The 55,948-nt window shown below is 65.7% G+C and carries 53 protein-coding genes, 1 pseudogene and 1 riboswitch (1 of these 55 cut by a window edge); of the genes and pseudogenes, 29 read left to right on the top strand and 25 right to left on the bottom strand.

The features are described from left to right. The 4 genes in view from I6F09_RS16080 to I6F09_RS16065 are tightly spaced (each overlapping or abutting the next) and all read left to right on the top strand, a layout consistent with a single transcriptional unit that may run on beyond the window. Positions 1–527 carry the 3' portion of an ABC transporter permease gene (locus I6F09_RS16080; protein ID WP_025033623.1) on the top strand. Its footprint begins 433 nt before the window's first position, so the window shows 527 of its 960 coding nt (coding positions 434–960); its start codon lies off the left edge, out of view; it ends in the stop codon at positions 525–527. Next, positions 493–1,410, top strand: a complete 918-nt coding sequence (locus I6F09_RS16075) for an ABC transporter permease (RefSeq protein WP_035996800.1) — start codon at positions 493–495, stop codon at positions 1,408–1,410. The genes I6F09_RS16080 and I6F09_RS16075 overlap by 35 nt, the downstream gene beginning before the upstream one ends. Continuing rightward, positions 1,410–2,405: an ABC transporter ATP-binding protein gene (locus tag I6F09_RS16070; RefSeq protein ID WP_035996773.1), complete on the top strand. Its 996-nt coding sequence runs from the start codon at positions 1,410–1,412 to the stop codon at positions 2,403–2,405. The genes I6F09_RS16075 and I6F09_RS16070 overlap by 1 nt, the downstream gene beginning before the upstream one ends. Then, the gene (locus I6F09_RS16065) at positions 2,402–3,370 is read left to right on the top strand and encodes a dipeptide ABC transporter ATP-binding protein (RefSeq protein WP_035996776.1); all 969 of its coding nucleotides are present in this window, start codon (positions 2,402–2,404) and stop codon (positions 3,368–3,370) included. The genes I6F09_RS16070 and I6F09_RS16065 overlap by 4 nt, the downstream gene beginning before the upstream one ends. A gap of 29 nt (positions 3,371–3,399) precedes the next feature. Here the strand turns inward: I6F09_RS16065 and I6F09_RS16060 are convergent, their stop codons facing one another. Then, complete coding sequence (locus I6F09_RS16060) at positions 3,400–5,304, bottom strand: diguanylate cyclase (RefSeq protein ID WP_192893056.1); 1,905 nt, start codon at positions 5,302–5,304, stop codon at positions 3,400–3,402. A gap of 173 nt (positions 5,305–5,477) precedes the next feature. Next, positions 5,478–5,699, bottom strand: coding sequence for a dodecin (locus I6F09_RS16055; RefSeq protein ID WP_036020706.1), 222 nt, complete (start codon positions 5,697–5,699; stop codon positions 5,478–5,480). 178 nt (positions 5,700–5,877) lie between these two features. Here I6F09_RS16055 and I6F09_RS16050 point away from each other — a divergent pair, with 178 nt between their 5' ends. Further along, the gene (locus I6F09_RS16050; RefSeq protein ID WP_225188513.1) at positions 5,878–6,759 is read left to right on the top strand and encodes a DMT family transporter; all 882 of its coding nucleotides are present in this window, start codon (positions 5,878–5,880) and stop codon (positions 6,757–6,759) included. Positions 6,760–6,779: 20 nt separating this feature from the next. On the opposite strand, the gene I6F09_RS16045 is transcribed toward I6F09_RS16050, so the two are convergent. The 6 genes from I6F09_RS16045 to I6F09_RS16020 form a co-directional block, all read right to left on the bottom strand. Next, positions 6,780–7,337, bottom strand: a complete 558-nt coding sequence (locus tag I6F09_RS16045; protein ID WP_057028390.1) for an HNH endonuclease — start codon at positions 7,335–7,337, stop codon at positions 6,780–6,782. Between the two features lie 197 nt (positions 7,338–7,534). After that, on the bottom strand, positions 7,535–8,512 hold the full coding sequence (locus I6F09_RS16040) for a peptidyl-alpha-hydroxyglycine alpha-amidating lyase family protein (protein ID WP_225152180.1): 978 nt from the start codon (positions 8,510–8,512) through the stop codon (positions 7,535–7,537). A gap of 144 nt (positions 8,513–8,656) precedes the next feature. After that, positions 8,657–10,420 carry an NAD(P)/FAD-dependent oxidoreductase gene (locus I6F09_RS16035; RefSeq protein WP_225188512.1) on the bottom strand — a complete coding sequence of 588 codons (1,764 nt, stop codon included), beginning with the start codon at positions 10,418–10,420 and terminating at the stop codon, positions 8,657–8,659. 163 nt (positions 10,421–10,583) lie between these two features. Then, positions 10,584–12,110, bottom strand: a complete 1,527-nt coding sequence (locus tag I6F09_RS16030) for an acyl-CoA synthetase (RefSeq protein ID WP_225185369.1) — start codon at positions 12,108–12,110, stop codon at positions 10,584–10,586. A 22-nt stretch (positions 12,111–12,132) separates the two neighbouring features. Beyond that, a complete protein-coding gene (locus I6F09_RS16025; protein ID WP_225147402.1) occupies positions 12,133–13,314 on the bottom strand; it encodes an ABC transporter substrate-binding protein in 1,182 nt (393 codons plus the stop codon). A gap of 34 nt (positions 13,315–13,348) precedes the next feature. Continuing rightward, the gene (locus tag I6F09_RS16020; protein WP_225188511.1) at positions 13,349–14,323 is read right to left on the bottom strand and encodes a nitronate monooxygenase family protein; all 975 of its coding nucleotides are present in this window, start codon (positions 14,321–14,323) and stop codon (positions 13,349–13,351) included. A 181-nt stretch (positions 14,324–14,504) separates the two neighbouring features. Between I6F09_RS16020 and I6F09_RS16015 the strand changes: the two genes are divergently transcribed. Then, positions 14,505–15,392, top strand: coding sequence for a LysR family transcriptional regulator (locus I6F09_RS16015; RefSeq protein ID WP_035996816.1), 888 nt, complete (start codon positions 14,505–14,507; stop codon positions 15,390–15,392). On the opposite strand, the gene I6F09_RS16010 is transcribed toward I6F09_RS16015, so the two are convergent. After that, positions 15,389–16,042 (bottom strand): DNA-3-methyladenine glycosylase 2 family protein, encoded by a 654-nt coding sequence (locus I6F09_RS16010; RefSeq protein WP_225142854.1) that lies wholly within the window; start codon positions 16,040–16,042, stop codon positions 15,389–15,391. The two genes, I6F09_RS16015 and I6F09_RS16010, sit on opposite strands and share 4 nt — an antisense overlap. 184 nt (positions 16,043–16,226) lie before the next feature. On the opposite strand from I6F09_RS16010, the gene gluQRS reads away from it, so the two are divergent. Next, entirely contained in the window at positions 16,227–17,099 is an 873-nt protein-coding gene (gene gluQRS / locus I6F09_RS16005; RefSeq protein ID WP_225188510.1) for a tRNA glutamyl-Q(34) synthetase GluQRS, read from the top strand. Between the two features lie 101 nt (positions 17,100–17,200). After that, complete coding sequence (locus I6F09_RS16000) at positions 17,201–18,451, top strand: ATP-binding protein (RefSeq protein ID WP_225188509.1); 1,251 nt, start codon at positions 17,201–17,203, stop codon at positions 18,449–18,451. Here I6F09_RS16000 and I6F09_RS15995 read toward each other — a convergent pair. Beyond that, the gene (locus I6F09_RS15995) at positions 18,378–19,271 is read right to left on the bottom strand and encodes a YihY/virulence factor BrkB family protein (protein WP_109142243.1); all 894 of its coding nucleotides are present in this window, start codon (positions 19,269–19,271) and stop codon (positions 18,378–18,380) included. The two genes, I6F09_RS16000 and I6F09_RS15995, sit on opposite strands and share 74 nt — an antisense overlap. Positions 19,272–19,520: 249 nt before the next feature. Here I6F09_RS15995 and I6F09_RS15990 point away from each other — a divergent pair, with 249 nt between their 5' ends. From I6F09_RS15990 to I6F09_RS15965, 6 genes are all read left to right on the top strand, one after another. Continuing rightward, a complete protein-coding gene (locus I6F09_RS15990) occupies positions 19,521–19,715 on the top strand; it encodes a twin transmembrane helix small protein (RefSeq protein ID WP_036020744.1) in 195 nt (64 codons plus the stop codon). Positions 19,716–19,717: 2 nt separating this feature from the next. Further along, positions 19,718–20,290: a cob(I)yrinic acid a,c-diamide adenosyltransferase gene (locus I6F09_RS15985; RefSeq protein WP_035996833.1), complete on the top strand. Its 573-nt coding sequence runs from the start codon at positions 19,718–19,720 to the stop codon at positions 20,288–20,290. A 126-nt stretch (positions 20,291–20,416) separates the two neighbouring features. Next, positions 20,417–21,166: an electron transfer flavoprotein subunit beta/FixA family protein gene (locus tag I6F09_RS15980; RefSeq protein ID WP_225171864.1), complete on the top strand. Its 750-nt coding sequence runs from the start codon at positions 20,417–20,419 to the stop codon at positions 21,164–21,166. After that, complete coding sequence (locus tag I6F09_RS15975; protein ID WP_036020748.1) at positions 21,166–22,110, top strand: FAD-binding protein; 945 nt, start codon at positions 21,166–21,168, stop codon at positions 22,108–22,110. The genes I6F09_RS15980 and I6F09_RS15975 overlap by 1 nt, the downstream gene beginning before the upstream one ends. Positions 22,111–22,306: 196 nt before the next feature. Continuing rightward, positions 22,307–23,188, top strand: coding sequence for a 3-hydroxybutyryl-CoA dehydrogenase (locus I6F09_RS15970; RefSeq protein ID WP_035996839.1), 882 nt, complete (start codon positions 22,307–22,309; stop codon positions 23,186–23,188). Positions 23,189–23,392: 204 nt separating this feature from the next. Then, positions 23,393–23,587: a hypothetical protein gene (locus tag I6F09_RS15965; RefSeq protein ID WP_036020754.1), complete on the top strand. Its 195-nt coding sequence runs from the start codon at positions 23,393–23,395 to the stop codon at positions 23,585–23,587. 4 nt (positions 23,588–23,591) lie between these two features. On the opposite strand, the gene I6F09_RS15960 is transcribed toward I6F09_RS15965, so the two are convergent. After that, positions 23,592–24,257: a TlpA disulfide reductase family protein gene (locus I6F09_RS15960; RefSeq protein WP_225188508.1), complete on the bottom strand. Its 666-nt coding sequence runs from the start codon at positions 24,255–24,257 to the stop codon at positions 23,592–23,594. Between the two features lie 100 nt (positions 24,258–24,357). Here I6F09_RS15960 and argH point away from each other — a divergent pair, with 100 nt between their 5' ends. The 3 genes from argH (at position 24,358) to lysA (ending at position 27,432) form a co-directional block, all read left to right on the top strand. Beyond that, on the top strand, positions 24,358–25,755 hold the full coding sequence (gene argH / locus I6F09_RS15955) for an argininosuccinate lyase (protein WP_225188507.1): 1,398 nt from the start codon (positions 24,358–24,360) through the stop codon (positions 25,753–25,755). Positions 25,756–25,849: 94 nt separating this feature from the next. Next, positions 25,850–26,143 (top strand): lipoprotein, encoded by a 294-nt coding sequence (locus I6F09_RS15950; protein WP_035996882.1) that lies wholly within the window; start codon positions 25,850–25,852, stop codon positions 26,141–26,143. Positions 26,144–26,166: 23 nt separating this feature from the next. Next, positions 26,167–27,432 carry a diaminopimelate decarboxylase gene (gene lysA, locus I6F09_RS15945; RefSeq protein WP_035996848.1) on the top strand — a complete coding sequence of 422 codons (1,266 nt, stop codon included), beginning with the start codon at positions 26,167–26,169 and terminating at the stop codon, positions 27,430–27,432. A 131-nt stretch (positions 27,433–27,563) separates the two neighbouring features. Here the strand turns inward: lysA and I6F09_RS15940 are convergent, their stop codons facing one another. Both I6F09_RS15940 and I6F09_RS15935 read right to left on the bottom strand, forming a co-directional pair. Beyond that, positions 27,564–28,454 carry an NAD(P)-dependent oxidoreductase gene (locus I6F09_RS15940; RefSeq protein WP_225188506.1) on the bottom strand — a complete coding sequence of 297 codons (891 nt, stop codon included), beginning with the start codon at positions 28,452–28,454 and terminating at the stop codon, positions 27,564–27,566. A gap of 221 nt (positions 28,455–28,675) precedes the next feature. Continuing rightward, on the bottom strand, positions 28,676–29,059 hold the full coding sequence (locus I6F09_RS15935) for a carboxymuconolactone decarboxylase family protein (protein ID WP_225188505.1): 384 nt from the start codon (positions 29,057–29,059) through the stop codon (positions 28,676–28,678). A 169-nt stretch (positions 29,060–29,228) separates the two neighbouring features. Between I6F09_RS15935 and I6F09_RS15930 the strand changes: the two genes are divergently transcribed. Then, positions 29,229–31,910: a TIGR02302 family protein gene (locus I6F09_RS15930; protein WP_225188504.1), complete on the top strand. Its 2,682-nt coding sequence runs from the start codon at positions 29,229–29,231 to the stop codon at positions 31,908–31,910. Positions 31,911–32,112: 202 nt separating this feature from the next. Here I6F09_RS15930 and I6F09_RS15925 read toward each other — a convergent pair whose 3' ends face one another. Together I6F09_RS15925 and I6F09_RS15920 are read right to left on the bottom strand one after the other, a co-directional pair. Next, entirely contained in the window at positions 32,113–32,487 is a 375-nt protein-coding gene (locus I6F09_RS15925) for a response regulator (protein ID WP_035996894.1), read from the bottom strand. Between the two features lie 37 nt (positions 32,488–32,524). Then, positions 32,525–33,403 (bottom strand): MJ0042-type zinc finger domain-containing protein, encoded by an 879-nt coding sequence (locus tag I6F09_RS15920; RefSeq protein WP_035996896.1) that lies wholly within the window; start codon positions 33,401–33,403, stop codon positions 32,525–32,527. Positions 33,404–33,583: 180 nt separating this feature from the next. Here I6F09_RS15920 and ftsE point away from each other — a divergent pair, with 180 nt between their 5' ends. The 4 genes from ftsE to I6F09_RS15900 all read left to right on the top strand — a co-directional run bounded on the left by ftsE (position 33,584) and on the right by I6F09_RS15900 (position 36,973). After that, on the top strand, positions 33,584–34,243 hold the full coding sequence (gene ftsE, locus I6F09_RS15915; RefSeq protein WP_057028593.1) for a cell division ATP-binding protein FtsE: 660 nt from the start codon (positions 33,584–33,586) through the stop codon (positions 34,241–34,243). After that, complete coding sequence (locus tag I6F09_RS15910; protein ID WP_035996909.1) at positions 34,236–35,204, top strand: ABC transporter permease; 969 nt, start codon at positions 34,236–34,238, stop codon at positions 35,202–35,204. Before ftsE ends, I6F09_RS15910 begins: the two co-directional genes overlap by 8 nt. A 282-nt stretch (positions 35,205–35,486) precedes the next feature. Then, on the top strand, positions 35,487–36,191 hold the full coding sequence (locus I6F09_RS15905) for a YdcF family protein (RefSeq protein WP_035996919.1): 705 nt from the start codon (positions 35,487–35,489) through the stop codon (positions 36,189–36,191). An 11-nt stretch (positions 36,192–36,202) separates the two neighbouring features. Then, positions 36,203–36,973 (top strand): lysophospholipid acyltransferase family protein, encoded by a 771-nt coding sequence (locus I6F09_RS15900; protein ID WP_035996922.1) that lies wholly within the window; start codon positions 36,203–36,205, stop codon positions 36,971–36,973. A 72-nt stretch (positions 36,974–37,045) separates the two neighbouring features. On the opposite strand, the gene I6F09_RS15895 is transcribed toward I6F09_RS15900, so the two are convergent. Continuing rightward, positions 37,046–37,657: a gamma-glutamylcyclotransferase gene (locus tag I6F09_RS15895; RefSeq protein WP_035996925.1), complete on the bottom strand. Its 612-nt coding sequence runs from the start codon at positions 37,655–37,657 to the stop codon at positions 37,046–37,048. A gap of 110 nt (positions 37,658–37,767) precedes the next feature. Here I6F09_RS15895 and I6F09_RS15890 point away from each other — a divergent pair, with 110 nt between their 5' ends. Further along, on the top strand, positions 37,768–38,952 hold the full coding sequence (locus I6F09_RS15890; RefSeq protein ID WP_035996928.1) for a DUF2125 domain-containing protein: 1,185 nt from the start codon (positions 37,768–37,770) through the stop codon (positions 38,950–38,952). Positions 38,953–39,071: 119 nt separating this feature from the next. Here the strand turns inward: I6F09_RS15890 and I6F09_RS15885 are convergent, their stop codons facing one another. Genes I6F09_RS15885 through I6F09_RS15875 form a run of 3 tightly spaced genes read right to left on the bottom strand, consistent with a single transcriptional unit; the run spans position 39,072 to position 41,983 of the window. Beyond that, a complete protein-coding gene (locus I6F09_RS15885) occupies positions 39,072–40,007 on the bottom strand; it encodes a prephenate/arogenate dehydrogenase family protein (protein WP_035996931.1) in 936 nt (311 codons plus the stop codon). Continuing rightward, positions 40,004–41,101: a histidinol-phosphate transaminase gene (hisC, locus tag I6F09_RS15880; RefSeq protein ID WP_035996934.1), complete on the bottom strand. Its 1,098-nt coding sequence runs from the start codon at positions 41,099–41,101 to the stop codon at positions 40,004–40,006. Before hisC ends, I6F09_RS15885 begins: the two co-directional genes overlap by 4 nt. Positions 41,102–41,134: 33 nt before the next feature. Next, complete coding sequence (locus I6F09_RS15875; protein ID WP_225188503.1) at positions 41,135–41,983, bottom strand: chorismate mutase; 849 nt, start codon at positions 41,981–41,983, stop codon at positions 41,135–41,137. A 156-nt stretch (positions 41,984–42,139) separates the two neighbouring features. Beyond that, positions 42,140–42,219: riboswitch (SAM riboswitch) on the top strand. 94 nt (positions 42,220–42,313) lie between these two features. Between I6F09_RS15875 and I6F09_RS15870 the strand changes: the two genes are divergently transcribed. Together I6F09_RS15870 and metW are read left to right on the top strand one after the other, a co-directional pair. Further along, positions 42,314–43,516: a homoserine O-acetyltransferase gene (locus tag I6F09_RS15870; protein ID WP_225152223.1), complete on the top strand. Its 1,203-nt coding sequence runs from the start codon at positions 42,314–42,316 to the stop codon at positions 43,514–43,516. Positions 43,517–43,518: 2 nt separating this feature from the next. Next, entirely contained in the window at positions 43,519–44,181 is a 663-nt protein-coding gene (gene metW / locus I6F09_RS15865) for a methionine biosynthesis protein MetW (RefSeq protein WP_035996939.1), read from the top strand. A gap of 116 nt (positions 44,182–44,297) precedes the next feature. Here the strand turns inward: metW and I6F09_RS15860 are convergent, their stop codons facing one another. Next, positions 44,298–45,161 (bottom strand): alpha/beta hydrolase, encoded by an 864-nt coding sequence (locus I6F09_RS15860; protein ID WP_035996943.1) that lies wholly within the window; start codon positions 45,159–45,161, stop codon positions 44,298–44,300. A 213-nt stretch (positions 45,162–45,374) separates the two neighbouring features. Here I6F09_RS15860 and I6F09_RS15855 point away from each other — a divergent pair, with 213 nt between their 5' ends. Beyond that, on the top strand, positions 45,375–46,028 hold the full coding sequence (locus I6F09_RS15855; protein WP_225188502.1) for a TIGR02594 family protein: 654 nt from the start codon (positions 45,375–45,377) through the stop codon (positions 46,026–46,028). A 119-nt stretch (positions 46,029–46,147) separates the two neighbouring features. Here I6F09_RS15855 and I6F09_RS15850 read toward each other — a convergent pair whose 3' ends face one another. Continuing rightward, positions 46,148–46,936, bottom strand: coding sequence for an MOSC domain-containing protein (locus tag I6F09_RS15850; protein WP_225188501.1), 789 nt, complete (start codon positions 46,934–46,936; stop codon positions 46,148–46,150). A gap of 239 nt (positions 46,937–47,175) precedes the next feature. On the opposite strand from I6F09_RS15850, the gene clpB reads away from it, so the two are divergent. Continuing rightward, entirely contained in the window at positions 47,176–49,815 is a 2,640-nt protein-coding gene (gene clpB, locus I6F09_RS15845) for an ATP-dependent chaperone ClpB (protein ID WP_225188500.1), read from the top strand. Between the two features lie 41 nt (positions 49,816–49,856). On the opposite strand, the gene I6F09_RS15840 is transcribed toward clpB, so the two are convergent. Next, positions 49,857–50,276: a nuclear transport factor 2 family protein gene (locus tag I6F09_RS15840; RefSeq protein WP_225140787.1), complete on the bottom strand. Its 420-nt coding sequence runs from the start codon at positions 50,274–50,276 to the stop codon at positions 49,857–49,859. 54 nt (positions 50,277–50,330) lie between these two features. Between I6F09_RS15840 and I6F09_RS37710 the strand changes: the two genes are divergently transcribed. Together I6F09_RS37710 and I6F09_RS15830 are read left to right on the top strand one after the other, a co-directional pair. Then, positions 50,331–51,143, top strand: a complete 813-nt coding sequence (locus tag I6F09_RS37710) for an AraC family transcriptional regulator (RefSeq protein WP_311735346.1) — start codon at positions 50,331–50,333, stop codon at positions 51,141–51,143. Then, a pseudogene (locus I6F09_RS15830) lies at positions 51,142–51,286 on the top strand (AAA family ATPase); the annotation flags it as partial. The gene I6F09_RS37710 and the pseudogene I6F09_RS15830, both read left to right, overlap by 2 nt. Before the next feature lie 59 nt (positions 51,287–51,345). Here the strand turns inward: I6F09_RS15830 and I6F09_RS15825 are convergent. The 3 genes from I6F09_RS15825 to I6F09_RS15815 form a co-directional block, all read right to left on the bottom strand. After that, complete coding sequence (locus tag I6F09_RS15825) at positions 51,346–51,609, bottom strand: hypothetical protein (protein ID WP_035996955.1); 264 nt, start codon at positions 51,607–51,609, stop codon at positions 51,346–51,348. An 82-nt stretch (positions 51,610–51,691) separates the two neighbouring features. Further along, complete coding sequence (locus tag I6F09_RS15820) at positions 51,692–53,311, bottom strand: hypothetical protein (protein WP_225188499.1); 1,620 nt, start codon at positions 53,309–53,311, stop codon at positions 51,692–51,694. Positions 53,312–53,464: 153 nt separating this feature from the next. Continuing rightward, positions 53,465–55,528, bottom strand: a complete 2,064-nt coding sequence (locus I6F09_RS15815) for a M23 family metallopeptidase (protein WP_225140791.1) — start codon at positions 55,526–55,528, stop codon at positions 53,465–53,467. Positions 55,529–55,948: the final 420 nt, after the last annotated feature.

Here is a 55,948-nt window from a genome sequence, read left to right as displayed (position 1 = left end):
CCTTCTTCACCGGCATCCTGTTCATCCTGATCTTCTCGGTCACGCTGGACTGGCTGCCTTTCGTCTACACCACCGACATCAAGGCCACCGGCATCCGCTGGGTGCTGGAGATGATCCGTCAGGCGATCATGCCGGTGGCGGTACTCGGCCTGTTCCAAGCGGCGTCGATGACGCGCTTCGTGCGCTCGGCGATGCTCGACGTCATCCGGCTCGACTACGTCACCACGGCGCGGGCCAAGGGCCTCGGCCAGACCACGGTGATCATCAAGCACGTGATGCGCAACGCCATGATTCCCGTGGTCACGCTGATCGCGTTGCAGATGCCCGCGGTGTTCGGCGGCGCCATCGTCACCGAGCAGATCTTCCGCATTCCCGGCATCGGCTCGCTGCTGATCTCCTCCATCCTTTCCAACGACACGCCGGTGGTGATGGCCGTCACCTTCGTCTTCGCGTGCCTCGTGGTGCTGTTCAATCTCATCGCGGACGTGCTTTATGGCTGGCTTGACCCTCGCATCTCCCTCCGCTGAGCGGCGCGCCTATTCGCCCTGGCGCGAAGCATGGCGGCGTTACAGCCGCCACCGGCTCGCGGTGGTCAGCGCTGTCCTGCTCCTCATCCTGGTGCTCGCCGTCGTGCTTGGGCCGTTCGTGTGGCGTGTGAAGATCAACGAGATCGACATCGTCGCGGGCCTGCAGGGTCCGTCGCTCGCCCATCCCTTCGGCACCGACGATCTCGGCCAGGACATTCTGGCGCGCATGATCTATGGCGGCCGCATCTCGCTCGCGGTCGGGCTCGCCGCGATGCTGGTCGCTGTCATCATCGGCACAGTGATCGGCGCGCTCGCCGGTATGTCGCGCGGCGCGCTCGGACACGGATTGATGTGGCTCACCGACCTGTTCCTGTCGCTGCCGCAGCTGCCGCTGCTGCTGCTGCTGATCTATCTGTTCCGCGACGGGCTGAAGCAGGTGTTCGGACCCGAAGGCGGCATCTTCATCTTGATCGTGCTCGTGATCGGAGGTCTGCGCTGGATGCCGGTGGCGCGGCTGGTGCGTGCCCAGTTCTTGTCGCTCCGCGAAAAGGAGTTCGTCGAAGCCGCCCGTGCGCTCGGTGCCAGTCCGGTGCGGCAGGTGGTACGGCACATCCTGCCCAATGCGGTCGGCCCGGTTATCATCGCCGGCACCATCGACGTCGCCGCCGCGATCATCGCGGAATCGACGCTGTCCTTCCTCGGCCTCGGCTTCCCGCCGGATACCCCGACCTGGGGCCGGCTGCTGTTTGACGCCAAGGATTTTCTCGACATCGGTCCGCACTGGGCGCTGTTTCCGGGCGGCGCGATCTTCGTCGCGGTGGTGGCCATCAACTTCATCGGCGACGGTCTGCGCGACGCGCTCGATGCGCGACGGGTGATCTGATGGCGCCGCTGCTCGAGATCAAGGGCCTGAAAACTCACTTCTCCACGGACGACGGCATCCTCCAGGCCGTCGACGGTGTCGACATCTCCATCAACAAGGGCGAGACGCTCTGCGTCGTCGGCGAATCCGGCTGCGGCAAGACCGTGACCGCGATGTCGATCCTGAAGCTGATCGCAATGCCGCCGGGCCGGATCGCGGCGGGCCAGATCATCTTCGAGGGGCGCGATCTGGTGCCGCTGACCAGCAACCAGCTCGACGAGATCAGGGCGAAGGAGATCGGCTTCATCTTCCAGGAGCCGATGACCTCGCTCAATCCGGTGCTCACCATCGGCGAGCAGATCGCCGAGAGCCTGCGACGGCACGAAGCGGTGACCAGGAAGCAGGCGCTCGAGCGCACCATCGAGATGCTGAAACTGGTGCAGATCCCGAACGCCGAAGGCCGCGTGCACAATTATCCGCATCAGTTTTCCGGCGGCATGCGCCAGCGCGTGATGATCGCGATGGCGCTCGCCTGCAAGCCGAAGCTGATCATCGCCGACGAGCCCACCACCGCGCTCGACGTCACCATCCAGGCGCAGATCCTCGACCTGTTGCAGGACATGAAGGACCGCTTCGGCATGGCGGTGATGCTGATCACCCATGCCATGGGCGTCGTCGCCGAGACCGCGCAGCGCGTCGTCGTGATGTATGCCGGCAAGGTGGTGGAGGAGGCGCCCGTCGACGATCTCTTCGGCGATCCCCGTCACCCCTATACGCAAGGCCTGATCCGCTCGATCCCGCGCATCGATCTCGACAGCGAGCACAAGACGCGGCTCGAGGCGATCGGCGGCTCTGTGCCGATCCTGATCAACCCGCCGGCCGGCTGCCGCTTCGCGCCGCGCTGCAAGTTCGCCATGAATGTCTGCACCGAGAAGGAGCCGCTGCTGCGCGAGATCGCGCCCGGTCACCGCATGGCCTGTCATCTCGGAGATACCAGCGTGGGAGCCGCGTCATGAGCGAGCCCTTGCTCCGCGTTAGCGGCCTGAAGAAACATTTCCCGGTGCTCGGCGGCCTCTTGTCGCGCCAGGTCGGCACCGTCTATGCGGTCGACGGCGTGTCGTTCTCGGTCAACCGCGGCGAGACGCTCGGCCTCGTCGGCGAATCCGGTTGCGGCAAGTCGACGACCGGGCGCTGCGTGCTGCGCCTGATCGAGCCGACCGACGGCGAGGTCACCTTCGACGGCCAGGACGTACGCAAGCTCGGCGGCAACGATCTGCGCGCGATGCGGCGGAACATGCAGCTGGTGTTCCAGGATCCGTTCGCCTCGCTCAATCCGCGCATGACGGTCGGGGCCATTCTCGGCGAGGCCTTTACCATCCACAATCTCGCCTCCTCCTCGAAAGAGCGCGAGGAGCGCGTTGCGGGACTTCTGGTCAAGGTCGGGCTCAAGGCCGAGCACATGCGGCGCTATCCGCATGAATTCTCCGGCGGCCAGCGCCAGCGCATCGTGATCGCGCGCGCGCTCGCGGTCGAGCCGAAGCTGATCGTCTGCGACGAGCCGGTCTCCGCGCTCGACGTGTCGATCCAGGCCCAGGTCATCAACCTGCTGGAGGACCTTCAGGCCGAGCTGAACCTGACCTATCTGTTCGTCGCGCACGATCTCTCGGTGGTCGAGCACATCTCCGACCGTGTCGCGGTGATGTATCTCGGCCGCATCGTCGAGCTCGCGAAAGCCAGCGACCTCTACCGCAACCCGCAGCATCCCTACACCAGGGCGCTACTGTCGGCGGTGCCGGTGCCAGATCCAAAACTCAAGCGCGAGCGCATCCGCCTCAAGGGCGACGTGCCGAGCCCGATGAAGCCGCCCTCCGGCTGTCACTTCCACACCCGCTGCCCGATCGCCCAGCCACGCTGCGCGGAAAGCGCGCCGCCGCTGAAGGAGGGCGCGGGCGGCCATTTCGTGGCGTGCCATCTGGCGTAGTGCTATGTATCCGTAGACGGCCGATCAGCTCACGCGCTTTTCGCGGGCCATGCTATCACTTGGCCCGACATCACCAGCCGGTCTCGGCCGCTCTCCTTGGCGACGTAGAGCGCACGGTCGGCGGCGGCGACCAGCGTACTAGAGTCCATCGCGGTCTGGGACGGAAGAGCCGCGGCGCCGCCGATGCTCGCAGTCACCAGCCGCGAAGGCGGATTTTGCGCGTGCAGCATGGCGAGATCGAGCAGCGCCTGGCGAATCGCTTCGCCGACCTCGGCGCAGCCTTCAGGACCGGTGTTCGGCAGCAGCACGGCGAATTCCTCGCCGCCATAGCGCGCCGCGAGGTCGGCCGGACGCCTGGCCTGGGCGGATAAAATCCGGGCCAGCGCGCGCAGGCAGGCGTCGCCCGCCAGATGCCCATAGAGATCGTTGAATTTCTTGAAATGATCGACATCGATCAGTAGCAGCGAGAGCTGGGTTCCGTCGCGCCGAGCCCGCGCCCATTCGTCGGCAAGGTGGTCGTCGAAGGCGCGACGGTTGGCGAGGCCGGTGAGACCGTCAGTGATTGCCAGCGAGGCGAGCCTGTCCTGAAGATCCTTCTGCTCGGTCATGTCGCGCACGACCGCGACGACGCCGTCGATCACGCCGCTGTCGGACGCCACGGTGACGTGTAGCGCCGCCTCGGCCCAGATCTCGCCTTTGTCGCGATGACGCTGCCGATAGACGAACCGCGCTTCCTCCGCCTCGCCATTCTTCAGCGCGGCGATGGCCTGCTCAACTCGTTCCATGTCGTCGGCGTGAATGCCGGCCAGGGCCGAGGTGCCCATCAGTTCTTCGGCCGACCAGCCGGTGATGCGCGCGCAGGAGGGAGAGACGTAGAGCAACCGGTTATCCAGCCCGATGCGGGTCACCATGTCGCTGGATTGCTCGGCCAGCAGGCGGAAATTGGCTTCCTTGGCGACCAGGGCCTGTGCCGTGCGCTGCCGCTGCAGCAACTGACGGACCAGATAGTAGCCGATCACCGCGATCAAGAGGACGAGTCCGAGGACGAAGCTCATGCGTGCTGCTGCCGCGCGTCGCCAGGGGGCGAGCACGTCGGCCTGCGACTTGCTCGCCAGCACCATCAGGGGATAGCGGCTGCTGCGCTGGTAGTAGCTCAGCCGCTCCGCGCCATCGAGCGGCGATTTGAAGTAATAGACCGCTGCGGCGGGGCGGCTTTTCCAGCTTCTGAACAAGGGCGCATCGGACAGGTCGCGTCCGACGAAGGCGCCGCTCTCGTCACGGCTGCGCGCCAGCATGATGCCGCTGTCGTTGAGCAGAGATGCCGAGCCGTTCGGCCCGATGTCGAACCGCTCGTAGAATTTGACGAAATAGCTGACGTCGATCGTGAGCAGGGCGACGCCGGCGAAGCCGCCGTCGGAATCGTTGATCCGGCGGGATGCGGTGACGATCCACTGACCGCCGGAGCGGCTCTTGACGGGTCGCCCGATCAGCGTGCCCGTGTCCGTAGAATCGCGATGGCGTTGGAAATATTCACGGTCGCTGTTGTTGAGCTTGGAGAAATCGAGGTGCTCCGTCGTGGCGAGCCAGCGGCCGGTCGCATCATAGATGAAGATGCCGCGGATGCGTTCCGATGATTTGCGGGTGGGCAGATAGGCCTGGAGCTTCATGATCGTGTCCGGGCCCATCCCGTCGATCTCGAGCCGGTGGACCAGCCCGACGAGAATCGTATCGGCAAGCTCGAACGTGTCGTCCGCGTGCTGGATCAGCGACTGAGCGAGGTTGGTGACGTCGATTTCGGCGTTCCTCAGATCGGCGTTGCGCGCCTCCCATTCGCGCCACGCACTCAGGCCGAGGATAGCCACGCAAGTCAGCACGACGAATCCGGCCGCCCAGAGCGGAAGGCGCGTCTTGCCGAGTTCGCGGCTTGTGACCATCAGGCTTGCTCCAAATCGGAGCAAACCTCTCACTTTCGCCTTAACGGCTTGTTGCAATATCCGCGATGATTGTGCGGGGTCTGTACTCGACCGGGAACATGGCCGACATCGAGTTCCACTCTCGTCGGCCCGCTTTCATGGTGGTGTCGCCGCGCGATGGGCGGCCTGACGTCTCATCCTTCCAACGTGAAGCCGACGCGCAGCGTCACCTGAAAATGACGCACGGCGCCGTTCTCGACATGGCCGCGCGTTTGCACGACCTCGAACCATCTTATTTCGCGAACGGTCTTGGAGGCGCGGCTGATGGCGTTCTTGATCGCATCCTCGATCGAGGTCTCGGATGATCCGACGAGGTCCAGGATCTTGTAGACGTGATCGTGCTCGGCTGTGGGCATGGCCTTCCCTCATTTGGTATATTGCCATCCGAAACATGCGTATGGCGGAACGTGCGCAGGCGAGCGTGCCTGGCCCACGGTCTGAACGGTCGTGGGAGCTTCGGGTTCCTTGCTCCGCGATGGCCCGCATGCACCAGGCGAGGTGGAGCGGCCGGCGCCGGCCTGCTAAGCGCTGGGTATGGACACGGCGCGACGCGACAGGACGATCGGCTCTCTCTGCCTGTGCGTAACGGCGTTCGGCTGGGCTTTGAACTGGCCGCTGATGAAGCTGCTGCTGCAGCAATGGCCGCCTTTGTTCGCGCGCGGCCTTGCGGGTGTTTGCGCCTCGCTCATTCTCGGCACCCTGGTGCTGATCCGGAAGGAATCCTTCGCCGTCCCGCGCGAGGCGGTGCCGCGCCTCTTGTTTGCGACCTTCACCAACGTCTTGGCCTGGATGGGTCTCGGCACGGTCGCGATGAAATATGTGAGCGTGAGTGAGGGCGCGCTGCTCGCCTATACGATGCCGATCTGGGCGATGCTGCTCGCCTGGCCGGTGCTGCACACGCGGCCGGCGCGACGAGATGTTCTTGGGCTTGTCCTCGGCATTGCCGGCGTCACGCTGCTCCTGAGCGGCGACGGTCTTGCGTTCAGCACCGACAAGCTGGTCGGCATTGCGCTCGCACTGCTCTGCGCCATCCTGTTCGCGCTCGGCAATGTGCTCAACCGCAAGCCGCTGCCGATGCCGCCGCTGGTCGTCGTCGCCTGGCAGGTCGGGCTGGGCTGCGCCACGATGCTGGTCCTCGGCGTGCTGTTCGAGCGCCCTGACGTCACCGCCATCACTCCGCTGGGGCTCGGCTGCTTCGTCTACATGACGCTGGTGCCGATGGGCCTCTGCTACGTCACCTGGTTCGAGACGCTGCGCCGTCTGCCCCCAACCACGGCGTCGACCGGCATGCTGATCGTGCCCGTGATCGGCGTCGTCTCAGCGGCGATCATTCTCGGCGAGCCGCTCGGCTATCGCGAATGGACGGCGATGGCGCTCACGCTCGGCGGCGTGACGCTGGCGTTGCAGCGGGGGTAGCAGAGCGCGCTGACTCGCACCTACGGATCCAGCTCCGTATCCCAGTACAGATAGTCCAGCCAGCTGTCGTGCAGATAGTTCGGCGGAAACAGCCGGCCGTTGCGGTGGAGCTGGTGCACGGTCGGTGCGAACGCCGTCTGGCGCGGAAACATTTTGGACTGCGCCGGTGTGAGATTGCCCTTGCGCAAATTACACGGCGAGCACGCCGCGACCACGTTCTCCCAGGTGGTCTGGCCGCCTTTGCTGCGCGGGATGATGTGATCGAAGGTGAGGTCTTCGGGCGAGCCGCAATATTGGCAGGCGAAACGATCGCGCAGGAAGACGTTGAAGCGGGTGAAGGCGGGGTGGGTGGTCGGCTTGACGAAGGATTTGAGCGAGACGACGCTGGGCAGCTGCATTTCCAGCGTGGGACTTCGAACCGCCTGATCGTAATGTGCGACGATGTTGACGCGGTCGAGGAACACCGCCTTGATCGCGTCTTGCCACGACCACAACGACAGTGGGTAGTAACTCAGCGGCCGGAAGTCCGCATTCAGCACCAACACCGGCCAACTGCCTTGCGAGACATGTGCGTTCAAGTAACGCTCCCGGCCTCCAATATACGCTGCGAAGCAGCATGTAGTGACATACTACATGCAGCGTGACGGGATTGTGAAGCCCGTTGAGCGACTTATTCAAGCGCAAGCAATGCGGCGGCGGGGTGGCAAACGTGCTCAAAAAGCCGCGATCCGGGGGCGCGGAACCGCCCCAGCGTGGGCTGCCGTTGCCATGGCAGCTACTCCCGTACCCGCTCCAGCTTCTGCAGGCAGCGCGTCGCGCGCACCGCGGCCGGCATCTCCTCGTCCGGAAAGCTGGTCGTCCAATTGGTGACGCCGACCTCGCCGACATAGATGTCACCCCTTGAGTCGAGTGCGAGCCCATGCGGCGCGAGGAATTTGCCGCTGGCAACGCCCGGGCCCTCCTCGCCGCCAAGCCGTGCGATGCGTTTGCCCTGTGCATCGACGATCGACAGCCGCGGACCGAGATTGGGCACATTGCGGTTGATGGCAAGGCCGGGGCCGAGCTCGCCGATGATGAAGGTCGGGCTGTTGGCCCCGCCGCAGCAGCACAGCGCGCAGGGCCGGTGCAGATTGTTCCACTGCGTCTCGTATTTGCCCTCGCCGTCGAACACCTGGACGCGGTGGTTCTCGCGATCGGCGACATAGACCCAGCCGTCGGCATCGGTGGCGATATTGTGCACGATGTTGAACTGACCGGGATCAGTGCCCGGCTCGCCCCAGCTCTTGATCAGCTTGCCGTCAGGCGTGAATTTGTGCACGCGCGCATTGCCATAGCCGTCGGAGACGTAGATCTCGCCCTTCGGCGACAGCGCGGTGTGGGTGCAGCGGTGGAACGGCTCGCCGCTCATGAACGGCGCCGGCTTTGCAGGAATGCCGATCGTCAGCAGCACCTTGCCGTCAGTGGTGCATTTGCGCACGGTATGGTCGCCGTCGTCGGTGCAATAGAGATTGTCGTCGGCGTCGATATGTAGGCCGTGCGCGCGGGAAAACAGTCCTTCGCCCCAACTGCGCAGGAAATTGCCGTCGCGGTCCAGCACCACCATCGGGTGGGCGCCGCGGTTGAAGACGTAGACGCGGTCCTTGCTGTCGACCGCCACCGAGGCGACGTCGGTGAGCTGCCAGCCGTCCGGCAATTTCGCGAAGTTGTCGACGACGCGGTAGCGGTGCTCGCCGGTGCCGAGAATGGCTGGCATTGATCTCTCCTCTTGTCATTTCGGGGCGCGCGAAGCGTGACCTATGATGCGCAATTGCGCATCTGAGAATCCATTGGGCAGCATACTCTGTGGTTAGATGGATTCCGGGTTCGCGCTTCGCGGGCCCCGGAATGACGGCTGTAGCTATATTCGTGCCAAAATCCCTTCCTCGATCGCCTTGATCTGCAGCGCCAGATATTTCGAGTTGATCCGGCATTGCGCCAGGCTCCCGGCGATGAACCAGAGGCCGGGCTGCCTGGTGCGCGCATACATGTTGCGCAGCTCGAAGCCTTCGCCAAAACCCCAGATCGGCCCGACGCGGTCGGCGATGCCGTCGCCGAACAGCTTGCGCACCAGATATTCCTGCGGCTTGTAGCCGGTCGAGAGCACGACCAGGTCGGCGGTAATGATCGAGCCGTCCTTCATCCGCGCGCCCTCAGCGTTGAAGCTTTCGATGTCGGAGAACTGCCTGAGGCTGATCTTGCCCTCGACGATCAGGTTGGAGCAGCCGACGTTGAAGTAATAGCCGCCGCCGCGGGTGAGGTATTTGAACTGCCAGCCGGTGCCGGCTTCGCCGAAATCGAGCTTGAAGCCGACGCGCGCGAGGCCGTCGAGTAGCTCCTTGTCGAGCTGCTTGGATTGCTCGGTCAGCATCACATGCGTCTTCTTCGCGAGCGGCGTCGGCATCGACGCTGCGATCAGGTCGTTGTCCTCGAGCGTGCCCTCGTTGTAGGTCGCGTAGGCCAGCTGCGCCGACGGCTCGATGTTGGTGACCAGCGTCGGCGAACGCTGCACCAGCGTCACCTCGGCGCCGCTGGAATGAAGATCCTGCGCGATGTCATGACCGCTGTTGCCGGTGCCGATGACGATGGCGCGCTTGCCGGTCCAGTTCTCGCCGTCCTCGTAGTCGCTGGAATGCACCAGCGTCCCCTTGAAATTGTCGAGGGTCGCAATGTCGGGAATGTTGGCGATGCCGCTGACGCCGGTCGCCATGATCACATGGCGCGGATGCATGGTGCGCTTGCTGCCGTCGGCGCGCCGCAGCGTGACGGTCCAGTGGCCCTTGGCCTCGTCATAGGCGCCGCCCTCGAACTCGGTGCCGGTCCAGAAGTTCAGCTCCATCGCATCGACATAGGCCTCGAACCAGTTGGCGAGCTTGTCCTTGGGGATATAGACCGGCCAGTTCGGCGGAAACGGCATATAGGGCAGGTGATTCACCTGCACCTGGTTGTGCAGGGTCAGCGCGTGATAGCGCTTGCGCCAATTGTCGCCGATCCGCATCTCGCGATCGACGATCAGGGTGTCGACCTTCAGCTGCTTCAGCCGCGCGGCAATCGCGAGCCCGGCCTGGCCACCGCCGACCACCAGCACGGCCGGATCGTGATCGGCATAGGCGCGCGCAGCGTTGCGCTGGTCGAGCCAGTTCGGCCCGCGGAAGTCGCGCGAATAGGCCTGGCCGCGCGGGCGCGAGGTGCCGAGCTGTTCCTCGAAGCCCTTGAGTTCGTCGAGCGCGGTCAGCAGCGTCCAGGCCTTCAGGCGGTCGCCGTCGGCAGTATCAGGCACGAGCCGTACGATGCCGTTGCCGCGACCGAGCGCGGTCTCGAAGTTGAAAATCGCCTCGATGCAGTTGGTGCCGGCCCGCGTCACCCAGCGCGGCGGGGCCCGGTTCGGAGCGATCTTGAAACTGATCGGCTCTGCCTTGGACGCGAGCGCGGCCAGCGCTTGCGCAATCGTCTCGCGCCCGGCGAGCGTTTGCAGGTTCCAGCTCAGCGCCAGCACGTCGCGCCAGAAGCCGTCGGCGAGGAAGAGCGGGCCCAGCGTCGCGGGATCAGGTCTGCTTAAGGTGCGCTCGAAGTCGTCGAGCCAGGCCTGTGCGGCGATGGAAATATCCTGCGTCCGGTCCAGCATGCGCGACCTCATGGCCGTCTTCGCGGCGTTTCCTCAGAGATCGAACGCTATACGGTTTCGCCGCCCGCCAAAAGCCGCGGACCTGAGCGAGGCCGGCATGCGGCCCTGCCCGGACGGAATATGGCCCGGAATTCCGCACGTGCGGACGCGGCCGGAGAACGACTTAAGCGCCGCCCGGCCTCCGGTCTGCCCAATAGGGGTCGCGCAGCTTGCGCTTGAAGATCTTTCCGGTTGCCTCGCGGGGCAGCGCATCCAGGAACTTGACCTCCTTCGGCACCTTGAAGTTGGCCAGACGCTCGCGCAGATAAGCCTGCACCGCGGCGGCGGAGAGCTGCTCGGCCCTGTCGGGCTCGATGCAGGCGCACAGCCGCTCGCCATATTCCGCGTCCGGAATGCCGAACACGGCGCAATCGCGCACGCCGGGCATCGCGATCAACACGTTCTCGATCTCGGCGGGATAGATGTTGACGCCGCCCGAGATCACCATGTCGCGCTTGCGGTCGCACAGGAACAGATAGCCATCCTCATCGAGATAGCCGACGTCGCCGACGCTGACGAGACCGTCGCGCCCGGCCTCGGCGCGCGCCTGCGCCTTGCCGTGATAGTCGAAATCCGGCACCGCGGTCTGGCGCATGTAGATCTCGCCGACCTCACCAGCATCGCAGAGGCTGCCGTCGTCGCGAAAGATCTTGACGATGCCACCTTCGATGGCGCGGCCGACCGTGCCGGGCTTCTTCAGCGCCTCTTCGGCCGAGTGCCAGACCGGGATGCCGGTCTCGGTCGAGCCGAAATATTCGTTGATGACCGGTCCCCACCACTCGATCATGGCCCGCTTCACCTCGGGCGGGCAGGGCGCCGCGCCGTGCACAACGAAGCGCAGCGACGACAGGTCGTAGCGCTGCCTGACCGCTTCGGGCAGGCGCAACAGGCGCACGAACATGGTCGGCACCATGTGGATATGCGTCACACGGTGGCGCTCGATCAGCGCCAGCAGCTCCTCGGCGTCGAACCGCGGCTGAAGCACGATGGTGCAGCCGTTGCGGAAGGCCATCATGCCGTAGGAATGCGGCGCCGAGTGATACATCGGACCGTTGATCAGCACGACCTGGTCCTCGCGCGGCTTGATGCCGTAGGCGATCGCGCCGACGCGCTCCGAGGCGGCGGCCTGCTCCGGCGGCATCGGCATGCGGCGTACGCCCTTCGGCATGCCTGTGGTCCCCGACGTGTAGATCATCGCCGCGGCCCGGCGCGGCGGCTCCTCTGTTTCCGTGTGCCCGTCGCGCCAGCGGTCCCAATCGGTCAGGCCGGAAGAGACCTCGGTCAGCTCACGGGGAATGGCGAAGGTCGCCGCCAGCTCGGGCGGCGTTGCGACCACGAGCAGGCGGACATCCTCCGGAATGCCGCCGCGGATTTGCGGCAGCAGATCGGCGTGGCAGATCAGGATCTTCGCGCCGCTGTCGGTCAGGATGTAGCGGACCTCCTCGGCCTTCAGGTGCCAATTGATTGGCACCACGGGGCTGCCCAGTGCGGCCGAGGCCGCGACCACCTCGAACAAGGCGAAGTCGTTGCGCAGCATCATGGCAACCGGTGCGCCCTCGGCAAGGTCGAGGGCGCGCAGCCCGCTCGCCGCGCGTCTGATGCGCGCCTGGATCTCGTCATGGCCGATCCGGCGTTCGCCGCTGATGATCATGGTCATTCCCATTCCGTTGGAGTCAGCGATCGTCCAGCACGTCGCCGAAGCCGACCCAGCTCTTGCCGTTGAAGCGCCGCAGCTGCAGCTGCTGGAACGGCAGATAGTCGTCGGCGGCGGTGCTGACGGATATGCCGGGCAGCAGCAGCGGCAGCTTCACCTCTTTCAGCGAGGCGGACTGGCGCATGATGTTGTCGCGGCTGAAATCGTCCTTGCACGCCTTCAGTACCGTCATCAGGAGCGTCGCGTAATGGTAGCCGGCCGCATAGTTGGAGTTGGAGAGGTCCGCGTTCGGCATGTACTGCTTCATGAAGGCGAAATACTCCTTCACGCCGGGATCGCTGGCCCATTGCGGGTCCATCGTGTCCTTCTGGTTGCTCGACGAGATCAGGCCGACGGCGTTGTCGAGCCCGGCCGGCTCCAGGAACGAGATCGACGAGGCCGAGGTCGGCACGAAGAACAGCTCGGGCTTCCAGCCGAGCTCGGCGACGCCCTTGATCATCTGCGAGGTGAACTTGCCGAGCACGACGCCGAACAGCACGTCGGCGCCCGATGCCTTCAGGGTCGAGAGCTGCGAGCTGATCGTCGGCGCGCTGGTCTCGTAGGTCGCTTCCGCAACGATCATGCCGGCAGCCTTGTCGCCGAGCGTGCGCTTGAAGCCGGCGACGTAGTCGCGGCCGAAATCGTCGTTCTGGGAGAGGATGGCGATCTTGGCGCCCGGCTTGGTGCGCAGCACGTGCTTGGCATAGACCACGCCTTCGGATTCATAGGCGGCCATGCCGGGCATGGTCCATGGATATTTCTGCGGATCGGCCCATTTGGTCGCGCCGGAAAGCACGAACAGCTGCGGCACCTTCTTGCCGTTGAGGTAGCGATGCACGGCGCTGTTGGTGGCGGTGCCGAGCGAGCCGAACAGCATCAGCACTTCGTCCTGCTCCACCAGCTTGCGGGTCTGCTCGACCGTCTTCGGCGGCGAGTAGGCATCGTCCAGCGTGATGAACTTGACCTTGCGGCCGTTGATGCCGCCTTCGGCATTGATCTTCTCGAAGAACGCCTCCTGCGTGCGGCCGATCGCGCCGAAGCCGGAGGCCGGGCCGCTATAGGGCAGGGTCTGTCCGATCCGGATCTCCGTGCCTTCGGCGTGGGTGCTGTCCGTGGCGAGCGCCAACAGGGACAGACCGATCAGTGCGGCTGCCAGCTTCATGATATCCTCCCGTTTGTCTTGTCAGTTGGAGACGTCAGGCGCTGACGCGCATCAGGAAATCCTGCCTCGCCTGATCGAATTCACGCTTCATGCGGTCGACGAGCTCCGCAACGGGCGGGGCATCAGTAATCTGGCCGATGCCCTGGCCCGATCCCCAAATGTCGCGCCACGCCTTGGATTTCATGTTGCCGCCGGAGCCGAAATTCATCTTCGATTTGTCGGCGGCGGGGAGGTTGTCCGGATCGAGGCCGGCGGCAGCGATCGACGGACCGAGATAATTGCCGTGCACGCCGGTGAACAGGTTGGTGTAGACGATGTCGTGCGCGGCGTGCTGCGTCAGCGCCGATTTGTAGGCTTGGTCGGCATTGGCTTCCTGCGTCGCGATGAAGCGCGTGCCCATATAGGCGAGGTCGGCGCCCAGCGTCAGCGCCGAGGCGATGCCATAGCCGTCGCTGATCGCGCCCGACAGCAGGACGGCGCCGTCAAACCATTGCTTGACCTCGCGCACCAGCGCAAAGGGCGACAGCGTGCCGGCGTGTCCGCCCGCACCGGCGCAGACCAGGATCAGGCCGTCGACGCCCTGCTCGGCCGCTTTGCGCGCGTGCTTGACGTTGATGACGTCGTGGAACACCAGTCCGCCATAGGAATGCGCGGCCTCGACGATCTCCGCCGGCGGCCGCAGCGAGGTGATGATGATCGGCGCCTTGTGCTTGACGCAGGCCTCCATGTCCTTCATCAGCCGGTCGTTGGAGGCATGGCAGATCTGGTTGACGGCGTAGGGCGCGACCTTCTTGCCGGGATTGCGCGATTTGTACTCGCCGAGCTCGTCCTCGATCCGGCTCAGCCATTCGCCGAGCTTCTCGACCGGGCGGGCATTGAGCGCGGGAAAGGAGCCGACGACGCCCGCCTTGCACTGGGCGATCACCAGTTCCGGGCCGGAGACGATGAACAGCGGGGAGCCGACCACGGGCAGCTCGAGCGAATCCTTCAAGAGATTGGGCAGTGCCATCATGTCCTCCCGAAACGCGGCCCCGCCGGCGGGCGGATCACGAGGCGTTTCCGTTTTGATTGTCGCGCGGGCGGATGGGCCGCCCGTGGCCGCGGATTTGATCCCATTATAAGGTTGGACGGCGCCGCCCGGACCGTTCAATAATGAACGGACGATCATTCAGGTATGAACAGGGCCGCCGATGGATTGGGACCTTTGCAAGACCTTCGTCGCGGTCGCCGATACCGGCAGCTTCACCGCCGCCGCCCGCCGCCTGCACACCAGCCATCCCACCGTCAGCCGCAAGATCGCGGCGCTGGAAGCCCAGCTCGGCACCAGATTGGTGGCGCGGGCTGCCGATGGCCTGGCGCTGACCGCGGATGGACGGACCTTGCGCGAGCACGCCGAGGCCATGGCGGCCGCAGCGCTGCGGGCCGAAACCGCAGTGGCGGCGGGTGGACACAAGGCGCGCGGCATCGTCAAGCTGTCGATCGGCGCGACGCTGGCCTCGCACTGGCTGATGCCGCGCTTGCCAGCCTTCCTGCGCGCGCACGATCATATCCAGCTCGAGATCATCACCCATCCATTTCCGGCGAGCGTGCGCCGGCGTGAGGCGGACGTGGTGCTGCGGCCCTTCGATACCGGGGAGGAGAACCTGGTCGGCCGCAAGATCGGCCGTCTCGGCACCGGCTTCTATGCCTCGCGCGATTATGCCGCCGGTCGGTCCCTGCCGGAACGGCGCGGCGACTGGAAGGAGCACAGCGTCATCGGCTTCGCCGACCAGACCTCCAATGCGCAGCTTGCGCGCTGGAGCGACGTCGTCACGCGGCAGGCAAGGGTGGCGATGCGCTGCTCGTCCCAGGGGGACATGCTGGCGGCGGTCCGCGCCGGCATCGGAATCTCCGCGCTGTCGTGCTTCGTCGCCGAAGCCTATTCCGATCTCGTGCGCGTCGCCCCGCAGAAGCTCGCCAGCGTTGCGGATCTCTGGCTGCTGGCCCATCCCGACCTCGTCGAGCTGCCGGCGGTGCGCGCCGTAATCGAATTCGTCGCCGAATGCGCCCGGACCGACCGCGCGCGGCTGCGGGGTTAGCCCGATTCCGCGAGCACGCCCTCGCGCTTCTTCACCGCGCGGTAATAGCTCCACCACAGATGCGCCGCCGCACCGCGCAGCGGACGCCAGGGCTCGGCAATCGGCGCCATCTGCTTCTCCGTCGGCCGCGCCTTGAGGCCGAGGCCGATACGGATGCCTTCCTGCACGGCGAGGTCGCCGGCCGGCCAGGCATCGCCGTGGCCGAGGCAGAACAGCAAGTAGAGGTCGGCCGTCCAGGGGCCGATGCCGGGCAGCGCGATCAGGGTGTGATGCGCGGCGTCGGCATCCTCCTCGGCGAGCACGTCGAGATTCAGCCGCTGCGCGGCGATCTCGCGGGCGAGATGCTTGAGCGTCTTGATCTTGGCGGCGGAGAGGCCGAGCCGCCCCAGCCGGTCGGCGCGGGCGCGGCGCACGGCGTCATGGTCGAGCGGATCGAATGCGGCCGACAGCCGCCCCCAGATCGCCGCGGCGCTCGCGGTGGAGAGCTGCTGCCCGCAGACGATGTGCGCGAGCCCCGTAAACCCGGGCTCGCGCCGCCGCAACGCCGGCATGCCCGCGATCTCGAGCACGGGCTTGAGCCGCGGATCGCGCTTGATCAGCGTGTGGACGGCCTCTTCGAGATCGGACTGGGTTTCGAGGTGGATGGTCATGGCGGGCGGGTTCTCTCCAGCGTCATGGCGGGCTTGTCCCGGCCATCCACGTCTTTCTCACCGCGAGGCACTGTGTAGCATGAGCGGTGATCGTGGTGTTTGTTCGTGACGTTGACACCATCGGTCTGTGGTACCGAAGAACGTGGATGGCCGGGACAAGCCCGGCCATGACGAGATTCATGTGATGGCACCACCCGTTTTCCGATTCGCCCCGAGCCCGAACGGCTTCCTGCATCTCGGCCACGCCTATTCCGCGCTGCTCAATTTCGACCGAGCGCGCGAGTCCGGCGGCCGATTGCTGCTGCGAATCGAGGACATCGACGCGACGCGGTGCCGGCTGGAGTTCGAGACGGCGATCTACGAGGATCTCGCCTGGCTCGGGATTGCCTGGGAGACGCCGGTTCGGCGTCAATCCGAACATCTCGCCGATTATCGCGCTGCGCTGGAAAAGCTCTCTGTGCTCGGTCTCGTCTATCCCGCCTTCGAAAGCCGCGCCGACATCGCAAGGCTGGTGGCGGCGCGCGAGGCCGCTGGCCCGTGGCCGCGTGATCCCGACGGCGCACCGCTTTATCCGGGCGAGGCCACATCACTCTCGGCTGACGAGCGCTCGCGGCTGATCGCCTCGGGCGCGCCCTATGCGCTGCGGCTCGACATGGCGGCCGCCTGCCGTCACGCCCCCGGCGTGAGCTGGAACGAGCTCGGCGAGGGGCCGGACGGCGAGCGCGGCGTGGTGCCGGCGCGGCCGGAGGCCTGGGGCGATGTCATCCTGGCCCGCAAGGAGACGCCGACCAGCTACCATCTCTCGGTGGTCGTCGACGACGCGCTCCAGGGCGCCAGCGAGATCGTGCGGGGGCAGGACCTGTTTTACGCCACCGCGGTGCACCGCCTGCTCCAGGTTCTGCTCGGCCTGCCCGAGCCGGCCTATCGCCATCACCGGCTGATTCGCGATGAGGCGGGTCGGAAGCTGTCGAAATCGGGCCGCTCGACCGGTCTGCGCGAATTGCGCGCGGCCGGCCTCACGCCTGCCGCGATCCGCCGGCTAGTGGGATTAGGTTAAGTTTCTCTGGGGGTTAGCGAAACGTCGCCGTGACTCCGGGCGTTCCTCCGTGCCATGCTTGGCCAGCGCGGGGTTCGAAGAGGGTACTTCGAAGGGGATTCATGGCGGCGAAGACGCGTCCAGTGCGCACCACCCGGACGTCCAGGCGGCGGCCGCTTCGGAAGCGGCCCAAGGGCGGTCAGCTGCGCAAGCGCAGCACCAAGGCGGTTGCGCCTGATGTCGTCCAGGCGGCGCTGGCCGCGTTTGCCCATGAGGTCCGCACCCCCCTGACCGGCATTCTCGCGATCAGCGACCTGCTCGCGACCTCCGACCTCGGCGAGCGGGAGCGGCGCTGGGCCGACACCATCAAGGCCGGCGCCGAGCATCTGGCGAGCCTCGCCACGCTGTTCGTGGATGCTGCCAGAACGGAGAAGGGCGGCAGCACGCCGCGCCAGGATCTGTTCGATCTCAAGGCGCTCGCCCGCACCGCCGGCGATTCCCTGGCCGGCCGCGCCGCGGCCAAAGGTCTCCAGGCCAAGGTCGAGATAGCCGACAAGATCCCAGGGCTCGTGGTCGGTGATTCCGTCCGCCTGCGCGCCGCGCTCGAGAACCTGATCGACAACGCCGTGAAATTTACCGACCAGGGCGGAGTGGCCCTCGCCGTCGAGCCGTGGCGTCCCGCCAAAGGCAAAGCAAAGGGCAGGGTCGGCGTCGCCTTCGCCGTGTCCGACAGCGGCATCGGCCTGACCATGGCCGAGATCAAGCGGCTGTTCCGCCCGTTCACCCAGGCCAATGTCACGATTGCCGCACGCTTCGGCGGCGCCGGCTTGGGGCTCTCCTCGGTCAAGCAATTGGCGCGGGCGATGGGCGGCGACATCACCGTCGCTCCGCGCCGCGGTGGCGGCGCCACCTTCACATTGACGGTGTCGCTGGACTTGGCGGGACGGGGCAAGACCCGCAAGGCAAAGGACGGCAGCGAGCCCGAGGCGGCCGCTGCGCTTCGCGTTCTCAGCGTCGAGGACAATCCGTTCGGCCGCGTCGTGCTCAACACCATCCTGACCGAGCTCGGCCATCACGCCGAGTTCATCGGGCGCGGTGAGGACACCGTGAACCGGCTGGAGCAGGGCGCATTCGACGCGGTGCTGATGGACATGGTGCTGCCGGGCATCGACGGCATCGAGGCCATCCGGCGGATCCGCAGGCTGCCAACGCCGCTGGCTCGGATCCCGATCATCGGCGTGTCCGGCCGCGGCGAGGACGAGGCCGCCTCGCGCGAAGCCGGGGCCGACGCCTTCCTGGTCAAGCCTGTGTCTCCGAGGGCTTTAGCGACTGCGCTGCTTGAAGCGACACGCCGTGAGGAAGCCGCGACTTGATGATCGCGGCATTGAGCTCGCCGCCGTAAACGAAGATCGCGGCGATGAAGTACAGAAACACCAGCGCGATGATCACCGAGGCGAGCCCCGCATACATGGTCACGTAGTTGTTGGCAAAGCGGGCCAGGTATTGGCCGAACACGATGCTGGAGATCAGTGACGCCACGATGGTGAAGACGATGCCGGGCAGTATCTGCAGGAAGCTGCGCCGTCCCGCCGGCAGCCAGGCGTGCAGGATGATCAGCGCCACCACCAGCGCGCCGATGGAGATGCCGTAGCGCACCCAGGTGAGGATGCTCTCGTTGGATTCGACGAACAGCGGAATGTGGCGCCGCGCCGCCTCGATAATGAGCGGACCGAGCACGATCAGGAACGCCATAGCGAGCGCCGTGAAGGCCGCAATGATCGTATAGGCAATCGACTCCAGCCGAAGCCAGTACCAGCTTCGCATCTCCACCACCGCATAGGCGCGGTTGAGCGCGACCCGCAGCGCCTCGACGCCGTTCGAGGCGAAATAGACCGACAGCGCCGCGCCGATGGTCAGAAGGCCGGTCCGAGTGGTGGTCAGCACGTCATGCACCTCGCCCGAGATCGAATCGGCGACCTGCTTGGGCCAGACCTGGAGCATCAGGCTAGCGGCCTGGTCGGCGAGTTCCTTGGAGCCGAAGAAGCCGGCGAGCGCGGTCAGCACGATCAGGAATGGGAACAGCGCCATCAGCGTCGAGAGCGCGATGTGGCTCGCGATCGCCCAGCCGTCATCGGCGAGGAACGTGTAGAACGCGTCCTCAGCGACGCAGTAGATGTAGCGGATGGCTTTCACTTGGCACCTACGCCGCTGCTGTCTCCTTCTGAACGTAGGGAGAGGCCAGGAGAACAAGCAATGGGCGCAAATCGAAAAATCATCGCGCTACCATCTGATATTCTTGGCCCAAAAGCCAGTTCGCGAAGCCCCCTTTGTCATTCCGGGCTCGACGCGCCGGGTCTCGCTTCGCTCGATCCCGCCGCGTCGCCCCGGAATGACGAGCTGGGGAGATGGCGGACCGGCACACACGGTGTTATCTACCCTCAAATGGCATCTTTTCTGAGTACTTTCATCCTGCCGGCCGCAGCCGGCGCCGTGGCGCTGGTGCTGCTGCTCGGGCTCATCAACATGATGCGCGGCGGCTCGCCCAACACCTCGCAGAAGCTGATGCGTTGGCGCGTGCTGCTTCAGTTCGTGGCGATCATCGTCGCGATGCTCGCGGTCTGGGCGATGGGACGCTGATCATGGTGGTGCTGAACCGCATCTACACGAAGACCGGTGACGATGGCACGACGGCGCTCGGAACCGGAGAGCGGCGTCCGAAATACGATCTGCGCATCGAGGCCTATGGCACCGTCGACGAGACCAACGCGGCGATCGGCGTGGTCAGGCTCTACACCGCGGAGATGCCCGAGCTCGATGCGATGCTCGGCCGCATCCAGAACGATCTGTTCGATCTTGGTGCCGATCTCGCCGTGCCGGAGCGGGAAGGCAAGGCCGAGCGGCTGCGGGTGGTGGCGAGCCAGGTCGAGCGGCTCGAGCGCGACATCGACATGCTCAACGACAAGCTCGCGCCGCTGACCTCCTTCGTGCTTCCCGGCGGCACGCCGGCCGCGGCCCATCTGCATGTGGCGCGCACGATATGCCGCAGGGCGGAACGCGTGATCGTGGAACTGGCGGCCCAGCCGGGCGAGCCGGTCAGCGCGGCTGGCATCCAATATATGAATCGCCTGTCCGACTTTCTCTTCGTGGCCAGCCGGGTCGTGAACGGCAATGGCGCCGGCGACGTGCTCTGGGTTCCCGGCCAGAACCGCTGACCCATCGCGCTCCCGCATTTCAGAAGGCCAAAATTAGACCCGTTCGCGCGTTGACCGGGGCAGATCGGGCCTTTAGGTTCCGCGCCAGTTGATAACCCCCCTCCCAAATTGAGTGAAAGAGGATCGATGAAGGTCTTAGTGCCGGTAAAGCGGGTGGTCGATTACAACGTCAAGGTCCGCGTCAAGGGCGATGGATCGGGCGTTGAACTCGCCAACGTCAAGATGTCCATGAACCCCTTCGACGAAATCGCTGTCGAGGAAGCGCTGCGCCTGAAGGAAGCCGGCAAGGCCACCGAGGTCGTGGTGGTCTCGATTGGACCTGCGCAGGCGTCCGAGACGATCCGCACCGGTCTTGCCATGGGCGCCGATCGCGGCATCCTGGTGAAGGCGGACGGCACCGTCGAGCCGCTCGCCGTCGCCAAGATACTGAAGAAGGTTGCGGACGAAGAGCAGCCGGGCCTGATCATTCTCGGCAAGCAGGCGATCGACGATGACTCGAACCAGACCGGCCAGATGCTGGCCGCGCTGCTCGGCTGGTCGCAGGCGACCTTCGCCTCCAAGCTCGAGATCGAAGGTACCGACTTCAAGGTGACGCGTGAAGTCGATGGCGGTCTGCAGACCGTGAAGCTGAAGGGACCGGCGATCGTCACCACCGATCTCCGCCTCAACGAGCCGCGCTACGCCTCGCTGCCCAACATCATGAAGGCGAAGAAGAAGCCGATCGCGGAGAAGACGGTCGCCGATTACGGCGTCGACATCGCCGCGCGTCTCGAAGTTCTGAAGACGGCTGAGCCCGCGGGCCGCAAGGCCGGAGTCAAGGTCAAGGACGTCGCCGAGCTGGTGTCGAAACTCAAGAACGAAGCCGGGGTGCTCTGATGACGACGCTTCTGATTGCCGAACACGACAATGCGTCGCTCAAGGACGCCACCAACAAGGCCCTGACCGCAGCTGCCGCGCTTGGCGCGGATGTCGAGGTGCTGGTCGCCGGCCAGAACGCCAAGGCCGCGGCGGATGCCGCTGCCAAGCTCGCTGGCGTGAAGAAGGTGCTGCTCGCCGATGGCGACCTCTACGCGCACGATCTCGCCGAGCCGCTGGCTGCGCTGGTGGTGTCGCTGGCGTCCGGCTATGACGCCATCGTCGCGCCGGCGACCTCGCGCTTCAAGAACGTGATGCCCCGCATCGCCGCTCTGCTCGACGTCATGCAGGTCTCGGAGATCACCAAGGTGGTCGCGCCCGATACCTATGAGCGCCCGATCTACGCCGGCAACGCCATCCAGACGGTGAAGTCGAAGGATGCCAAGAAGGTCATCACGGTCCGCACCTCGACCTTCGCCGCAGCAGGCGAGGGCGGCAGCGCCCCGGTCGAGACCGTGGCGGCGGCGGCCGATCCGGGCCTGTCGACTTTCGTCGGTGAGGAAGTCGCCAAGAGCGATCGCCCCGAGCTGACCTCGGCCAAGATCATCGTCTCCGGTGGCCGCGCCATGCAGAGCCGCGAGAACTTTGCCAAGTACATCGAGCCGCTCGCGGACAAGCTTGGGGCCGGTGTCGGTGCCTCGCGCGCCGCGGTCGATGCCGGCTATGCGCCGAACGACTGGCAGGTCGGCCAGACCGGCAAGGTGGTGGCCCCCGAGCTCTATGTCGCGGTCGGCATTTCCGGCGCGATCCAGCATCTGGCCGGCATGAAGGACTCCAAGGTGATCGTTGCGATCAACAAGGACGAGGACGCGCCGATCTTCCAGGTCGCCGACTACGGCCTGGTCGCCGATCTCTACCAGGCGGTTCCGGAGCTGACCGCCGAACTCGGCAAGCTCGGCAAGTAAAAGGCATCGAAAACACCGGCCGGAGGTATAAACTCCGGCCGGTGTTGCGTTTCTGAGGCGTTTTCTTTGGCGTGGGGCGCGCCTTGGAGGCGATCCAATCTAGGTTTCGAGCCAAGGTTCTGATTAAATCGGACCTCCCGGCTCGAGGGGAAAAGGCAGGGCGCGCCCCCCGCGCGCCGTTCCGGTGGATGACAATATGGCGGCAGTGATCAAGAAGGTCGGCGTGATCGGCGCGGGTCAGATGGGCAATGGCATCGCGCATGTCGCGGCGCTCGCTGGCTTCGACGTGGTGCTCAACGACGTTTCGGCCGACCGCCTCAAGTCGGGCATGGCCACCATCAACGGCAATCTGGCGCGCCAGGTCTCCAAGAAGGCCGTCACCGAGGACGACAGGGCCAAGGCGATTGCGCGTATCAAGCTAGCCGAGAAGCTGGACGATCTCGCCGATTGCGACCTCGTCATCGAGACCGCGGTCGAGAAGGAAGAGGTCAAGCGCAAGATCTTCCACGAGCTCTGCGCCGTATTGAAGCCGGAGGCGATCGTCGCCTCCGATACGTCCTCGATCTCGATCACGCGCCTCGCCGCCGCCACCGACCGCCCGGAGCGCTTCATCGGCATTCACTTCATGAATCCAGTGCCGTTGATGGAACTGGTCGAGCTGATCCGCGGCATCGCCACCGACGACGCCACCTTCGAGACCGCCAAGGACTTCGTCGGCAAGCTCGGCAAGCAGGTCGCGGTCTCCGAGGATTTCCCGGCCTTCATCGTCAACCGCATCCTGCTGCCGATGATCAACGAGGCGATCTACACGCTGTATGAAGGCGTCGGCAACGTCGAGGCGATCGACGCGGCGATGAAACTGGGCGCCCACCATCCCATGGGTCCGCTCGAGCTTGCCGATTTCATCGGGCTCGACACCTGCCTCTCCATCATGCAGGTGCTGCACGAGGGGCTAGCCGACTCCAAGTACCGCCCGTGCCCGCTGCTGGTCAAATACGTCGAGGCCGGCTGGCTCGGCCGCAAGACCCAGCGCGGCTTCTACGACTACCGCGGCGCCAAGCCGGTGCCGACGCGGTAAGGTGGCCTTGTGCCCCGGACGCAGCGCGGAGCGCTGCAGAGCCGAGGCCCAGGAGCCGCGCGCTGAAGGCTAGGTCCCGGCTCTGCGGTGCGTCACTTGCGTGCCGCCCCTTGTCCGGGACACGATTGCCCGTACTGCTCCATGACAATTCATGTCGCGTTAATCTCTCGCGCCTAGGTTACGGCCGGCACGAGGGTTCGCGTAATGGACATGATGGCAATGGTCAGCAGCATGCTGGCCGCACAGCAAGGCGCGCTGCAGTCGAATATCGCGGCGACGCTGACCAAGCAGAACGCGGATATGGAGAAATCCACCGTCCTGACGCTGCTCGGCACCGGCCAGCCCTCGCTCGCCAATGTCGCCCCCGGCGTCGGCGGCAATCTCAATGTGACGGCCTAAACCCTTAAAGCGCCGCGGCGGCCTTGCCGGTTGCCGCGCGGATCAGCTTGAGCGCGTCCTCACTCGCCCATTCCGCCGGCCCCGCGATCGTCGCGATTTCACACCCCTGCGGGTCGACCAGCACGGAGGTGGGCATGCCCAGTGCCCGTCCCACGGCCTTAAGATCCTGGAACACCTTGGCTTTCTGGTCGCTGAAATAGGCGAGCCGGGTCAGGTTGGCCTCTTTCAGGAAGGTTTTCGGCTTCTCCAGGTCGCGGGTGTCGATGTTGATCGCCACCACCTCGAAATTCGGGCCCGATAGCTTGCCCTGGAGCTCGTCCAGCGCCGGCATCTCCTTGCGGCAGGGCACGCACCAGGTGGCCCAGAGGTTCACCAGCAGGGTCTTGCCGCGGAAGTCGGACAGCTTCTTCGGCTTGCCCTCGGCATCCTCGAAGGTGAGGTCGGGCAGCTTCAGCGGGGCGCTTGCCATGGTCAGCGCCGCCACCTCGCCCTGGGCGAGCGGGGCGATCTTCTGCGCCGTCGCCACCGCCGCCTTGCAGGTCGGATCGCCCAAGGGCGCCCGGCTCGGGCCGAGCCCGTACAGCGCGGCGAAGCCGGCCAGCCCGACGATCGCCACGGCGGCGATGACGAAGGGGATGCGGCGCGTGGCGGAGGGCTTCTGGTCGAGCATATCGTTTGTCATCCGGTCGCAGATATGGCTATCAGGGGCCTCTTAATACGGCTGGCCGCGGCCAGCAAACGTGCGGCAAATCAGGCGTGAGCAGGGGATCATGAGCAACAAGATGTGGGGCGGCCGGTTCTCGGAACGCCCCGACGAGATCATGGAAGAGATCAACGTCTCCATCGACGTCGATCGTCACCTCTTCGCCCAGGACATTGCCGCGTCCAAGGCCCACGCCGCGATGTTGGCCAATCAGGGCATCATCACGGCTTCTGATGCGAAAAATATCGGCAAGGGTCTAGACACAATCCTGTCAGAGATCGGCAAGGGCGGCTTCGAATTCAAGCGCGCGCTCGAGGACATCCATATGAATGTCGAGAGCCGCCTGTCGGAGCTGATCGGCCCGGCCGCCGGAAGGCTGCACACCGCGCGTTCGCGCAACGACCAGGTCGCCACCGACTTCCGTCTGTTCGTCCGCGACGTCATCGACGAGACCGATGCCGCGCTCGCCGCGTTCCAGCAGGCCCTGGTGGACCGCGCGCTGGAGCACGCCGCAACCGTGATGCCCGGCTTCACGCATCTGCAAACGGCGCAGCCCGTCACGTTCGGCCATCACCTGCTGGCTTATGTCGAGATGGCGGCGCGCGACCGCGGCCGCTTCCAGGACGCCCGCAAGCGCCTGAACGAATCGCCGCTGGGCGCGGCTGCGCTCGCCGGCACCTCGTTCCCGATCGACCGCCATGCCACCGCGAAGGCGCTCCTGTTCGACCGCCCGATGGCGAACTCGCTCGATGCCGTCTCCGACCGCGACTTCGTGCTGGAGACGCTGTCGGCCGCCGCGATCTGCGCCGTGCACATGTCGCGCTTTGCCGAGGAGATCGTGATCTGGACCTCGCCGCTGGTCGGCATGATCCGGCTCAGCGACAAGTTCACCACGGGATCCTCGATCATGCCGCAGAAGCGCAACCCGGATGCCGCCGAGCTGGTGCGCGCCAAGACCGGCCGCGTCATCGGCGCGCTCAACGGCCTCCTGATCGTCATGAAGGGCCTGCCGCTCGCCTATCAAAAGGACATGCAGGAGGACAAGCAGGGCGCCATGGAGGGTTTTGCCGCGCTGTTGCTGGCAATCCGCGCCATGACCGGTATGGTCCGTGATCTCGTTCCGGACGAACCCAAGATGAAGGCGGCCGCGGGCGAGGGCTATGCCACGGCGACCGACCTCGCCGACTGGCTGGTGCGGACGCTGAGGATGCCGTTCCGCGAGGCGCACCACGTCACGGGCCGCATCGTCGCCAAGGCCGCCGAGGGGGGCGTCGCGCTGCACGAGCTGCCGCTCAAGGAAATGCAGGCGATCGAGCCCAAAATCACCAAGGACGTGCTCGGTGTGCTGTCGGTCGAATCGTCGGTGAAGAGCCGCACCAGCTTTGGCGGCACCGCGCCGAAGAACGTGGCGTCCCAGGCCAAGGCCTGGGCGAAGCGGCTGGAAAAAGAGCGAAAATTGGGCTGAGGGCAAAATTTCGCTTATGTTTCATGGTCATCCGGCTCTCGCCAGAACGCGCCAATCTCTGTATGGTGCGCCGCGCGTAGTGGGGATTTTCGTCGTGACGTCAAAGTTTCGCCCGGCCGGCTCGGGGTGGGCCATCATTGTCTTGAGCCTGACGGCGCTCGCGCTTGCAGGTTGCGGCCGCAAGGGCCCGCTGGATCTGCCGCCGACCGCCTCCAACGCCCCCGCAGCCACCGGCGCCGCACCCGTCGAGCCCGAGACCGCGGCCCAGAAGGCGCCGAGCCTGTTCGAACCCACGGCCAGCGCGGATGCTGCGCCCGCGGCGGCCAAGGGCCGGAAGAAATCGTTTATTCTCGACCCGCTCCTGGACGAACCTCCCGGCAAGAAATAAGCCGGGACAACCGAGCCTGCGCCATGAACCATTTCGACTATCGCAACGGCGTGCTGCACGCCGAGGCGGTGAACCTGTCCGAGCTGGCCGCCACCGTCGGCACGCCGTTCTACTGCTATTCGACCGCAACGCTGGAGCGGCATTACCGCGTCTTCACCGAGGCCTTTGCCGGCGAGAAGGTGCTGGTCTGCTACGCCATGAAGGCGAACTCCAACCAGTCGGTGCTGCGGACGCTGGCCAAGCTCGGCGCCGGCGCCGACGTGGTTTCGGGCGGCGAGCTGAAGCGCGCTTTGGCCGCCGGCATTCCCGCCAGCAAGATCGTCTTCTCCGGCGTCGGCAAGACCGAGGCAGAGCTGCGCGCGGCGCTCGCCGCCGACATCCTCTGCCTCAACGTCGAATCCGAGCCGGAACTCGAACTACTGTCGCGCCTCGCGACCGAGATGGGCAAGACCGCGCGCATCTCGCTCCGCGTCAATCCCGACGTCGATGCCGGCACGCACGCAAAGATCTCCACCGGCAAGTCCGAGAACAAGTTCGGCATCCCGATCGTGCATGCCCGCGAGGTCTATGCGCGCGCGGCGAAGCTGCCCGGAATCAAGGTGACCGGCACCGACGTGCATATCGGCAGCCAGATCACCGACCTGTCCGGCATGGAGACCGCGTTCCGCATCCTCTCCGAATTCGTGCAGACGCTTCGGGCGGACGGCCACGACATCAGCCACGTCGATTTCGGCGGCGGTCTCGGCATCCCCTATTACATGGACCGCGAGGCGCCGCCTGCGCCCGCCGCCTATGCCGCCATGGTCAGGCGCGTCAGCCACAATCTCGGCTGCACGCTGATGTTCGAGCCGGGCCGCATGATCGTCGGCAATGCCGGCATTCTGGTCGCCAAGGTGATCTATGTGAAGCACGGCGACGGCAAGAATTTCGTCATCATCGACGCGGCCATGAACGACCTGATCCGCCCGACACTGTACGAGGCGCATCACGACATCCTGGCGGTGAAGCAGCCGGCCAAGGGCGCCGCCACCATCAAGGCCGATGTCGTCGGCCCGGTCTGCGAGACCGGCGATTATCTCGCCCTCGACCGCACGCTGCCGACGCCCGCGCCCGGCGATCTCCTCGCCATCATGACCGCCGGTGCCTATGGCGCCGTGCAGGCCGGCACCTATAACACCCGGCCGCTGGTGCCCGAGGTGCTGGTGAAGGGCGACCAATACGCCGTGGTGCGCCCGCGCATCGAGGTGGAGCAGCTCATTGCTATGGACACGCCGGCGCCGTGGCTGTGAGGCCGCTACCAAAACCTGCAAAACAACCCCATGCACAGTAGACCGGGGCTTTCGCGATGATGCGTGGTCGTCAGGCAAAACCGCTTGAACTGTCGGGTAAACTCAGCACGACCGCGCTATTTCGCTGAACGTCAGTTTTTTCCGCCTACGATCACACCCGCTTTCTTCTCGATCGGCTTGATCGCCGCGGTGAAATCGGACTCGGCGCCTTCGGCGCTGATCACCGTTTCCCACAACCGTCCGACCGCGTCGGCGACCTCCATCGACAGGCCGAGCTGCTTCATCTCCTCCAGCGCCAGCCGCACGTCCTTCACCATCAATCCCGTGGCGAAGCCGAAGTCGAAGGTGCGCGGCAGCACCGCGCGCGGAAACTTGTCGCGGCTCGCGGTGTTCATGCCCGAGCCGGCATTGATGACGTCGATCATCACGGCGGGATCGAGCCCGGCCTTCACGCCCATCACCACGGCTTCCGACGTCGCCACGATCGCGGTGGCCGACAGGAAATTGTTGGCGAGCTTCATGGTCTGCGCCGCGCCCGGCTTCTCGCCGATGAAGAACACCTTTCCGATCACCTCGAGCGCAGGCTTGAGCAGCGCGAACTCGGCTTTCGGGCCTGACACCATCACGGCAAGCGTGCCCTTCTCGGCGCCGCCAACGCCGCCGGAGACGGGACAGTCGATCTGCACGATGCCGCGCTCTTTGAGCAGCCCGTGAATCTTCGCGGCCATCGCCGAGCCGACGGTTGAGAGATCGACGAAACGTTTGGCACGCGTGCCCTCGATCACGCCGCCAGCGCCGGTGGCAACGTCCAGGGAAGCCTGCAGCGAGGGCAGGCTCGCCATCACGGTCTCGACCTGGTCAGCGACGTCCTTCGGCGACGACGCGGCAGTGGCACCGCGCGCGACTAGCTTGTCCATGACCTCCTTGCGCGTGTCGAATACGACGAGCCTGTGCCCCGCCTCGATCAACCGCCGCGCCATCGGGAAACCCATGTTTCCGAGCCCGATGAATCCGATGTCCATGGTGTTTCCCTTTGGTTGTTGTTGAAAACGCGCACACCGATGTCGTCCCGGACAAGCGCGCCCTAAAGCGCGCGCCGGTCCGGGACCCATAACCACAACAAGGAGGAATCGTCCCGCAAAGGCGCCGCTCCGAGTCGTCGTAGCAACATCGTCCTGTGGCTATGGGTCCCGGGCTCGCGCTTCGCGCGCCCCGGGACGACAGTTGAGATTGGCGCTGGGTCTCACGCCTTCCCGTCGATCTCTGCGAACACCTCGCGCGCGATGCGGAAGCTGTCGACCGCGGCGGGCATGCCGCCATAGATCGCGACCTGCATCAGGATCTCGCGGATCTCCTCGCGGGTGACGCCGTTGGTCAGCGCGCCCTTCAGGTGCGCGCGAAACTCGTGCTGACGGTTGAGGATCGCGATCATGGCGATGTTGAGCATGCTGCGGGTCTTGCGCGGCAGCTCCTCGCGGCCCCACACCGTGCCCCAGCAATATTCGTTGAGCATCTCCTGGAGCGGGCGGTTGAAATCGTCGACGTTCTTCAGGGCGTTGTTGACATAGGCCTCGCCCAGCACAGCTTTGCGGACTTCCAGGCCCTTGTCGTGCATCTTCTTGTCCATGGCGTTTCCTTCGTTTCCCTCGAGATTGGCGCGCGGAAATTACGGGGTTGCACCCGGCCAGTCACGTCCTCGTGTTATGCGGGAAAAGGAGGCGCTCCCGTACGGGAACGGATGCCTCAGTGCTGCCGTTGTGATAGGCTCTGCTCTACCGGGCAACCTGGAGAGTTGATTGAACGGCGTCCCCCTCGAGCCGTCAGACGCGATCCGCAACGGCGATGCGCTGTCGCGGCTGAAGCTGGCGCAGGCCCTTGATCGGGCAACTTATGCCATCGCGTGGGAGCGTGCCTGGCCCAAGGCGGCGCGCCTTCTGACCGTCGTCGGCCTGTTCCTGGTGGTGTCCTGGGCCGGCCTCTGGCTGGCGCTGCCGTTCACGGCCAGGGCCGTCGGTCTCGCCCTCTTCGCCGCGATCGCGGCGGCCGCCCTGTTCCCGCTGATTCGCTTCCGCTGGCCGAGCCGCGAGGAAGCGCTGGCTCGGCTCGACCGTGGCTCCGGCATCCGGCACCGCCCGGCCACCGCGCTCACGGACACGCTGACCTCACAGGACCCGGTCGCGCAGGCGCTGTGGCAGGCGCAGCGCGAGCGCACGCTCGCCTCCATCAAGCGCATCCGCGCCGGTGTGCCGCAGCCCCGGCTCGCGCTTCACGACCCCTGGGCGCTGCGTGCCCTCGTGATGGTGATGCTGGTCGCGACCTTCTTTGCCGCGGGTGACGAGCGTGCGATGCGCCTTGGCGCCGCCTTCGACTGGAACGGGGTGCTGGCGCCGGCCAATGTTCGCGTCGATGCCTGGGTCACGCCGCCGCTCTACACCGGCAGGCCGCCGGTCATCCTGTCGGCCGCCAACAAGGAAGCCGCGGCGCTGCCCGCCAGCGGCCCGCTTGCCGTTCCCGCCGGCTCGACCCTGATCGTGCGCTCCTCCGGCGGCAATTTGGATGTCGCCGTCTCCGGCGGCCTCAAGGAGGTCGCCCCGGCCGAAGCCAGCCCCAAGGGGACCAACGAAAGGCATTTCGCGATTTCCGGCGACGGCACCGCGCATGTCCGGGCGCCCTCCGGCCAGCCGCAATGGGCCTTCGCCGCCACGCCGGATCGTCCGCCGACGATCGCGCTCGCGAAGGACCCGGAGCGCCAGGCGCGCGGCGCGCTCCAGCTCTCCTACAAGATCGAGGACGATTACGGCGTCACCGGCGCCGAGGCGAAATTCGCCCCGCGGCCGACCGACGCCAAAGATGGTGCCAAGGATGGCCCTAAGGATGGCCCCAAGGATGGTCCGAAGGCCGCCGCCGGTGATGGCGACAGCAGGACGGCGCCGCGGCCGCTGTTCCAGCCGCCGAAATTCCCGCTCGCCCTGCCGAATGCGCGCACCCGCAACGGCGTCGGGCAATCCGTGAAGGATCTCAGCGAGGATCCCTATGCCGGCGCCGAGGTCACGCTGACGCTCACGGCCAAGGACGAGGCCGGCAACGAGGCCGCCAGCGAGCCGTTCAACATGCGCCTGCCCGAGCGGCTCTTCACCAAGCCGCTGGCCCGTGCATTGATCGAGCAGCGCCGCATCCTCGCGCTCGACGCCAACAAGAATTCGGACGTCTATGCCGCGCTCGACGGGCTGATGATCGCGCCCGAGATGTTCACGCCGGAGCCGGGACAATATCTCGGCCTGCACAGCGTGGCCCGGCAGCTCGAAGCGGCGCGTACCGACGATGCCTTGCGCGAGGTCGTGGCGAGCCTGTGGGCGCTTGCGGTGACGATCGAGGACGGCAAGATCTCCGACGTCGAGAAGGCGTTGCGCGCGGCCCAGGAGGCGCTGAAGCAGGCGCTGGAGCGCGGCGCAAGCGACGAGGAGATCAAGAAGCTCACGCAGGATCTGCGTCAGGCGCTGAACGATTTCATGCGCCAGCTCGCCGAGCAGTTCCGCAACAACAATGACCCGCAGCAGCTGGCGCGGCCGCTCGATCCGAACACCAAGGTCCTGCGCCAGCAGGATCTGCAGAACATGATCGACCGGATGGAGCGCCTGTCGCGCTCCGGCGACAAGGATGCCGCCAAGCAATTGCTCGACCAGCTCCAGCAGATGCTGGAAGGCCTGCAGATGGCGCAGCCGGGACAGTCCGGCGAGAGCGAGATGGAGCAGGCGCTCAATGAGCTCGGCGACATGATCCGCAAGCAGCAGCAATTGCGCGACAAGACGTTCAAGCAGGGCCAGGATTCCCGGCGCGACCGCTCGCGCGGCAAGCAGCAGCAGGGCGATCAGTCCATGTCGGAGCTGCAGCAGGACCAGCAGGGACTGCGCGACCGCCTGAAGAAGCTGCAGGACGAGCTTGCCAAGCGCGGCCTCACTCAGAAGGGGCAGAAGGGTCAGCAGGGCCAGCAGGCACAGAAGGGCCAGAAGGGTCAGCAAGGCGAGCAGGGCCAGCCCGGCCAGAACGGCGATCAGGATGGCGACCAGGGCGATGACGGCAGCCTGGATGCAGCCGACGGTGCCATGGGCGATGCCGGATCAAAGCTCGGCGAGGGTAATGCCGACGGCGCCGTGGACTCGCAGGGCAAGGCACTCGACGCCATGCGCAAGGGTGCGCAGAAGATGGCCGAGGCGATGCAGCAGGGCGATGGCGACGGCCAGGGCCACGGCCCCGGCCAGCGTGCCGGCCGGCAGCAGAGCGGCGGCAACCAGACCGATCCGCTCGGCCGGCCGCTGCATGGGCGCGAATATGGCGACGATTACACGGTCAAGATTCCCGGCGAGATCGACACGCAGCGTGTCCGCCGCATTCTCGAAGAGCTCCGCCGCCGTCTCGGCGATCCCTCGCGGCCGCAGATCGAGCTCGATTATCTCGAGCGGCTGCTGAAGGAGTTTTGAGGGACGGCTCAGGTCTCGTAGCCCGGATGAGCGCAGCGACATCCGGGGCATTGTTCCCGCATATCGCTGAGCTGATGCGGGCTACGATCGCGCCACAGTTTGCGTCATAGCGAGCGCAGCGAAGCAATCCAGAGCCTTTCCGCAACGGCAGTCTGGATTGCTTCGCTGCGCTCGCAATGACGATGTGGGGATACCGCCGACGCTAGCCCTTCTTCGCCGCCAGCGCATCGGCGACCGCCGTGCGGATATCGGCGACCGAGAACGGCTTGGTCACGACGTCATGCACCAGCGCGTTCAGGTTCGAGGCGCGCTCGCGCTGGTCGGCAAAGCCGGTCATCAGCAGGATGGTCAGGTCGGGAAAATCGCGCGCCGCGGAGAGCGCCAGCGCGATGCCGTCCATCACCGGCATCTGGATGTCGGTGAGCAACAGGTCGAAGGCGCCATCCTCGCGGGTCAGGATCTCCAGCGCCTCTGCGCCGTCCTGGGCGGTGACGGTCTCGTGGCCGTCCATGGCAATGGCGCGCGCCACCAGCGCGCGCATCGAATCCTCGTCGTCGGCAATCAAGATCTTCGGCATGAGACGAACCTTGGTATCAACCTCCCCTGGGGGGCGATTATACGCTGCCGCCGGCAATGTCGCGCCGGTTGAAGAAACGAACGTCGATGTTGCGGCCTTCCGGCGGCGGTGAGGCCAGGCGCGAGCGGAAGAAGGCGCGCTCACCTGGCCGCAGCACGGTCTGCTCCAGCACCGCATTCCAGGCATAGATCTCCGCGCCCTGGGCGTCGCGCACGGCAAAACGCAGCCGCGGAATGTCGAGCGGCTTCTTGCCCTCGCCGACGATGACGCCCTCGATCACCAACACCTGTTTACCGTCCACGGTCTCGCTGGAGAGCTTGACGTCCTTGAAGGCGAGACCCCGCAAGTTCACCTCGAGCCCGACCATCTTGTAGAACGCTGCCGTCTGCGGCAGCAGCCGCACCACGTCGCCGCGCCAGAGCACCAGTGCCAGCACCAGCGCGCCCATCGCGGCGCAGGCGGTCGGCAGGCCAAGATAGGATTTGCGCGGAGCTGTGGTGGCGACCGGGCGGCTCACCCGCGCGCCGCGGCGGGGGAACAGGCTGCGGAACCAGGACTGGTGTTGCGCGCCGGCGGCCTCCTCTTCGGCCTGCCGGGCCGCTGCCGACCATTCGTCCTCGGTCTCGCGGGTCTCCTCATCCGGCCAGTCGCTGGCGATCGAGGGACTATCGACGACCGGCGTATCAGTGGCGCCGTCGTCCTTGGCATAGGAGTTCCATTGTTCGGCGAGGTCGGACTGGTCGTCGGCTCGGCTGGCCGCGGCCATGGCCGGAACGGACGCCTCCTCGATGGCATCCTCGGCGTGGGCGATCCAGGTCTCCTTGCAGCGGGAGCAGCGGACCGCCCGCCCGTTCGCCCCAAGGCTCGCGAGCTTGATGGCGTAGGATGTCATACAATGGGGGCAGACGATATGCATGGACGAGCCTTGATGCATGAACGAAGGTCTTGACGATGCCACGGTCGCGGAGACCGGGCGCCCCTTATGCTACTGGGCGACCGTTAACGAACCGGAAACCATAACGGCGGCAAAACCCGTTGATCGCGTATGGCGGACCGCCGCAATGCGGCCCGCGCCCCCTCTCGAACGGAGCTGAGCTTGGTTCGGTTCGAAAATGTCGGATTGCGTTACGGTCTGGGGCCGGAGATTTTGCGCGACCTCACCTTCCAGATCCCCGCGCATTCCTTCCAGTTTCTCACCGGGCCGTCAGGTGCCGGCAAGACGTCCCTGCTGCGCCTGTTGTTCCTGTCGCATCGACCGACGCGGGGCCTCGTCAACCTGTTCGGCCACGACATCTCGCAGCTCGGCAAGGACGAGATCGCAGACCTGCGCAAGCGCATCGGCATCGTGCTCCAGGATTTCCGCCTGCTCGATCACATGACGACCTATGAGAACGTCGCGCTGCCGTTCCGCGTCATGGGCCGCAGCGAGTCGAGCTACCGCAAGGAGGTGATCGATCTGTTGCGCTGGGTCGGCCTCGGCGACCGCATGGACGCGCTGCCGCCGATCCTGTCAGGCGGCGAGAAGCAGCGCGCCGCGATCGCGCGCGCCGTGATCTCGCGGCCGCAGCTGCTGCTCGCGGACGAGCCGACCGGCAGCGTCGATCCGACGCTCGGCCGCCGCCTGCTGCGACTCTTCATCGAGCTCAACAAATCAGGCACCGCCGTCATCATCGCCACCCACGACATCGGCCTGATGGACCAGTACGAGGCGCGGCGCCTGGTGCTGCACCAGGGACGGCTGCACGTCTATGAGTAGGCTGGACGAGCGCGGCGTGCTGGTCGATCTCGGGCAGGAGCGTCCGCAGCTTCCGGCCAAGGCGCGCAACATGTCGCCGATCGTGCCGCGCGCCTCGATCCACGGCAGAGCGCTGCTCGCGGTGGTCGCCATCATGACGTTCCTCGCCTCGATGGCCACGGGCACGGTGCTGCTGGTGAGTGCCTCCGCCGCCGAATGGCAATCGGATGTCGCGAGCGAAATCACCATCCAGATTCGTCCGCAGGCCGGCCGCGATCTCGATCGCGACACCGCCGCCGTGGCGGAAGCGATGCGCACGCAAGCCGGTATCGTCGAGGTCAAGCCGTTCACCAGGGACGAGAGCGGCAAGCTGCTCGAGCCCTGGCTCGGCACCGGCCTGTCGATGGACGATCTGCCGGTGCCGCGCATGATCATCGCGCGCGTGCAGCCGGGCACGCCGCTCGATCTCGGCGCCTTGCGCGCGCGCGTGGCGCAGGTCGCCCCTAGCGCCAGCGTCGACGATCACCGCGCCTGGATCGAGCGCATGCGCCTGATGACGAACGCCACCGTGCTGGCCGGCCTCGGCATCCTCGCGCTCGTCATCGTCGCAACCATCATCTCGGTGTCGTTCGCGACGCGCGGCGCAATGGCGGCGAACCGTCCGATCGTCGAGGTCCTGCATTTCGTTGGCGCCGGCGACCGCTACATCGCCAACCACTTCCTGCGTCATTTCCTCAGGCTGGGCCTGGAGGGCGGCGTGATCGGCGGCGGTGCCGCCATGCTGATGTTCGGCTTCTCCGAGTCCATCGCAGGCTGGTTTTCCGGGACTCCCGTCGGCGACCAGTTCGCCGCGCTGCTCGGCACCTTCTCGCTGCGCCCCTCCGGCTACATCGTACTCGCGGTTCAGGCCGTCCTGATCGGCGCCATTACCGCAGTCGCCTCGCGCCAAACGCTGTTCGCGACATTGAACGATGTTGATTGAGTTTCTTTTCTTCCCTTCTCCCCTTGTGGGAGAAGGTGGCGCGAAGCGCCGGATGAGGGGTTCTGTCCACGCGTACAAATGTCGAGGTGAATGCGCGGAGAGAACCCCTCACCCGTCTCGCCGCTTTCGCCATAGCCGATGCAAAGCATCGGCGTTCTTAAGAACGGCGGCCGGCGGCCGCCTATGCCACCCTCTCCCACAAGGGGAGAGGGTGAAGAAACCGGACTCCACTTCGCCTCAAAACGTCATAAAATCAGATCGGGAAGGGATCACCGACATCGCATGAGCTCGCCGACCGACGATCGATCGCCGAAACTGCCGCGCGGCTGGCTGCGCGCGGCAATCGTGTCGACGATCGCGCTCGCCTTCGTCGGCGCGGCGGCGGGCTTCATTGCGTTCCTGGCGCAATTGCGCGGGGCCGAGAAAGTACCCGATCGCAAGGCGGACGGCATCGTGGTCCTGACCGGCGGCTCCTCGCGGGTATCGGACGCGATGGAGCTGCTGGCTGCCGGCTACGGCAGGCGGCTCCTGATTTCCGGCGTGCATCCGACCTCGACGGCGAACGACATCTCCCGCACCTTGCCGGAGAATCAGTCCTTCATGACCTGTTGCGTCGACCTCGACCGCACCGCGCTCACGACCCGCGGCAACGCGGCGGAGGCGCGGCGCTGGGCCGAGGGACGCCGATTTACGTCTCTGATCGTGGTCACCTCGAACTATCACATGCCGCGCGCGCTGGTGGAATTCTCGCATGCGATGCCGCGGACGACGCTGATCCCGTTCGCGGTGGTCGGCGAAAAATGGCGCGAGGAGCCGTGGTGGATCTCAGGCTCGACGCTGCGGCTGCTCCTGTCCGAATACGTCAAGTACGTTGCGGCCGAGCTCAGGGTGCGGCTGGAGGATTTCGGGATTGACCTTTGGCCTGAGATGTCGGAGCAGCCTGCAGGTCAGCAACCGAAGAGGCCCGCCACCGCGCAGGCCAATTGATCGGACCATCGATGTTCCTGATTTTCCTGCGATCGCTCGTATTCAACGTGCTGTTCTATGCCGTGTTGGTCTGTCTGGCGATCGTTGCGCTGCCGACCTTTGCATTGCCGCCGCGCGCCATGCTGACGGTGGCGCAATGGTGGGCCAAGGCCACGCTGGTCCTGATGCGCCTGGTATGCAACATCAAGGTGGAATTCCGCGGGGTGGAGAAGATCCCGACAGGACCGCTGCTGATCGTGGCCAAGCATCAGTCGTTCTGGGAGACCTTCGTGCTGCCGGGTTTCTTCAACCGGCCGATCTTCATCCTCAAGCGCCAGCTGATGCAGATCCCGGTGTTCGGTCAGTTCCTGGTCAAGACCGGGATGATCGCGATCGACCGCAATGCCGGCGTGAAGGCGCTGCTCGAGATGACGCGGCGCGCGCGCGAGGCGGTGCGCAGTGGAAAGCAGCTCGTGATCTTTCCGGAAGGCACGCGCCGTGCGCCGGGCGCGCCGCCCGATTACAAGACCGGCTTTGCGCAGATCTATTCCTCCTGCGGCGTGCCGTGCCTGCCGATCGCGCTCAATTCCGGCCTGTTCTGGCCGCGCCGCACCTTCATGCGCTATCCGGGCACGCTGGTGGTCGAGTTTCTCGAACCGTTGCCGCCGGGCCTGCCGAAGGACGAGTTTCTCGCACGCGTGCAAGCGGCGATCGAGGACGCGACCGCCCGGCTCGTCGAAGCAGGACGGAAGGAGCAGGAGCAGTTGATCGGCTCGGCGCCGAGCTACGCGCCGACCGGCTAAAGCGCGATGAGATTGGGATGAATTACGCATGATCTTTTCGGAAAACCGCTTCGCACGTTTCCGGATCATGCTTTAGCGGCTTTCCCGATCCTGGTCCGGAGCCGTCGTGTGCAGGGAATGCGCATCACCATGCAGCATCAATGCAAGCTGATGCAGCTGCGTGTCGCGAAAGCCTTCGGCCTCGATCGCCTTCACCGTCGCGGTGACGTAGTCGCGGTTGGCGCCGGACTGGCCGTGGCCCTGGACGACATGGCGGTGCTGCTCGGCCAGCGAGAGGCGGCCGGCATATTGCACATGACCGCGGTCGACGACGTAGGCGAGCGCGGCGACGCGCTGGCGTGCATCGTTCTCCAGCCACACCGAGCGCATCACCTCGCGATAGACCGAGGTGACCTGCTCGCGTGCGCGCAAATAGGCGACCACTTCGGCACGGTTCTTCTCGGCGACGCGGAAGGCGATGCCGCGGCAGGCGCCGCCGCGGTCGAGTCCGAGCACCAGGCCCGGCTTCTCCGGCGTGCCGCGATGCACGAAGGAATAGACGCAGAGCGCGCGATGCTCGCCGACCAGCCGCGCCGGGACGCGCTCCTCGAAATCGAAGCCCGGCCGCCACATCAGCGAGCCGTAGCCGAACACCCAGAGGTCGCCGTTGGCTGTGGTGACGGAGGGTAGGGTGATTTCGGACATTTCGGGGACGGCTACCAGAACCCTGCGCCCAAGCGAAGCGATTTCTGCGCCTTTCGTCGCAGGCCCGCCCCGCTTACATTTGCCTGAATCTGGCGTCAAAGGGTCGCCGCATGTCCAATATGACCGTTGCCACTGGCCGCCGCTCCCGCTGGGGCCTTTTCATTGCCCCCGTTCTCGTCCTGGTCCTCGCCGTCGGCTGGACCTGCTTCTGGTTCTATGCGGCGTGGCAGGCCGAAATCGTCGCCGACGCCTGGCGGGCGCAGGAGGCCAAGGCCGGCCGCATCTATGATTGTGCCAAGCGCTCGATCGCCGGCTTCCCGTTCCGCTTCGAGGTCCAGTGCTCCGGCGCCAGCGTCGCCCTGGTCTCGCAGAACGCGAGCAAGACGCCGTTCACGGCCAAGCTCGACAACATCCTGGTCGTGGCCCAGGTCTACGACCCCAAGCGCATCATCGCCGAATTCGCAGCGCCCGCCACGCTGATCGACGGCATTACGCAAAACACCTTCACCGTGAATTGGAGCAAGGGCCGCGCCAGTGTGGCGGGTCTGCCGGCTGTGCCGGATCGCGCTTCCATCGTGTTCGACGACCCCAGCCTCAACCGTCTCGATGGCAGCGTGCAGGTGCCGCTTGCGCGCGCCAAGCAGGTTGAGCTGCACGGGCGCCTTGCCGATGGCTCGCCGGCCGATCATCCGGTGATCGAGACCGTGCTCCATGTCGCGCAGGGCAGCATCCAGGGCGTGCATCCGCTGCTCTCCGAGCCGTTCGAGGCGGACACCCGCGCCAAGATCACCGGCCTCTCCGACCTCACGCCCAAACCGTGGCCGCAGCGCTTCCGCGAGATCCAGGCCGCCGGCGGTCACATCGAGATCGTGCAGTCGCGCATTCAGCAGGGCGAGATGATCGCGGTCGCGGCCGGCACGCTCGGCCTGTCGCCCAACGGCCGACTCGACGGCGAATTGCAGATGACGGTGACCGGCCTCGAGCGCGTGATCCCGGCGCTCGGCATCGAGAAGATGCTGGAGGAGGGCGTGCCGCAGGCCACGCTGGACCGCGTTGCGCCGGGCGTGAAGTCGCAGGACCTCAACAATCTGTTCGGCGCGCTCGACCGCGCCGTGCCGGGCCTCGGCAAGGTCATCAAGCAGAACGCCAATGCCGGCGTTGCCGCCGGCATCAATTCGATCGGTACCGAGAGCACGCTGGAAGGCAAGAAAGCGCGGAGCTTCCCGCTGAAATTCGTCGACGGTGCCGTGCTGCTCGGCCCGGTCAAGGTCGGCCAGATCCCGCCGCTGTATTAGTTGGCTCCCGTAGCCCGGATGGAGCGCAGCGCAATCCGGGGTTCTTGATCACAGCTGGCACTGTCCCGGATTACGCTTGTGCTCCATCCGGGCTACGCAGCTTTGTCCGGGCTACAGGCTCACGGCTTCTTCAGCGCCGCATGCGGCCGTCCGAAATCGGGCGCGGCGGAATCCTGGCCGATCTCGACGATGCCGCGGCGGATGGCGCGGGTGCGGGTGAAGTGGTCGAACAGCGCCTCCCCGTCGCCGCGGCGGATCGCGCGGGTGAGTTTGGCGAGATCCTCGGTGAAGGTGCCGAGCATCTCCAGCACGGCCTCCTTGTTGGCGAGGAAGACGTCGCGCCACATCGTCGGATCGGACGCCGCGATGCGGGTGAAATCGCGAAAACCGCCGGCGGAGAATTTGATCACCTCAGATTCCGTCACCTGCGCCAATTCGTCGGCGGTGCCGACGATGGTGTAGGCGATCAGATGCGGCAGGTGGCTGGTGATCGCGAGCACGAGGTCGTGATGATCCGGCGTCATCACCTCGACCTTGGCGCCCATCGCCGCCCAGAACGCGCGCAGGTGATCGGTCGCCGCTGCGTCGCTGCCATCAGGCGGGGTCAGGATGCACCAGCGGTTGATGAAGAGCTCGGCGAAGCCCGAATCCGGGCCGGAATGCTCGGTGCCTGCCACCGGATGCGCCGGCACGAAATGAATGCCGCCCGGCAGATGCGGGGCCATGTCGCGGACCACAGCGCCCTTGACCGAGCCGACGTCGGAGACGATCGCACCCGGCTTGAGATGCGGCGCGATCTCCTGCGCTACGGGTCCGCAGGCGCCGACGGGAATGCAGAGGATGACGAGATCGGCATCCCTCACGGCCTCCGCATTGGTCGCCACCACCTGATCGACGATGCCGAGCTCGGCGACACGCGCGCGTGTCTTCTCCGAGCGTGCGGTGGTGACGATTTCACCGGCAAGCCCCTGGAGCTTCGCAGCGCGGGCGATCGAGCCGCCGATCAGGCCGAAGCCGATCAGCGCGACGCGCTGGAAGTGCGCCTGCGCGCTCATTTGCCGCCCATGAAGTCGCGCAAGCCTTCGACCACGAGGCGGTTGGCCTCCTCGGTGCCGATGGTCATGCGCAGCGCATGCGGCAGGCCGTAATTCTTCAAGCCGCGCAGCACGAGCCCCCGCTTGGTCAGGAAGGCATCGGCGTCATCGGCGGTCGTGCCCTTGTCGGTCGGGAAATGGATCAGCACGAAATTGGCGACGCTCGGCGTCACCTTCAGCCCGAGCTTGCCGATCTCCTCGGTGAGCCAGTTGCGCCAGGTCTCGGTGAACTGCTTCGACATCGCCTGATGCGCGGTATCCTCGATCGCGGCGACCGCGGCATACATCGCCGGCGTCGACACGTTGAAGGGACCGCGGATGCGATTGACCGCGTCGATGACGTGCTCGGGCCCGAACATCCAGCCGATGCGCAGCGCGGCAAGACCGTGGATCTTGGAGAAGGTGTGCGTCACCACCGTGTTCTCGGTGGTGGCGACGAGCTCGATTCCCATCTCATAGTCGTTGCGCGAGACGTAGTCGCAATAGGCGGCGTCCAGCACCAGCAGCACGTGCGAGGGCAGGCCGGCGCGCAGCCGCTTGACCTCGTCGAACGGAAGATAGGTGCCCGTCGGGTTGTTGGGGTTGGCGAGCCAGACCAGCTTCGTCTTCGGCGTCACGGCTTTGAGAATGGCGTCGACGTCGGCAGTAAAGTTGGTTTCGGGCGCGACCACGTTCTTGGCCCCGTTCCCCATGGTCGCGATCGGGTAGACCAGGAAGCCGTGCGCGGTCGAGATCGCCTCGTCGCCCTGGCTGAGATAGGTGTGCGCGAGCAGGTTGAGGATCTCGTCCGAGCCGGCGCCGCAGATGATGCGGTTGGGATCGAGCCCGAACGAGCGGCCGATCGCCTCGCGCAGCACGCGCGAGGTGCCTTCCGGGTAGTCCTCCAGATGATCTGCCACGCGCTTGAAGGCTTCGATCGCCTTGGGCGAGGGCCCGAACGGCGTCTCGTTGGCGGAGAGCTTGAACACCTTGCGGCCCGGCTCCGGCACCGGGCTCTTGCCGGGCGTGTAGGGCGCAATATCGAGAATGCCGGGATTCGGCACGGGGCGGGACATCTTGGACTCCGGATAGGCTGGGCTGTTCGCGACCTACGATTTCGGCCCGGTCGGGGGCACCGTATAGCGCGTTGCGTGGCTGCCGACGAGGGCCACAGAGCGCACCGAGGCCCCCGCCTCGATCAGGGCAGCCCTGATCTTGTCGATGCTGGTCGCGCCGGTGACCGAGACCAAGAGCGCCGCGCCGTCGAAGGCGGTATCAGGCACGGCCACGATCTCGGCGAGCGGCGACAGCGCGCGGGCGACCTCGGCGTTCCATCCCGAGACGCGCACGCTGAAGGTCTCGACCTCGGTCACCAGGGCGCTGTCGGCGACGCGCGAGATCGCGAACACCGGCAAGGCGGCCGGATGATCGGCACGCTCGATGAAGGGCATCCGCCCGATGATCTTCGGCGCGCCGTCCGCCTCCAGCTCCAGCCACCATGGCGTGCGGCTCGAGGTCGCCGAGACCATTGCCAGATCACCCTTGGATTTCGCTACCGCCTCGACCGCGGCCTGTGCGCTGAAATGCGCGACGTAAGGCACGGTGAAGCCGAAATTGAAGCGCACGGAATCGCGCATCGCCGCCTCGCTGGCCGAGATGTCGGCATGCACGGAGAACGGCGCCTGTACGTAAGTGAAGGTCGAGATGATGACGCGCCAGATGCTCTCGACCGTGTCGAGCGGCAGGATGCCGCGATGACGCTGCACGATCTCGCGCATCATCGAAGCTTCGCGCGCAGGCCGGAACGCCGAGCCGACCTCCTGGGTCTGCTTCACCTGGATCAGGCGATCGATGATCTCGCCGCGCTGCATGAGGAGGCGATGCATGCCCTCGTCGATCGCGTCGATCTCCTTGCGCAGTTCCTGCAGCGATGGTGGCGCGGGCGGACGTTGGGACATGTCTGGTCGTCGATCGTTCCGGTGGGGGATATCTTGATTAGGCAGTCGGGGCGGCGAAAGCAAAGAGAAATGACGTGCTTTGCGGGCGTCGCGGCAGAGGCGAATTGGGCCGATCCGGGCCGCGACTTGACGAAAACCGCCCAAGACGGTAGCTTTTGCCCGTTCCGTGGTCATTTGAGCCGGCCGGCTTGCAGCCACGTTAAAAAACTCGCTAAACAGGCCGGGGACGCTTCCGATCCCGGCCGAACCTATCGTTCAGGCCGGATTTTTCATGGCCTGATGTCAGCGGCGCGGTCGAGCAGCCAGTCGCAAACGAGGTCGATGTCCGAGATGGGTAGCGTCAAGTCGATACCGAGTCCTGCGATCAGCGCCGACGAGCGATCGCACGAGGTCGATCATCCAAGCTCGCTGGTTGCGCATTTCGGCACCGAGCAGCCGCTGCGGCTCGATTGCGGCGTCGATCTCACCCCGTTCCAGATCGCCTACCAGACCTATGGCGAGCTCAATGCCGATCGCTCCAACGCCGTGCTGATCTGTCATGCGTTGACCGGCGACCAGCATGTCGCCAACGTACATCCCGTCACCGGCAAGCCGGGCTGGTGGGAGACGCTGGTCGGTCCCGGCCGACCCATCGATCCCAAGCACTACTTCATCATCTGCTCCAACGTGATCGGCGGCTGTATGGGCTCGACCGGGCCGGCGTCGATCAATCCCGCCACCGGCAAGGTCTGGGGCCTGGACTTCCCCGTCATCACCATTCCGGACATGGTGCGCGCGCAGGCGATGCTGATCGACCGGCTCGGCATCGACACGCTGTTTGCCGTCGTCGGCGGCTCGATGGGCGGCATGCAGGTGCTGCAATGGACCGCCGCCTATCCGGAGCGCGTGTACTCCGCGCTGGCGATCGCCTGCGCGACGCGGCACTCGGCGCAGAACATCGCCTTCCACGAGCTCGGCCGCCAGGCCGTGATGGCCGACCCCGACTGGCATGGCGGCGGCTATGCCGATCGCGGGATCCATCCGCATCGCGGGCTCGCGGTGGCGCGGATGGCGGCGCACATCACCTATCTCTCGGACGCGGCGCTGCACCGCAAGTTCGGCCGGCGCATGCAGGACCGCGAGCTGCCGACCTTCTCGTTCGACGCCGACTTCCAGGTCGAATCCTATCTGCGTTATCAAGGCTCGTCCTTCGTCGAGCGCTTCGACGCCAATTCCTATCTCTACCTGACGCGGGCGATGGACTATTTCGACATCGCCGCCGACCACGGCGGCGTGCTGGCCAAGGCCTTCGCCGGCATCGAGACCCGCTTCTGTGTGGTCTCCTTCACCAGCGACTGGCTGTTTCCGACCTCGGAATCGCGCGCGCTGGTGCACGCGCTGAACGCTTCGAGCGCGCGCGTGTCATTCGCCGAGATCGAGACCGATCGCGGCCACGACGCCTTCCTGCTCGACGTGCCCGAATTCTTCGACATCTCCCGGGCCTTCCTGCAATCGGCAGGCAAGGCCCGCGGGCTCAACCTCGAGGACCGTTAGCGATGTCCGTGCAGGAAGTGTTGCCGCTGGACGGCGTTGCCGCCAGGCCATCCGGTGATTATCGCGCCGATCATCGGCTGGTCGCCGAAATGGTCAAGCCGGGCTCGAAAGTGCTCGACGTCGGCTGCGGCGACGGCGATCTGCTTCAGCTGCTGGAGACCCGCGGCATCGACGGCCGCGGCATCGAATTGTCGCGCGAGGGCGTCAACCGCTGCGTCGCCAAGGGGCTCGCGGTGGTGCAGGGCGATGCCGACACCGATCTCGTCAATTATCCCGACGATGCCTTCGACTACGTGATCCTGTCGCAGACGCTGCAGGCGACGCGGCAGCCGAAGGTCGTGCTGGAGAACCTGCTGCGCATCGGCCGCCGCGCCATCGTCTCGTTCCCGAATTTCGGCTTCTGGAAGATGCGGCTCCAGCTCCTGATCGGCGGCCACATGCCGCGCACGGAGAATCTGCCGGCGACCTGGTACGACACCGCCAACATCCATTTCTGCACCATCAAGGATTTCGTGCAGCTCTGCGACGAGATCAACGTCAAGATGGAGCGCTCGGTCGCGCTCGATCTCTACGGCCGCCCGGTGCCGCTGAACCTGCCCTGGTGGGTGTGGAACATGTTCGGCGAGCAGGCGGTGTTCTTGCTGAGCCGCGGCGGGGGGAAGTAGTTTCTCTCCGTCATTCCGGGGCGATGCGAAGCATCGAGCCCGGAATCCATCGTCCAACAGCGCCTGCAGCCCGATGGATTCCGGGCCTGCGCCTTCGGCGCATCCCGGAATGACAGCTAGTGGGAAACCAGCGACCGCGGGTCCCGCACCGGCCAACGTCCTGCTTCCACCAGCGTCACGAACCGCTCGACACTCTCGTTGAACAGCGCGGGCTCCTCCAGGTTCAGCACGTGGCCGGACTTCGGAAACATCGCGAGCCCCGCCGCTGGCAGGTGCTTCTTCAGGAACAGGCTGGCGCCCACGCAGGGCTCGTCCTCGTCGCCGCAGATGATCAGCGCGGGTGTTGCCGCGCCTCTGATCGCGTCCGTCATCGTGTAGATCGAGGGACGGCCGCCCTGGAATCCGCGCATGGTGCGCGCCGATCCCTTGGCATCGTGCCGCGCCAGTGCGGCGTAGAAATCGGCATGCCCGCGTGGATCCTTCACCAGGAACGGAATCCGGCTCGGCGCCTCGCGCGTGACTTTCGCGACCTCCACCGATCCCAGCGTCTCGAACTGCTCGGCATTGGCGCGGCACTGCGTGCGCCAGGTCTCCAGGTTCTCGAGCTCCGAGCCGGAGCCGACGCCGGCCAGCGTCATCGACAGTGCGCGCTGCGGCGCGTTCAACCCGATCTGCAACGAGGAATAGGCGCCCATCGAAAGACCGACGAGATGCGCGCGCTCGATGCCGAGATGATCGAGCACCGCAAGCGCATCGGTGTAGAAATGCGTGTAGGTGTAGACCTCGCCGTCAGGCACGTCCGACGGCGTGTAGCCGCGCGCCGAATAGGTGATGCAGCGATGGCCACGCGAGAAGTAGCGCATCTGCGGCTCCCAATTGGTGTAGTCCGCCGCGAACTCGTGCAGAAAAAGTATCGGCGTTCCCTGGCCCGCCTCCTCGAAATAGATGCGGACGCCGTCCCTGGTCGTGGCATGGGGCATTAACCGTTTCCCTCTGTTTCAAGCCGTGTTCGAGGATCGCAGTTAATTCTGTTGTCGGCAATGCGGCAGCAGCGCCGAGCACGAACACAAAATCATTGCAGCCATTCGCGGGCGTTGCGTCTTTTTCTCGCCACATCGGGCGGCTTAACGGCCAAACGGATGTCGGCCATTGCACGGGCCGGCGGGAAGTGGGGGTGTCAAGAAGGATGAAGAATGTTCGAGTTGTTTGCGTCTCGCCTGTCGCGTTGTGTTGTCGCGCTGGCGCTGTTCTTCGCGGCGTTCGCCGTGTTCGTTTCTCCGGCCTCGGCACGGCCGTATCATCGTCATAGCGCAGAGCGGCACGGTTACGTGCATCACGCCAGACATCATCACCACCGTCACTATCGCCATCATGCCCACAGTTCGCGCTTCGAGCGCAGCGCGGCGCAATTGCAGGCAAGCGGCTTCGCCGACACCCAGGCGAGCTATGATCCGAATGCCAATGCCAGCGGTGCCGGCATGAACGGAGGCTTCAGCGGAGGATCGGGCCTCGTGTCCGAGGCGCGCCGCTATATCGGCGGCAATCCGACCGGGCGCGGCCGCCTGTGGTGCGCGCGCTTCATGAACATGGTGCTGGAGCATACCGGCCATCGTGGCACCGGCTCCGACATGGCGAGCTCGTTCGCGCGCTACGGCACGCGCATCTCGGGTCCGCAGGTCGGTGCCATCGCCGTGATGTCGCGCGGCCGCCGCGGCGGTCATGTCGGCATCATCACCGGCATCGACGCGCAGGGTAATCCGATCATGATCTCCGGCAACAACGGCAACCGAGTCCGCGAAGCCCCGGTCTCGCGCGGCAAGATCTATGCGTATGTGATGCCGAACTGAGGCTCGTCGCCGTCATTGCGAGCGAAGCGAAGCAATCCAGAATCCCTCCGCGGTAATACTCTGGATTGCTTCGTCGCTTCGCTCCTCGCAATGACGGAGTGCGTGGAGACGGCGTTAGCTCACAGCAGCTTCGGCTCTTCCACCGCCACCACATCGCCGACGCCGACGTCACCGTCGGCGATCACCTCGGCATAGATGCCGCAGTCCATATGGCCGAGATGGCGCGAGAGCGTGGGCGGGATTTCGAGATCGCGCCTGGCGGTCTCGGGGTCGACATTGGTGGCCGGGCAGCGGACGATGCGCTTGATCACCTTCAGTCTGGCCTGCCCGATCGCGAGCGTCTGGCCGACGAGGTCGAGCTCCGACCAGGCCGGCCAGCCTTTCACGTAGAGATTGGCGCGGAAGCGCAGCGGATGCACGGCGACGCCGCCGAGCATGGTCTCGATGGCGCGGACGCTGTCGAGATTGATGATCGAGACGACCTTGCGGGCGACGTCGGAGAAGCTGTGGTCGCGGCCGGAGAGAATTTTGGGCGGGCCCTTCAACTCGGGTTGGAAGTTCTCGCGAAAATAGGCCTCGATGGCGGCGCGCCCGGCGGCGGTCTCGAGATCGCCGCTGGCGACGATCTGGCCGTCCTTGCGGATGGTCAGCACGTTGGTTTCGTCGTCGAACCGGCTGTCGAGCTCGGCCAGCCGCTCATTGCGCGCCAGCATCAGAAACTGGATTTTCGGCTTCCATTCGGGCGCCTCGGGGTCGAACCCGCTCGGGCCGTTCTCGATGGCGTAGCGGCGGTCGGCCGGCAGGGTCTGGCCGACCCGCAAAGTGACGCGCGACAGGCGTTCCGGCGTCAGGCCCTTGATCGGGTAGCGGTAGAGGCCGGTGATCTCGGCGGTATGGCTGGCTGTCATGCCGCTACTTAAGGGATTCGGCCCGCCACCGCCAAGCCCGCTCCCGCGCGCACGAAATTGTGAAGTTGCCTCTTTCGCATCCGCAACCTGCTTCCCACATCTGGCCCAGGCCGGCGGCAACGCCGGCAAAAGACGACCGTTACCGGTTGAGAAACGTCAATGCGGTAATTGGAAACCCAATGAAGATGCCGTTTGGGGTGCCTTACAGGGCCCCGAGGGCAGGCCGAGGGACAGAAAAGATGAATATCGAGAAGTATACCGAACGCTCCAGGGGCTTTATCCAGTCCGCGCAGTCGCTCGCGATGCGCGAGGGGCACCAGCAGTTCTCAACCCTGCATGTGCTGAAGGTCCTCTTGGACGACAATGAGGGGCTCGCCGCCGGTCTGATCGACCGCGCTGGCGGCAATTCCCGCGCAATCCTGAAGGCGACAGAGGACGCCCTCAACAAGGTGCCGAAGGTCTCCGGCGGCGGTGCCGGGCAGATCTATCTCGCGCCCGAGCTGGCCCGCACTTTCGATTCGGCCGAAAAGGCCGGCGAGAAGGCCGGCGACAGCTTCGTCACGGTCGAGCGGCTTTTGCTCGGCCTCACGCTGGAGAAGACCAGCGAGGCCGGCACCATCCTGAGCAAAGGCGGCGTCACGCCGCAAAACCTCAACGCGGCGATCGAGGCGCTGCGCAAGGGCCGCACGGCCGACTCTGCGACCGCCGAGAATGCCTATGATGCGCTGAAGAAGTATGCCCGCGACCTCACCCAGGCCGCGCGCGACGGCAAGCTCGATCCGGTCATCGGCCGCGACGAGGAGATCCGCCGTACGATTCAAGTGCTCTCGCGCAGGACCAAGAACAACCCCGTCCTGATCGGCGAGCCCGGCGTCGGCAAGACCGCCATCGCCGAAGGCCTCGCGCTGCGCATCGTCAACGGCGACGTGCCGGAGAGCCTCAAGGACAAGAAGCTGCTCTCGCTCGACCTCGGTGCATTGATCGCCGGTGCGAAATACCGCGGCGAGTTCGAGGAGCGGCTGAAGGCCGTGCTGCAGGAAGTGACCGGCAGCGAGGGCACCTTCATCCTGTTCATCGACGAGATGCACACGCTGATCGGCGCCGGCAAGGGCGACGGCGCGATGGACGCCTCCAACCTGCTCAAGCCGGCGCTCGCGCGCGGCGAGCTGCACTGCATCGGCGCGACCACGCTCGACGAATACCAGAAGCACGTCGAGAAGGATGCCGCGCTGGCCCGGCGTTTCCAGCCGATCTTCGTCAGCGAGCCCTCGGTCGAGGACACCATCTCGATCCTGCGCGGGCTGAAGGATAAGTACGAGCAGCATCACGGCGTGCGGATCACCGATTCCGCGCTTGTTGCGGCGACGACGCTGTCCAACCGCTACATCACCGACCGTTTCCTGCCCGACAAGGCGATCGACCTCATGGACGAGGCCGCGGCGCGGCTGAAGATGCAGGTCGATTCCAAGCCGGAAGAGCTGGATTCGCTCGACCGCGAGATCATCCGGCTCAAGATAGAGCAGGAGGCGCTGAAGAAGGAGAGCGATCCCGGCTCCAAGTCCCGGCTCCAGACCCTGGAGAAGGACCTCGCCGAGCTCGAGGAGAGGTCGGCGGCGCTGACGGCGCGCTGGAGCGCGGAGAAGAACAAGCTCTCCGACGCCCAGAAGCTGAAGGCCGAGCTCGACGGCTTGCGTGTCGAGCTCGCCAATGCGCAGCGGCGCGGCGAATTCCAGAAGGCCGGCGAGCTGGCCTATGGACGGATCCCGCAGCTCGAGAAGCAGCTTGCCGATATCGAAGCCAAGGAGAACTCGGGCGAGATGGTGGAGGAGGCGGTCACCGCCAACCACATCGCGCAGGTGGTCTCGCGCTGGACCGGCGTGCCCGTCGACAAGATGCTGGAAGGCGAGAAGGAGAAGCTCCTGAAGATGGAGGAGCAGCTCGGCAAGCGCGTCGTCGGCCAGGCCGAGGCCGTGCGTGCGGTCGCAACCGCCGTGCGCCGCTCGCGTGCCGGCTTGCAGGACCCGAACCGCCCCACCGGCTCGTTCATGTTCTTGGGGCCTACCGGCGTCGGCAAGACCGAGCTGACCAAGGCTCTGGCGGAGTACCTGTTCAACGACGAGACCGCGATGGTCCGCCTCGATATGTCCGAATACATGGAGAAGCACTCGGTCTCGCGGCTGATCGGCGCGCCTCCCGGCTATGTCGGCTATGACGAGGGCGGCGCGCTCACCGAGGCGGTGCGGCGCCGGCCCTACCAGGTCGTGCTGTTCGACGAGATCGAGAAGGCGCATCCTGACGTCTTCAACGTGCTGTTGCAGGTGCTCGACGACGGCCGCCTGACCGACGGCCAGGGCCGCACCGTCGACTTCCGCAACACGCTGATCATCATGACCTCGAACCTTGGTTCGGAATATCTGGTGAACCAGCCGGAGGGCGAGGACACCTCGGCCGTGCGCGAGCAGGTGATGGGAATGGTGCGGGCGCACTTCCGCCCCGAATTCCTCAACCGTGTCGACGAGATCATCCTGTTCCACCGGCTGCAGCGCAGCGAGATGGGCCGCATCGTCGAGATCCAGTTCGCGCGGCTGCAGAAGCTCCTGACCGATCGCAAGATCGTGCTGAGCCTCGATGCCGCGGGCCGCGACTGGCTCGCTGCCAAGGGCTGGGATCCCGCCTACGGCGCAAGGCCCTTGAAGCGGGTGATCCAGCGCTACCTCCAGGACCCGCTCGCCGAGATGATCCTCGGCGGCGACGTCAGGGACGGCGACAATGTCGCGATCTCGTCCGAAGGCAACGTGCTGACCTTCAACGGCAAGGCGCCGCAGACCGCCGAGATCACCCAGTTCGAGGCGCCGGTGGCGAAGCGGAAGCTGAACTGATGAAATACACGCCCTCCGCGCCAACCTCGCGGAGGGCGTTTTCAATCCGCTAAGAACGCGTCCACCACTGCCTGATCGCGGTCGTAGACCCAGCATTCGCTCAGCAGGCCTTCACGCACGGCATAGACCAGCAACCGTTCCAGTTCAGCCGTGCGACCGTCCCGGCTGAATGATTCCCGTGCGAGAATGGCGCCGCGCCGCGGCCCCGCCATCACGTCATCTATGGCGAGAAGTTTTCGGTTGGAGCGGCGTGCGACCTCGGCCAGAGTGGCAAGCGCGGCCGCCTTGCCGCGGTGAGTGCCGGCGAGCGGATTATGGCCGGCATAGTGCAGCATGAATTCATCGTGGTAGCAGGCGGCGATCGCGGCGCGGTCACCGGCCTGCCAGGCGGCCGCGTAGCGCGTCACGGCGGCGCGGATAGCGGCGATTTGTGCGGCGTCGTCTACCAGAACTCTGTCCATCGATATGATCTCCCGGGTCATCGGCAGCGCTGTGCCGGTGCGCTATGATGAGGCATGACCTCGCCTTCCGGCTTTCAGGAACTGGCTATCAGCACGCCGCCCAGCGGCGGACCAAAGAGGGCGCGGATGCTCGATTGGGACGCGCGGGTGCTCTATCTCGGTCCAGCCTTCGGGCTGACGCCCCACCGCAATGCCACCGGCGTGCTGGCCGTCGCGCTCGACGGGGCGATAGGCGTAGCTAACGATCCGAGGGCGCGCTCACCGTCTTATCGCGAGACCCGCAGCGTGCTGATCATGCCCAACAGTCTGCACCATCTCCGCACCGATGCTGGACGGATGGCCTTCCTCTATGTCGATCCCCTCGGCCGCGATATCGAGGCGCTTCGCTCACGAATGAAGGAGGTCGGATCGAGGGCCGCGTTCGACATGATCGACGAGAGGTCGGTCGTCGCGCTGTTTGGCGCCATCGCGGAGCGACGCCTCGCATCTGAGGACGCGCAGCAAGCAGCCCGCGATATGCTTGGGATCGGATCAAGTCCGCAGCCAGATGCAAGAATTGCCGCCGCCATCGAGCGGATGCGCGAGCAGCCCAGCGGTTCGCACACCCTTGCTGAACTCGGCCGCAGGGCCGGACTTTCGTCCTCGCGCTTCCTGCATCTTTTCAAGGACGTCACGGGTGTGCCGCTCCGCCGCTACCGGATCTGGTCCCGGATCGGCGCTGCCGCGCGGGCGGTCGCACAAGGCCAATCGCTGACCGAGGCCGCGCATGACGCGGGCTTTTCCAGCTCCGCGCATTTCAGCACGGCCTTCCGCGACATGTTCGGTATGATGCCGTCGGAATTGTTCGCACGGGTGCGTGCGGGTTAACGTCTTCAATGTGCTGTTGCAGGCGCTCGGCGACGGCCCGCTGGCCGAGGGCCAGGGCCGTACCGTCGATTCCGCGACATGCTGATCATCATGGCCTCGAACCTCGGTCCGAGTATCTCGTGAACCAGCCGGAGGGTGAGGATCTGAAATGAAAGCCGCCCCGGAGGGTCACCTCTCCGGGGCGTCCTGTTTTGCTGTCTGGCTAGTTGCCAGGGGCCGAGGCGGAGCGCGGCTCGACGCCGTCCTCCTCGTCCTCCTCCAGCTCCGACAAAATATCCACCAGCTCGCGCACCCGGCCCTGCGCCAGCGGGCGCAGATCGTTGATCATCGGCTCATCGTTGGCGAGCCAGGCCTGGGCCTCAGCAAGCTCCTCAGCGGTCGCGCCGGTCCCGATGATCTGGGCAATGGTGACGTCATCGGCGCGGTCCACGGCCTTGACGACATCGTCGCGTGAGAGGCGCGTCATGAGCGATCCTCCTGCTGGCTTCCGTCAGCGTCTAACCGGGGAACCGGCGTGACGGTTCCCGCCAGTCCCGTGCACGTAGCTCCTACTTCTTCACCACCTTGTAGATCGCATTCTCGACATCCGAGCTGACGTAGATCGCGCCCGTCGCGCCGACTGCGACGCCGGTGGGGATATGCGTCGGCAAGCCGCCGGGGGCGCCGGTCAGGCCGATCGGGAGATTGGCTGCGATTTCGGTGACCTTGCCGGATTCCGGCACGATCTCGATCAGCCGCTTGGCGCCGACTTCGGCGACGATCAGCTTGCCGTCGCTTGTGCGCGCGATGCCTTCTGGCATCTTCAGATCCTTGGCGATCACGGTCTTTTCGCCGGTGCTGTTGATTTTGGAGATGATGCCAGCAAAAGCCTCGGTGACGTAAACCTCGTCGCCGGCCCCGCGGACGAGACCCATCGGACCCTCGAGCGCGCCGATCAGCGTGGTGCGATCCTTGCCGTGCTCGCCGCTCACCTTGACCAGCGACTTGGTGCCGAACTCGGCTACCAGGATGCTGCCGTCCGCGAGCACGACCGCGTCATGCGGCGCCTTGAAGTCGTGCAGCATGTCGCGCGTCGCGCCGGTCTTGCCGTCGATCACCTGCACGGTGCCGGTGAACCAGCTCGACAGGACCACGTCGTTGCCCTTCGCCGTCGCGCTCATCGGATATTCGAGCGTCGTGCCAGCGGCGTGCATGCGCGCCTTTTCGGTGACCTCGCCGGTCACGCCGTCCACCGTGCGATAGGCGAACAGGTCGGCGACGTGGATCGTGTCCTTGCCGTTCTCCGAGGTGACGCCGATGCCGCCGGGCAAAGCGAGCTTGCCGATGATGATCTGCTTGGCATGACCGGTCGCGGGATCGACCTCCTGGATGCCGTTGTCGGCCATGTTGGAGACGTAGATGCGGTCCTTGTCGTCGATGGCGAGATTGTCCAGCGACGGCTTCAGCTGCGCGACCATGGTCTTGGCGCCCGATTTGGGATCGACCCGGACGAGCTGGCCGAGCGCGGTGTCGATCACGACGAGATTGCCCTTGGAATCGAAGTTCACGGCGGCCGGGATCTTGAAGCCGTCGGTGACGACACTCAGTTCGGCCTTGTCGACGTCGACCCTTGCGACCTGGCCCTTGAACCAGAGCGGACCATAGAGCTTGTCGTCGGGACCGAACTCGAAGCCATTGAGGCCGCCCATCTTCTCCATGATCTGGCGGGGCGGTTTGACGCCCTCGACGTCGATCTCGTAGAGCGCATCGCCGAGGAAAACGGTGGTGGCGTAGAGCCTGCCGTCCTTGCGGAAGGCGAGCGAGTTGATGCCGGGCAGCCCGGACGCGAGCTTCTTGATCGGTCCGTCGCCCTTGCGCGCATAGAGATCGCCGGCGAGGAAGCCGGTCCAGGCCATGGTGCCGTCGGGCGCGAATGCAATGTCGTCGGCCATCCCCACCGGTGCCGGGATTGCAACCTTGGCGCTGCCGCCGGCAATGTCGACCTCGTAGAGCGCAGCGCCCGCGACGCTGCCGGCAAACAAATGGCCGGCCTTGTCGACACCGAGCCCGTGCACGCCGTGGAATGCCGAGCCCGGCACGAGTCTCGTGACCTCCCAGCCGTCGGCCGATGCGCTCGTTGTGGAGAACAGCGCAGCAATCAGGGCTGCGCAGGCGAGCCTGTTTCTCATGGCGTGACCTCCCATTTTTTGGAAAGTATTCGCGCGTCCTGCGGCTTTGGCAAACGAAACTTGACGTTGTGACGCCGCGAAGCGGCCTCGCTGCGCAGCGTACTTGCTTGAAATCCTGTTTGAAAATACCGGCCTTCTCGGCCGGTTGTCGGCTTACCGGTTGGTGACCTGCAGCGGCCCGCCGGTGGCGTCCGACATCCGGGCGATGGCGCCGCCGCGGCCGCTCATCATGCCGTCGAGCCGGTCGCGCTCCTTCTCGAAGCTTGCCAGCATCGGGCCCTCCAGCGAACGGCCACGCGGCAGCTTCACGCGCATCGGGTCGACGAAGCGGCCGTTGACCAGGATCTCGTAATGGACGTGCGGGCCGGTCGACAGGCCGGAGGAGCCGACGAAGCCGATCACCTGGCCCTGCCGCACCTTCTTGCCGGGCTCCATGCCCTTGGCGAAGGCCGACATGTGGCCGTAGGCAGTCTCGTAGCCGTTGGCGTGCTTGATGCGGATGTACTTGCCATAGCCGCCCTCGGGGCCGGCCTTCTCGATCATGCCGTTGCCGGAGGCGAAGATCGGCGTGCCGTAGGAGGTGGACCAGTCGACGCCGGTATGCATCTTCACGTAGCCGAGGATCGGGTGGCGGCGGCCGCCGAAGCCGGAGCGCATGATGGCGTTGTTGACGGGCTTTCTGACCAGGAACTTCTTCGCGCTCTTGCCGGTCTCGTCGTAATAGTCGACGAGGCCGTCGTCGGGGCTCTGGTAGCGGTAGTATTTCTTGGTCTCGCCGCCGACGGTGAGCGAGGCGAACAGCACCTCGTTCTTCTCGGTCGCGGTCACGCCCTCGTCCTCGCCCGCGTAAAACACGTCGAAGGAATCTCCGGGCTGCACCTTGCGCTGGAAATCGACGTCGTAGGAGTAGATCTTGATCATGTCCTCGATGACGGGCATCGGGACCTTGTTGCGCATCGCGGTCTCGTAGATACTCTGGTAGAGCCGCACGCCGGAGCCGTCATCGTCATCCTCGTCGTCGCTGCTGGCGTTGGCCGCAGTATCCGCGACGGTATTCATGCTGGAGACGTCGACGGCGACGTATTTGCCGAGATCGGACAGCGCCGCGATCGCTTCCACCATCGTGTCGTTTGCAACCACGACGCGATAGGGCTGCAGGCGGGCGCCGGGACTTGCGGGCGCCATCAGGATGCGGAGCTTCTCGCCTTCCTTCAGGCCGCCGTCGCGGCCGCGCGGTCCGAGCGTCGCGGTGATCGCCTTGATCTCGTCGGCATTGGCGCCGAGATCGCGCAGCACGCCGGCGACGCTGTCGCCCTTCTTGACCATGTGGACGCGTTCGCCGTTGGGATTGCCGCCGGTGATCTGCTCCTTGGTCTTGGGTAGCAGCGTGACGTTCTCCGGCACCACGCGCGTCTCGAAGCCGGCATAGGGATCGGACGGCGAGGCCTCGGCGGCGTAGGCGGTTCTGATGTCGGAAGGGCCGGTCGCGCCGGAGATGTCGGCAGCCGTGTTGGCGAGCGAGGCGTAGCGCACCCCGCCATTGCCGCGCCAATTGGCGGCATCGCGCACCCGCATCAGGATGTCGTCGAGTGCCACCACCGCGGAAATCTTGGCCTTCGGCAGCACCGGCGACAGGTCCTTGGTGACGAAGGACACTTCCGCGTCGGGCTCGACGGCTTCGGGATTGTTGGGATCGTCGGACGCCGTCTTCGGGTCGGAGCCGACATCGGTCAGCAGGCGCTGGGCGTTGAACGGCGGGATCTTCGCCGACAGATCGCTCGTCGTCATCGACAGATTGCCGGCGATCCGCACGAACGGACGCACCCGCATCACGTCACGGTTGCCGACGCGGGCAACCGTCGAGACGCGCATCACGTTGCGTGAAGCGGTGGATTCGCTCGGCGGCGGCAGGCGATCGCTCTTGTGCAGCGTGGCGGCACGATCGGCGGCGCCGAATGCTCCGCGTAGCGCGCCTTCGACCCGCTCCGGCACCTTGGCGAAGGTCATCTCGCCGTCGAGCGAAGCGAAAACGGCGCCGCCGATCAGGGCTGCGCCGCAGAGTCCGGTCAAAATTGTCCCGCTGAACCATTGCACCGAGACGCGGCGGCGGTCGATCACCGCGGCTTCAGAACCATCGACGGACAGCGGCGGCTCGTGGCCGAGATCGATGATCCCGGTCTCACGCCCGAAAGTGCCGCGTGACGTCCTGTGGTTCAACCCAAGTCCCCCAACTCAACGACCCAAGATGCCCGGTTTCGAACCTGTCCCAGGCTGCCCTCTTGAACGGGGATCGCCGGAGCAGGCAAGCCGCACAACTGTCCGCGCCCAGAAAGCCCCTTGATGGGGCCGGCCGAAATTACGAACAGCTGGACGGGTAAAGCTCTCTCGATGTCTTTCGAATGCCGAAGGAAGGTCGCGTCATTTGCAACATCGCCTTCCTCTGACCCCATGAAAATCGCCGGCAGCCCCCACAGGCGTCCCCGCGATTCAAGCTTGTCTCTTATCAGAACGCCGCGGGATTGTGGCTCAAGTACGGCGCCAAATATGGAAAAAGTTTCCTAAATGCCGGGCCGTAAAGGCCCCGTCAGATCACGGGCTGAGCTCGGGCGGGGTGGGGGACAGGGCCCCATCTAGCAG

The sequence above is a fragment of the Bradyrhizobium sp. IC3195 genome, from assembly GCF_020193585.1.
Lineage (GTDB): Bacteria > Pseudomonadota > Alphaproteobacteria > Rhizobiales > Xanthobacteraceae > Bradyrhizobium > Bradyrhizobium yuanmingense.
Note: the sequence above shows the minus strand (reverse complement) of the source record. Positions and strands in the feature narration are given on the sequence as shown.

Coding starts and splice junctions, on each gene's coding strand:
- I6F09_RS16075 (WP_035996800.1), top strand. CDS start 493: ATGGCTGGCTTGACCCTCGCATCTCCCTCCGCTGAGCGGCGCGCCTAT.
- I6F09_RS16070 (WP_035996773.1), top strand. CDS start 1,410: ATGGCGCCGCTGCTCGAGATCAAGGGCCTGAAAACTCACTTCTCCACG.
- I6F09_RS16065 (WP_035996776.1), top strand. CDS start 2,402: ATGAGCGAGCCCTTGCTCCGCGTTAGCGGCCTGAAGAAACATTTCCCG.
- I6F09_RS16060 (WP_192893056.1), bottom strand. CDS start 5,304: ATGGTCACAAGCCGCGAACTCGGCAAGACGCGCCTTCCGCTCTGGGCG.
- I6F09_RS16055 (WP_036020706.1), bottom strand. CDS start 5,699: ATGCCCACAGCCGAGCACGATCACGTCTACAAGATCCTGGACCTCGTC.
- I6F09_RS16050 (WP_225188513.1), top strand. CDS start 5,878: ATGGACACGGCGCGACGCGACAGGACGATCGGCTCTCTCTGCCTGTGC.
- I6F09_RS16040 (WP_225152180.1), bottom strand. CDS start 8,512: ATGCCAGCCATTCTCGGCACCGGCGAGCACCGCTACCGCGTCGTCGAC.
- I6F09_RS16035 (WP_225188512.1), bottom strand. CDS start 10,420: ATGCTGGACCGGACGCAGGATATTTCCATCGCCGCACAGGCCTGGCTC.
- I6F09_RS16030 (WP_225185369.1), bottom strand. CDS start 12,110: ATGATCATCAGCGGCGAACGCCGGATCGGCCATGACGAGATCCAGGCG.
- I6F09_RS16025 (WP_225147402.1), bottom strand. CDS start 13,314: ATGAAGCTGGCAGCCGCACTGATCGGTCTGTCCCTGTTGGCGCTCGCC.
- I6F09_RS16020 (WP_225188511.1), bottom strand. CDS start 14,323: ATGGCACTGCCCAATCTCTTGAAGGATTCGCTCGAGCTGCCCGTGGTC.
- I6F09_RS16015 (WP_035996816.1), top strand. CDS start 14,505: ATGGATTGGGACCTTTGCAAGACCTTCGTCGCGGTCGCCGATACCGGC.
- I6F09_RS16010 (WP_225142854.1), bottom strand. CDS start 16,042: ATGACCATCCACCTCGAAACCCAGTCCGATCTCGAAGAGGCCGTCCAC.
- gluQRS (WP_225188510.1), top strand. CDS start 16,227: ATGGCACCACCCGTTTTCCGATTCGCCCCGAGCCCGAACGGCTTCCTG.
- I6F09_RS16000 (WP_225188509.1), top strand. CDS start 17,201: ATGGCGGCGAAGACGCGTCCAGTGCGCACCACCCGGACGTCCAGGCGG.
- I6F09_RS15990 (WP_036020744.1), top strand. CDS start 19,521: ATGGCATCTTTTCTGAGTACTTTCATCCTGCCGGCCGCAGCCGGCGCC.
- I6F09_RS15985 (WP_035996833.1), top strand. CDS start 19,718: ATGGTGGTGCTGAACCGCATCTACACGAAGACCGGTGACGATGGCACG.
- I6F09_RS15980 (WP_225171864.1), top strand. CDS start 20,417: ATGAAGGTCTTAGTGCCGGTAAAGCGGGTGGTCGATTACAACGTCAAG.
- I6F09_RS15975 (WP_036020748.1), top strand. CDS start 21,166: ATGACGACGCTTCTGATTGCCGAACACGACAATGCGTCGCTCAAGGAC.
- I6F09_RS15970 (WP_035996839.1), top strand. CDS start 22,307: ATGGCGGCAGTGATCAAGAAGGTCGGCGTGATCGGCGCGGGTCAGATG.
- I6F09_RS15965 (WP_036020754.1), top strand. CDS start 23,393: ATGGACATGATGGCAATGGTCAGCAGCATGCTGGCCGCACAGCAAGGC.
- I6F09_RS15960 (WP_225188508.1), bottom strand. CDS start 24,257: ATGCTCGACCAGAAGCCCTCCGCCACGCGCCGCATCCCCTTCGTCATC.
- argH (WP_225188507.1), top strand. CDS start 24,358: ATGAGCAACAAGATGTGGGGCGGCCGGTTCTCGGAACGCCCCGACGAG.
- lysA (WP_035996848.1), top strand. CDS start 26,167: ATGAACCATTTCGACTATCGCAACGGCGTGCTGCACGCCGAGGCGGTG.
- I6F09_RS15940 (WP_225188506.1), bottom strand. CDS start 28,454: ATGGACATCGGATTCATCGGGCTCGGAAACATGGGTTTCCCGATGGCG.
- I6F09_RS15935 (WP_225188505.1), bottom strand. CDS start 29,059: ATGGACAAGAAGATGCACGACAAGGGCCTGGAAGTCCGCAAAGCTGTG.
- I6F09_RS15925 (WP_035996894.1), bottom strand. CDS start 32,487: ATGCCGAAGATCTTGATTGCCGACGACGAGGATTCGATGCGCGCGCTG.
- I6F09_RS15920 (WP_035996896.1), bottom strand. CDS start 33,403: ATGCATATCGTCTGCCCCCATTGTATGACATCCTACGCCATCAAGCTC.
- I6F09_RS15910 (WP_035996909.1), top strand. CDS start 34,236: ATGAGTAGGCTGGACGAGCGCGGCGTGCTGGTCGATCTCGGGCAGGAG.
- I6F09_RS15905 (WP_035996919.1), top strand. CDS start 35,487: ATGAGCTCGCCGACCGACGATCGATCGCCGAAACTGCCGCGCGGCTGG.
- I6F09_RS15900 (WP_035996922.1), top strand. CDS start 36,203: ATGTTCCTGATTTTCCTGCGATCGCTCGTATTCAACGTGCTGTTCTAT.
- I6F09_RS15895 (WP_035996925.1), bottom strand. CDS start 37,657: ATGTCCGAAATCACCCTACCCTCCGTCACCACAGCCAACGGCGACCTC.
- I6F09_RS15890 (WP_035996928.1), top strand. CDS start 37,768: ATGTCCAATATGACCGTTGCCACTGGCCGCCGCTCCCGCTGGGGCCTT.
- I6F09_RS15885 (WP_035996931.1), bottom strand. CDS start 40,007: ATGAGCGCGCAGGCGCACTTCCAGCGCGTCGCGCTGATCGGCTTCGGC.
- hisC (WP_035996934.1), bottom strand. CDS start 41,101: ATGTCCCGCCCCGTGCCGAATCCCGGCATTCTCGATATTGCGCCCTAC.
- I6F09_RS15875 (WP_225188503.1), bottom strand. CDS start 41,983: ATGTCCCAACGTCCGCCCGCGCCACCATCGCTGCAGGAACTGCGCAAG.
- I6F09_RS15870 (WP_225152223.1), top strand. CDS start 42,314: ATGGGTAGCGTCAAGTCGATACCGAGTCCTGCGATCAGCGCCGACGAG.
- metW (WP_035996939.1), top strand. CDS start 43,519: ATGTCCGTGCAGGAAGTGTTGCCGCTGGACGGCGTTGCCGCCAGGCCA.
- I6F09_RS15860 (WP_035996943.1), bottom strand. CDS start 45,161: ATGCCCCATGCCACGACCAGGGACGGCGTCCGCATCTATTTCGAGGAG.
- I6F09_RS15855 (WP_225188502.1), top strand. CDS start 45,375: ATGTTCGAGTTGTTTGCGTCTCGCCTGTCGCGTTGTGTTGTCGCGCTG.
- I6F09_RS15850 (WP_225188501.1), bottom strand. CDS start 46,936: ATGACAGCCAGCCATACCGCCGAGATCACCGGCCTCTACCGCTACCCG.
- clpB (WP_225188500.1), top strand. CDS start 47,176: ATGAATATCGAGAAGTATACCGAACGCTCCAGGGGCTTTATCCAGTCC.
- I6F09_RS15840 (WP_225140787.1), bottom strand. CDS start 50,276: ATGGACAGAGTTCTGGTAGACGACGCCGCACAAATCGCCGCTATCCGC.
- I6F09_RS37710 (WP_311735346.1), top strand. CDS start 50,331: ATGACCTCGCCTTCCGGCTTTCAGGAACTGGCTATCAGCACGCCGCCC.
- I6F09_RS15825 (WP_035996955.1), bottom strand. CDS start 51,609: ATGACGCGCCTCTCACGCGACGATGTCGTCAAGGCCGTGGACCGCGCC.
- I6F09_RS15820 (WP_225188499.1), bottom strand. CDS start 53,311: ATGAGAAACAGGCTCGCCTGCGCAGCCCTGATTGCTGCGCTGTTCTCC.